This window comes from Formosa sejongensis (assembly GCF_033447105.1).
Classification (GTDB): domain Bacteria; phylum Bacteroidota; class Bacteroidia; order Flavobacteriales; family Flavobacteriaceae; genus Formosa.
Genome location: NZ_JAWQUN010000013.1, coordinates 57,672 through 110,486, shown reverse-complemented (window position 1 = coordinate 110,486; position 52,815 = coordinate 57,672). Strand labels below are relative to the sequence as shown.

The 52,815-nt window shown below is 33.5% G+C and carries 38 protein-coding genes (1 of these 38 cut by a window edge); 24 read left to right on the top strand and 14 right to left on the bottom strand.

Annotated features, from left to right (window positions below):
• Positions 1–378 precede the first annotated feature (378 nt).
• The 3 genes from R6X41_RS13110 (at position 379) to R6X41_RS13100 (ending at position 4,554) form a co-directional block, all read left to right on the top strand.
• On the top strand, positions 379–2,310 hold the full coding sequence (locus tag R6X41_RS13110) for a glycoside hydrolase family 97 protein (protein WP_318500793.1): 1,932 nt from the start codon (positions 379–381) through the stop codon (positions 2,308–2,310).
• 5 nt (positions 2,311–2,315) lie between these two features.
• Positions 2,316–3,713, top strand: a complete 1,398-nt coding sequence (locus R6X41_RS13105) for a sulfatase (RefSeq protein ID WP_318500792.1) — start codon at positions 2,316–2,318, stop codon at positions 3,711–3,713.
• A gap of 265 nt (positions 3,714–3,978) precedes the next feature.
• Positions 3,979–4,554, top strand: a complete 576-nt coding sequence (locus R6X41_RS13100; RefSeq protein ID WP_318500791.1) for a helix-turn-helix domain-containing protein — start codon at positions 3,979–3,981, stop codon at positions 4,552–4,554.
• 149 nt (positions 4,555–4,703) lie between these two features.
• Here R6X41_RS13100 and R6X41_RS13095 read toward each other — a convergent pair whose 3' ends face one another.
• Positions 4,704–6,122: a TlpA family protein disulfide reductase gene (locus R6X41_RS13095; RefSeq protein WP_318500790.1), complete on the bottom strand. Its 1,419-nt coding sequence runs from the start codon at positions 6,120–6,122 to the stop codon at positions 4,704–4,706.
• A 164-nt stretch (positions 6,123–6,286) separates the two neighbouring features.
• Here R6X41_RS13095 and R6X41_RS13090 point away from each other — a divergent pair, with 164 nt between their 5' ends.
• Positions 6,287–7,906: an ABC-F family ATP-binding cassette domain-containing protein gene (locus R6X41_RS13090; RefSeq protein WP_318500789.1), complete on the top strand. Its 1,620-nt coding sequence runs from the start codon at positions 6,287–6,289 to the stop codon at positions 7,904–7,906.
• A gap of 48 nt (positions 7,907–7,954) precedes the next feature.
• Here the strand turns inward: R6X41_RS13090 and R6X41_RS13085 are convergent, their stop codons facing one another.
• A complete protein-coding gene (locus tag R6X41_RS13085) occupies positions 7,955–8,191 on the bottom strand; it encodes a putative signal transducing protein (protein WP_318500788.1) in 237 nt (78 codons plus the stop codon).
• A 180-nt stretch (positions 8,192–8,371) separates the two neighbouring features.
• Here R6X41_RS13085 and R6X41_RS13080 point away from each other — a divergent pair, with 180 nt between their 5' ends.
• Positions 8,372–8,563 (top strand): cold-shock protein, encoded by a 192-nt coding sequence (locus tag R6X41_RS13080; RefSeq protein ID WP_038528380.1) that lies wholly within the window; start codon positions 8,372–8,374, stop codon positions 8,561–8,563.
• A gap of 190 nt (positions 8,564–8,753) precedes the next feature.
• Complete coding sequence (locus R6X41_RS13075; RefSeq protein ID WP_318500787.1) at positions 8,754–8,945, top strand: cold-shock protein; 192 nt, start codon at positions 8,754–8,756, stop codon at positions 8,943–8,945.
• Between the two features lie 72 nt (positions 8,946–9,017).
• Here R6X41_RS13075 and pheT read toward each other — a convergent pair whose 3' ends face one another.
• Positions 9,018–11,444: a phenylalanine--tRNA ligase subunit beta gene (pheT, locus tag R6X41_RS13070; RefSeq protein ID WP_318500786.1), complete on the bottom strand. Its 2,427-nt coding sequence runs from the start codon at positions 11,442–11,444 to the stop codon at positions 9,018–9,020.
• A 120-nt stretch (positions 11,445–11,564) separates the two neighbouring features.
• Here pheT and R6X41_RS13065 point away from each other — a divergent pair, with 120 nt between their 5' ends.
• Positions 11,565–12,779: a peroxiredoxin family protein gene (locus R6X41_RS13065; protein WP_318500785.1), complete on the top strand. Its 1,215-nt coding sequence runs from the start codon at positions 11,565–11,567 to the stop codon at positions 12,777–12,779.
• Between the two features lies 1 nt (position 12,780).
• Here the strand turns inward: R6X41_RS13065 and R6X41_RS13060 are convergent, their stop codons facing one another.
• Positions 12,781–15,318 carry a DUF559 domain-containing protein gene (locus R6X41_RS13060; protein WP_318500784.1) on the bottom strand — a complete coding sequence of 846 codons (2,538 nt, stop codon included), beginning with the start codon at positions 15,316–15,318 and terminating at the stop codon, positions 12,781–12,783.
• Positions 15,319–15,400: 82 nt separating this feature from the next.
• Here R6X41_RS13060 and R6X41_RS13055 point away from each other — a divergent pair, with 82 nt between their 5' ends.
• The 4 genes from R6X41_RS13055 (at position 15,401) to R6X41_RS13040 (ending at position 19,623) form a co-directional block, all read left to right on the top strand.
• Positions 15,401–17,389 carry a M1 family metallopeptidase gene (locus R6X41_RS13055; protein WP_318500783.1) on the top strand — a complete coding sequence of 663 codons (1,989 nt, stop codon included), beginning with the start codon at positions 15,401–15,403 and terminating at the stop codon, positions 17,387–17,389.
• Between the two features lie 23 nt (positions 17,390–17,412).
• Positions 17,413–18,318 (top strand): patatin-like phospholipase family protein, encoded by a 906-nt coding sequence (locus R6X41_RS13050; RefSeq protein WP_318500782.1) that lies wholly within the window; start codon positions 17,413–17,415, stop codon positions 18,316–18,318.
• Positions 18,315–19,241: a patatin-like phospholipase family protein gene (locus R6X41_RS13045; RefSeq protein ID WP_318500781.1), complete on the top strand. Its 927-nt coding sequence runs from the start codon at positions 18,315–18,317 to the stop codon at positions 19,239–19,241. The genes R6X41_RS13050 and R6X41_RS13045 overlap by 4 nt, the downstream gene beginning before the upstream one ends.
• A gap of 145 nt (positions 19,242–19,386) precedes the next feature.
• Entirely contained in the window at positions 19,387–19,623 is a 237-nt protein-coding gene (locus R6X41_RS13040; RefSeq protein WP_318500780.1) for a DUF1059 domain-containing protein, read from the top strand.
• A 150-nt stretch (positions 19,624–19,773) separates the two neighbouring features.
• On the opposite strand, the gene R6X41_RS13035 is transcribed toward R6X41_RS13040, so the two are convergent.
• The 3 genes from R6X41_RS13035 to R6X41_RS13025 form a co-directional block, all read right to left on the bottom strand.
• Positions 19,774–20,109 (bottom strand): avidin-fold protein, encoded by a 336-nt coding sequence (locus R6X41_RS13035; protein WP_318500779.1) that lies wholly within the window; start codon positions 20,107–20,109, stop codon positions 19,774–19,776.
• Between the two features lie 66 nt (positions 20,110–20,175).
• Entirely contained in the window at positions 20,176–20,697 is a 522-nt protein-coding gene (locus tag R6X41_RS13030; RefSeq protein WP_318500778.1) for a DUF7935 family protein, read from the bottom strand.
• Positions 20,698–20,779: 82 nt separating this feature from the next.
• A complete protein-coding gene (locus tag R6X41_RS13025) occupies positions 20,780–22,330 on the bottom strand; it encodes an FMN-binding glutamate synthase family protein (protein WP_318500777.1) in 1,551 nt (516 codons plus the stop codon).
• A 125-nt stretch (positions 22,331–22,455) separates the two neighbouring features.
• Between R6X41_RS13025 and R6X41_RS13020 the strand changes: the two genes are divergently transcribed.
• The 3 genes from R6X41_RS13020 (at position 22,456) to R6X41_RS13010 (ending at position 27,279) form a co-directional block, all read left to right on the top strand.
• Positions 22,456–24,051: a hypothetical protein gene (locus R6X41_RS13020; RefSeq protein WP_318500776.1), complete on the top strand. Its 1,596-nt coding sequence runs from the start codon at positions 22,456–22,458 to the stop codon at positions 24,049–24,051.
• Positions 24,052–24,163: 112 nt separating this feature from the next.
• Complete coding sequence (locus R6X41_RS13015) at positions 24,164–26,509, top strand: ATP-dependent helicase (RefSeq protein WP_318500775.1); 2,346 nt, start codon at positions 24,164–24,166, stop codon at positions 26,507–26,509.
• 230 nt (positions 26,510–26,739) lie between these two features.
• Complete coding sequence (locus R6X41_RS13010) at positions 26,740–27,279, top strand: GNAT family N-acetyltransferase (protein ID WP_318500774.1); 540 nt, start codon at positions 26,740–26,742, stop codon at positions 27,277–27,279.
• Between the two features lie 73 nt (positions 27,280–27,352).
• Here R6X41_RS13010 and R6X41_RS13005 read toward each other — a convergent pair whose 3' ends face one another.
• Positions 27,353–28,216, bottom strand: coding sequence for an alpha/beta hydrolase (locus tag R6X41_RS13005; RefSeq protein ID WP_318500773.1), 864 nt, complete (start codon positions 28,214–28,216; stop codon positions 27,353–27,355).
• A gap of 47 nt (positions 28,217–28,263) precedes the next feature.
• Here R6X41_RS13005 and R6X41_RS13000 point away from each other — a divergent pair, with 47 nt between their 5' ends.
• The 4 genes from R6X41_RS13000 (at position 28,264) to priA (ending at position 33,220) form a co-directional block, all read left to right on the top strand.
• Positions 28,264–28,884 carry an L-threonylcarbamoyladenylate synthase gene (locus tag R6X41_RS13000; protein ID WP_318500772.1) on the top strand — a complete coding sequence of 207 codons (621 nt, stop codon included), beginning with the start codon at positions 28,264–28,266 and terminating at the stop codon, positions 28,882–28,884.
• A gap of 78 nt (positions 28,885–28,962) precedes the next feature.
• Entirely contained in the window at positions 28,963–29,820 is an 858-nt protein-coding gene (gene nadC / locus R6X41_RS12995) for a carboxylating nicotinate-nucleotide diphosphorylase (RefSeq protein WP_318500771.1), read from the top strand.
• Position 29,821: 1 nt separating this feature from the next.
• On the top strand, positions 29,822–30,763 hold the full coding sequence (locus R6X41_RS12990; RefSeq protein ID WP_318500770.1) for a YihY/virulence factor BrkB family protein: 942 nt from the start codon (positions 29,822–29,824) through the stop codon (positions 30,761–30,763).
• Between the two features lie 3 nt (positions 30,764–30,766).
• Positions 30,767–33,220: a replication restart helicase PriA gene (priA, locus tag R6X41_RS12985; RefSeq protein ID WP_318500769.1), complete on the top strand. Its 2,454-nt coding sequence runs from the start codon at positions 30,767–30,769 to the stop codon at positions 33,218–33,220.
• Here priA and R6X41_RS12980 read toward each other — a convergent pair.
• Complete coding sequence (locus R6X41_RS12980) at positions 33,217–33,912, bottom strand: LytR/AlgR family response regulator transcription factor (protein ID WP_318500768.1); 696 nt, start codon at positions 33,910–33,912, stop codon at positions 33,217–33,219. The two genes, priA and R6X41_RS12980, sit on opposite strands and share 4 nt — an antisense overlap.
• Positions 33,913–34,122: 210 nt before the next feature.
• Here R6X41_RS12980 and rpsF point away from each other — a divergent pair, with 210 nt between their 5' ends.
• The 5 genes from rpsF to R6X41_RS12955 all read left to right on the top strand — a co-directional run bounded on the left by rpsF (position 34,123) and on the right by R6X41_RS12955 (position 36,622).
• Entirely contained in the window at positions 34,123–34,461 is a 339-nt protein-coding gene (gene rpsF / locus R6X41_RS12975; RefSeq protein ID WP_318500767.1) for a 30S ribosomal protein S6, read from the top strand.
• A gap of 2 nt (positions 34,462–34,463) precedes the next feature.
• Positions 34,464–34,760: a 30S ribosomal protein S18 gene (rpsR, locus tag R6X41_RS12970; RefSeq protein WP_038528424.1), complete on the top strand. Its 297-nt coding sequence runs from the start codon at positions 34,464–34,466 to the stop codon at positions 34,758–34,760.
• 13 nt (positions 34,761–34,773) lie between these two features.
• The gene (gene rplI / locus R6X41_RS12965; protein WP_318500766.1) at positions 34,774–35,226 is read left to right on the top strand and encodes a 50S ribosomal protein L9; all 453 of its coding nucleotides are present in this window, start codon (positions 34,774–34,776) and stop codon (positions 35,224–35,226) included.
• 69 nt (positions 35,227–35,295) lie between these two features.
• Positions 35,296–36,141: a glycerophosphodiester phosphodiesterase family protein gene (locus tag R6X41_RS12960; RefSeq protein ID WP_318500765.1), complete on the top strand. Its 846-nt coding sequence runs from the start codon at positions 35,296–35,298 to the stop codon at positions 36,139–36,141.
• A gap of 7 nt (positions 36,142–36,148) precedes the next feature.
• The gene (locus R6X41_RS12955) at positions 36,149–36,622 is read left to right on the top strand and encodes a DUF6495 family protein (protein ID WP_318500764.1); all 474 of its coding nucleotides are present in this window, start codon (positions 36,149–36,151) and stop codon (positions 36,620–36,622) included.
• Between the two features lie 7 nt (positions 36,623–36,629).
• Here R6X41_RS12955 and R6X41_RS12950 read toward each other — a convergent pair whose 3' ends face one another.
• Positions 36,630–37,868, bottom strand: a complete 1,239-nt coding sequence (locus tag R6X41_RS12950) for an ABC transporter permease (protein WP_318500763.1) — start codon at positions 37,866–37,868, stop codon at positions 36,630–36,632.
• A gap of 129 nt (positions 37,869–37,997) precedes the next feature.
• On the opposite strand from R6X41_RS12950, the gene hisS reads away from it, so the two are divergent.
• Positions 37,998–39,371, top strand: a complete 1,374-nt coding sequence (gene hisS, locus R6X41_RS12945; protein ID WP_318500762.1) for a histidine--tRNA ligase — start codon at positions 37,998–38,000, stop codon at positions 39,369–39,371.
• Between the two features lie 76 nt (positions 39,372–39,447).
• On the opposite strand, the gene R6X41_RS12940 is transcribed toward hisS, so the two are convergent.
• From R6X41_RS12940 to R6X41_RS12925, 4 genes are all read right to left on the bottom strand, one after another.
• Entirely contained in the window at positions 39,448–48,948 is a 9,501-nt protein-coding gene (locus tag R6X41_RS12940) for a PKD-like domain-containing protein (protein ID WP_318500761.1), read from the bottom strand.
• Positions 48,949–49,553: 605 nt separating this feature from the next.
• Entirely contained in the window at positions 49,554–50,027 is a 474-nt protein-coding gene (locus R6X41_RS12935; protein ID WP_318500760.1) for a hypothetical protein, read from the bottom strand.
• Between the two features lie 8 nt (positions 50,028–50,035).
• On the bottom strand, positions 50,036–51,475 hold the full coding sequence (locus R6X41_RS12930) for a methylmalonyl-CoA mutase family protein (RefSeq protein WP_318500759.1): 1,440 nt from the start codon (positions 51,473–51,475) through the stop codon (positions 50,036–50,038).
• Between the two features lie 17 nt (positions 51,476–51,492).
• On the bottom strand, positions 51,493–52,815 hold the 3' portion of the coding sequence (locus R6X41_RS12925) for a methylmalonyl-CoA mutase subunit beta (RefSeq protein ID WP_318500758.1). Its footprint extends 54 nt past the window's final position; the window shows 1,323 of its 1,377 coding nt (coding positions 55–1,377); its start codon lies beyond the right edge, outside the window; it ends in the stop codon at positions 51,493–51,495.

Here is a 52,815-nt window from a genome sequence, read left to right as displayed (position 1 = left end):
TTGGAGCATCATCGTAGACCGGACGATGGGAATATCACAAATTTTATAATTGAGAAATGATCATGGGGTGACTTTCAGTCACGAGCCCGAACCTATGGACTTGTAGTCCATAGTGGTTCAGTTAATTTAGTGCGGGGTTGTGCTTTTTGACGTCATACTAAACTTGTTTAATTTCATTGAATCTTCGATTTCAGAATTTCATCATGTTTATAGGGGGCTTGAGCGGAGTCGAAAGCCTTTGATACCATATCTCGACTCCGCTCGTTTAACATTTGGAATCATGAGACTCAGAAACCAGTTTAAGGTGACGGGCGTTTATCATGAATTTGAGCTCATCAATTATTGTTTTTTTTGTAATACGTATTTAATACTATTTTTATGTTTGAAACTGAGGTAATAAATTTTAGAAGAATCAACTCCTTTTTAGGAGCGTTTATAGTAATGTTCAGTGTATTTAGTTGTTCAACTGAAGCAGATAAATTAACATTTACATCACCTGATCAGCAATTACAAATTAATTTAAATGATGCTAATCAATTGCTAAAATATAGTGTGAATTGGGAAGGGGAGGTTCTTATTACTAATTCTGAAGTGTCTATACTTCAAGATAAAAAAGTGACTGTTTTAAAGACAAGTATTACTGAGGTTAAGACCAAATGGGAACCTGTTTGGGGACAATTTAGTCAGATTGAAAATCATTATAACGAAATGGAAGTAGCTTTAGATTATGAGGGCACACCGGCTAATTTATACATCCGTGCTTATAATAATGGTGTTGCTTTTAGATTTGTACTTACAGACCTTTCTACAGCAGTAAAACCTGCCTTTTTTAGTGCGTACGACCTACCTAAAACCTCTGGATTATATTCACCATCAGGGGAAACAAAACCATTAGGGCCTATAAATTTGTTTCCATCAACAACAGATGGTATACCGTTACCAAGACTAAACATGCCAGTGGTTGTAGAAAATCCTGATCAGCCATTTATAGCGCTGTTGGAATCGGATTTAGCAAGCGCTCCAGGTTTTGGTGTGATTACATTTAATTACAATGAAGAACGCGATATGCTAATTTCAAATAGTGTGTTTGAGTTAGAAGCAAATACATTAGTTACGCCTTGGCGACTCATTTTAATAGAAAATAATATAGGCGATTTAGTGACGAATACGATCTCCTTAAATGTAGCAGCACCTAATAAAATAAAAGACCCGAGTTGGATAAAACCTGGGAAAACAATGTGGGATTGGCGTGTACATGGATATAAAGCTGAAGATGGATTTACCTATGGTATCGATAACGAAAGTTATTACCGATTTATAGATTTTGCTTCAGAAAATGGCATAGAATATTTTCTTATAGACGATTCTTGGTATACCGATGTGAGTGAAGGTCATATTGAAATGTCGGATAAATTAGATCTGGAAAAAGTATCGGAATACGCTAAAAATAAAGGAGTATCCTTAATTTTGTATTACGACAGGATTAAAGGTGTTTATGGAGACGAAGCCTTGTTTCCATATTACAGATCGTTAGGAATGAGTGGTATAAAATATGGGTTTATGGGGAAAAATGTATCTTTCTCTGCCGATGCGATTCGCATGAGTGCAGAGAGTGAATTGTTAATCGATTTTCATGATAGTCCGGTGCCTTTTACAGGAATATCAAGAACCTTTCCTAATGCGATTACCAGAGAGTATTGTCATGCTCAACAAGATTCCAGACGGGCATTTACACCAGAATCTTTTATTAGAATGGCTCTTATAAATGCCATTCAAGGGCCACTAGATATGAATAACGGTATTTTTGATATTACCGGCGTTAATGCAGGGTTAAGAGAAAAAGGACCAAAAGTTTTAAATTCATTAGTCACCACAGCTACAGCAGAGGTGGCCAGAACGTTAATTGTTTTTAGCGGATTAGTGTGTATCCCAGATGCACCAGAAGCCTATGCGGCAAAACAGGATTTATTCGAATTTATTAAAAAAATGCCTGTAGGGGAATGGGATGAAAGTAAAGTGTTACATGCCAAAATGGATGATTATATTTCTACAGCAAGACGACACAACCAAGATTGGTATATTGGTTCAGTACATAGCAAAGGCGGTACGCTTGATATTACTTTAGATTTTCTAGACGCGGATCAGAATTATGCAGTTACATATTATGAAGATACAGATAAAACAGACGGCGTTACAAATCCAGAAGCCTACCAGATTCGAGAAGATTTTGTTAAAAAGGGAGATGTAGTTAAAGCTAAAATGGCTCTTGGAGGTGGCCATTGTATGTGGATTAGACCTGCTCAAAACTAAATGCTATGAATAAATTACTTAGTAATATAGGCTTGTTTTTAATGTTATTGTGGTCTGTGAATGCGCTTAAAGCAATGCCTTTACAAGAACCTTCCATTTCAGGAAAACCAAACATTGTATTTATTGTTGTCGATGATTTAGGGTATTCAGATGTGGGGTATATGAAGCATAAAAAAGGTATGGTTACACCTAATATAGATCATCTCGTACAAACAGGAATGTTATTTACAGATGCCTATGCATCAGCTCCTGTATGTTCGCCCACACGTGCTAGTTTAGTTACAGGAAAGTCGCCAGCTACTTTAAAAATGACTTGTCATATTCCCGGGGTTAGCATGAAAGAGTATTTGGAGAAGAGAAATAAAGGTAAGTTTTTAAAAGAGGCCTATTTTCTTGATCATTTACCACAAGACGAAATCACGATTGCTCAAGTTTTAAAGGCAGAAGGATACGCCACAGGATATATTGGTAAGTGGCATTTGGGAGGAGAAGGCTCTATTTATACTGAAGATGGTATTGTAAATCCGTTATACAATCCAGACCAATATGGTTTTGATGTGAATATTGGTGGATGTGCCTATGGACAGCCAAAAAGTTATTTTTCACCTTATAAAAACGGAACATTAACAGATGGTGAAAACGGAGAGTATCTTACCGATAGATTAGGAGACGAAGCTGTGAACTTTATAGAAGCGAATAAGGACAAACCTTTTTTCTTGAATTTAGCAACCTACACCGTTCACACACCTTTAACCGCTCCAAAAGATTTTAAAGAAAAACATGATGGGGACACCTATCTCGCCATGATTGAAAAGTTAGATGAGAATGTAGGTAAAGTCATAAATACATTAGACTCACTTGGGATTTTACAGAACACCATGATAATATTTTACTCAGACAATGGTGGACTTTGGGGAAATGCGCCTTTAAAAGGAAAAAAAGGAACCTTGCTTGAAGGAGGAATACGCGTGCCATTAATTATTAGTTATCCAAAGAAAATAGAAGCGGGATCTGTAAGTTCTTCACCCGTAACGAGTATTGATTTCTTTCCGACATTTCTAGAATTAGCAGGCGGTAGCGTTTCAGAGCAAACGCAGTTAGAAGGGCAGAGTTTATGGCCTGTGTTAACACAGCAAACTACAGATTTAGATCGTGCCTTGTATTGGCATTTTCCACATCACCGTAATGAGGGATTGTCTATGGGAGCAGCAATTAGAAAAGGGGATTGGAAATATATCTATGAATTTGAAACTCAAGAAGAATATTTATACAATCTTAAAGAGAATATTGGCGAGTCACAAAATGTAATAGATACTTATCCTGAAAAAGCGAAGCTGTTGGCTTCAGAATTAAAAGCATGGCAGAAAGCAGTTGATGCTGAAATGCCAGAGTTAAATCAGTGATGTTTTTTATTTTAAGAGTAACTAAAAACGATCTATGTTTAGTGCGTTTAATTATATTGCTGACAATTGATATTGAATGAAAATTTCAACCTAAATAGCGGTAGTCTTATTCAATTAAAAAAACACAGCGATAATACTATTTAATAGCTACAAAAACTCAACAATAGCAATGATAGACATTAATGTCGTAAAAATGCCGTATTTAAACCGTTACCAAATTGATCGTTTCATATCTAATTTTGTCAAAAAATAAACTGAATTACTTATGAACGAAATTGGAAAGAAAATTAGAGACGTTAGAAAGAAAAAAGGACTCTCTCAAGAAGAATTAGCAGACGCTGCAAAAATCAATTTAAGAACAATCCAACGGATTGAAAATAATGAAAATGAACCCAGAGGAAAAACATTGCATTTAATTTGCGAAGTTTTAGATTTAAACGCTGAAGATCTTCTTGACTATGGAAAGCAAACAGACAAAAGCTTTTTAATTTACTTTCACTTGTCGGTTTTAGTGGGGTTAATTATTCCAATGGGAAACATTATTCTCCCTTTTATTTTATGGATGACCAAGAAAGATAAAATAATAGGACTCAAAGACATTGGAGCAAACCTTTTAAATTTTCAAATGGTTTGGACTTTTTTTGCGTGTACGACATTACTTATAGGTGTATTTCTTCGCATTATGCATTTCGAAATTGGGCCAGGTAATTTAATCCTTTCCTTATACGCTTGGTTTGTACTTTATTTCATAAACATTTTATTGCCAATTATTTTTGCCATTAAAATTAAAAAAGGAAAAACGGGAAACTTTTATCCGAATTTAATTAATGTGATAAGATAACTGACGTGAGAATGCCTAAAACTACAGTTATGCTTATAGCTGTAGTTAATAATGGAAATATTGTGAGAGCTTAATAGATTGAAATACTAGAGGTGAAAATGCTTAACAAAAACTAAGTTTTAAAAATATAGTTAAATGCTATTAAGGATTTATTGATTTAACATGCCTAATAATTGTTCTTCAAAATCTTTAGAAAACATATTCGTATTGCTATTTAAAATAGTCCTGTTTTTATTAACAAGCATCACTCTGTTAATTGAATTTAAGGCTAGAATTTGTCTTGATATTTCAGGATTTTTAAAATGGTATTCATTTTTAAGCGGATACTGATATTGGTTTAAATAATTAACCCAATTCACATCGTCTTTATCAATATTCAATGCGATAAAATCAACCTCAGGATACTTTTTCATTAATTCTTGTACTTTTTTATGACTGTCTAAAAAATGATTTTTTAAACTGAACGACCAAAAATAAATCACTGTTGGGCGTTTAATAAAATCAGTCAAATAAAGTTCTTCATTTTTATCGTTAGTCACTAAAGTGTTAGGCAAATTTTTACCAGGTCTTAGTTTTTTTAACGACTCTACAAGGGCGCTAACCTGATTGTTGTTTTGTGAAGAAGTACTCTTTTCAAGATAAGATTCCATGTACGGCGAATAATCTTCAATATGGTTTGAAGAGTTAATATACCTTAATGCAGCGAAATTTAGGAGTGAATTTTTTATAGAATCATTGGATACCAAACTGTCTATTAATTGAATTTTATCCAAATTATATTCCAAAGACTTATTATTGAATATACTATCGTTAGAATGTTTAAAGTGCTTTTGAAGCGCGATATTATTGAAATGATACTTTAAAAAAGTAAAATACGGAAAGTAATCTTTTAAAGCCTCGTTGTTATAATCAATTTTAGAGCGATAATCATAAAAATCATCGGGTAAGGATTCTAAGTTTTTTAATTCTGTATTACCGTAAAATGTAAACGGATAAAGTTCTTTTTGGGCATAAAAGTTATAATCAATATTGGATTGTGCAATTTTATTGAATAGGGGAGATGTATCGTATTTCGTTTCAAAGTCATCTAAATTATTTTGAAAAATCTCTTGAATAGAATCTACTTTGTGTTTGAATATCTCAGGAGTAGTTTGGCTAAATTTTAAAATTTTATTGTTGATTTGTTCATTTTTCAAGAACATATTAATCAAGTAATTGTTTTCTTTAGCACCACGACCAGTAAAAACTAGAGATTCATCGAAATCTAAATTATTCAGTCTAAAGATAATACTGTCGTTAGGTTCAAGAAATATCATTTGAATTTCTCCACCATGAGAAAACGTATATAGACCTGGATTTACAGGGTTAATTTTAAATAAAAACCTATTGTTTTGGTCTAGGTTTACAGTGTCTAATACATTGTTATCCTGTAAAATAACCACATAGTTGCTACTTGGATTTATTATTTCTCCTCCTAAAAAAGCACAAGAATCTCCATCGTGATTAGAGTTGTTTTTACATGCAGTAAAACAAACAGAAAATAAAATAATTAGGTAAAGGTGCTTCATAAATAAGGGCGCTCTTAATTAAATCCAAATAAGATTGTTAGAAACAAAAATATGCGATGCAGTCAACTTGCGCTGTTAATAGCTTGTTAAATCTTATTAAGATGTTATTTCCTTCGTGTAATGAATGTAATTTTTCTACTTTTGCAGAAATTAAAATTACATATATGTTATCAGTTTCAAATCTTTCCGTGCAATTTGGAAAGCGAGTGCTTTTTGATGAAGTAAGTACAGTTTTTAATCAAGGTAATTGCTACGGAATTATTGGTGCAAATGGTGCTGGGAAATCTACTTTTCTAAATATTATAGCAGGCAAACAAGATCCAACCTCTGGTCGTGTACATTTAGAGTCAGGTAAGCGTATGTCGGTTTTAGAACAAAACCACAACTTATACGACGAACATACCGTTTTGGAAACCGTAATAATAGGGAATAAACCACTGTTTAAAATTAAAACAGAAATAGATGCCCTTTATGCGGATTATACAGATGAAAATGCTGAAAAAATTGGAGAACTTCAAGTGAAGTTTGAAGAAATGAATGGATGGAATGCAGATAGCGACGCAGCTGCTTTATTATCTAACTTAGGGATTAATGAAGACTATCATTACACGCTAATGAAAGATCTAGATGGTAAGCAAAAAGTACGTGTGTTATTAGCACAAGCGCTTTTTGGAAATCCAGATGTGTTAATCATGGATGAACCTACCAACGACTTGGATTACGAAACCATTACGTGGTTAGAACATTTTATTGCTAATTTTGATAACTGTGTGATTGTAGTCTCTCACGACCGTCACTTCCTAGATGCTGTTTGTACACATATTTCTGATATCGATTTTGCTAAAATTAACCATTACTCAGGTAACTATACATTCTGGTACGAGTCGTCTCAATTAGCAGCGAGACAACATGCACAGCAAAACAAAAAAGCTGAAGAAAAGAAGAAAGAACTTGAAGAATTTATTCGTCGTTTTTCTGCCAACGTTGCAAAAAGTAAACAAGCAACAAGTAGAAAGAAGATGATTGATAAATTAAATATTGAGGATATTAGACGTACTAGTAGACGTTATCCTGCAATTATTTTCGAGCGTGATAGAGAAGCTGGAGATCAGATTTTGAATGTCGAAAATTTATCAGCGACTTTAGACGGAGAAGTGTTGTTTAAAAATATCAATTTCAATTTAAATAAAGGAGATAAAGTTGTAGTATATTCTAAAGATTCTAGAGCAACTACAGCATTCTATCAAATTTTAAATAAAAAAGTACAAGCCGATTCAGGATCGTTTGATTGGGGTGTTACAACCTCTCAATCATATTTACCTTTAGATAACAGTTCTTTTTTTAATAACAATTTAAGTTTAGTCGATTGGTTACGCCAATGGGCAACATCAGAAGAAGAACGCGAGGAAGTATATGTTCGTGGATTTTTAGGGAAAATGATTTTTAGTGGTGAAGAGGCCTTAAAAACATCGAATGTGTTATCCGGAGGAGAGAAAGTACGTTGTATGTTAAGCCGTATGATGATGGTAAGAGCTAATGTATTAATGTTAGACGAACCAACAAACCATTTAGATTTAGAGAGCATTACAGCCTTTAATAACTCTTTAAAGAACTTTAAAGGAACGGTATTGTTTTCTACACATGATCACGAATTTGCGCAAACCTTAGCAAACCGTGTGATAGAATTAACACCAACCGGTATTATAGATCGTTATACAACGTTCGATGAGTATATGTCTGACTCAAAAACAAAAGAACAGCGTAACAAAATGTACGCTGTTTAGAATATAATAGTAGCTGATTTATAAAAACCCTGATTCGTCAGGGTTTTTTTATGCGTCTAAATTAGAAGTTACAGCTTCAATAATTTTTACAGCTGTTTCTTCTTCCTCTTTATTAATATAGAGCTCCTGCTGACCTTGAATAGAGGCACCAAATCCGGCCAATCTGCCAGATTCACTTTCGTCCTTAACAATAGCATTTATGCCAACAGCATCTAGTTGCTCAACAATAAGCTGTATAATAAGGAAACTTCCTGTAAACACTTTTATATAATTTGAATCTTCCATAGTTGATGAGAATTTAGTTATTATTAAAGATACAACCTTTTAAATAATATTGAAAAAACATTTGAAATAAGACTCTAAAATCGAATAATGAATTTTTTTTAAAATAAAAATAAAAAAGTAGGAGTTTATCTAATTTATAACCTTACATTTGTTGTAATTATAATTATTTAATATTTTACAATGAACAAAGGAACAGTAAAATTCTTTAACGACTCTAAAGGATTTGGATTCATTATTGAAGACGACACAAACAAAGAACATTTTGTACACATCTCTGGATTAATCGATGAAATTCGTGAAGGTGATGCAGTAGAATTCGATTTACAAGAAGGTAAAAAAGGATTAAACGCAGTAAATGTAAAAGTAATCTAATACTTTCAGTAGTATATACTTTTTAAGATCTTTAACCCCATCAATTTATTGATGGGGTTTTATTTGTTTAATAGTTTTTTGTTCAGAATAGAGAAAACTAAATCTTATAAAAATAAACTCTTACAATTACTTTGATAAGTGCTTAATAATCTTAATTTTGTTACTATTATTAATATTATTTTTAGACACAGTGAAAAACGGAACAGTAAAATTCTTCAACGAATCTAAAGGATTTGGATTTGTAACAGAAGATGGTTCAAGCAACGAATATTTCGTTCATGTTTCTGGCTTAATTGACAGAATCGAAGAAGGAGATACAGTTGAATTTGAATTAAAAGAAGGAAAAAAAGGATTAAACGCAATAAACGTAAAAGTAATTTAAATTTATTCTTTAATTTTTGACACAAAAAAGCCTGCAATTGCAGGCTTTTTTCATGTGTTATATTTTGAGTTTCTATCTCAATTCTGCACCTAATTTGTTTTCAAAGTTAGATTGTAATTTAGACATGATCTTGTCGATTTGCTTATCGGTAAGTGTCTTTTGCTCATCTTGTAAAATAAAGCTCACTGCATAGCTCTTTTTGCCTTCAGGTAAGTTTTTACCTTGGTATACGTCAAACAAGTTTATATCTTTTAAAAGTTGCTTTTCAGATTGTTTTGCAATTGTAAAAATCTCTTCAAAAGTTACTTGTTCATCTAATAGTAAAGCAAAATCACGACGCACTTCTGGGTGTTTAGCAATTTCAGAATACTTTGTTTTATTATGTTTTACTAAATCAATAATAGCATCCCAATTAAAATCTGCAAATAACACTTCCTGAGAGATATCAAAATGCTTTAAAATGCTAGATTTAATTATACCAAACTCTACGAGTTTTGTTTTTCCTAACCCCAATTGTAAACCTTCACTAAAGATATCGTTCGAAATAGGAGAGCTCTTGTATCTAGATAAACCTAAACGTTCTAAAACAGTGTTTATAATACCTTTCATATAGAAGAAATCGCCTTTAGTTGCTGCTGAATTCCATGTTTCTAAAGATTTATTTCCAGTAATAAAAAGTGATAAATGTTTAAACTCTTCACGGTTTTCGTTAAACTGATGATAGGTTTTGCCAAATTCAAAGAATTTTAAATTTGGACGTCTTCTGTTTATATTGTGAGATACAGCTTCTAAACCAGAAAATAATAACGACTGTCTTAATACAGATAAATCGTTACTTAAAGGGTTTAGCATGCCAATATTGTGTTCTGTTTTTAATTGCTCACTTAAATTAACGTAATCAGGCGATGTTAATGAGTTGGCCATGATTTCGTAAAAACCTTGTGCTGCTAATTGATTTCCAATGGTATTTTGAATTTTATGATCTTCAAAACGAGACGAATTAGAAATAGATGCATTTAACTTTTCTGTGGTTTTTACGTTGTTGTAACCGTAAACACGTAGGATTTCTTCAATTACATCAGCTTCACGTTGTACATCGTTTCTGTAAGCAGGAATAGTTAAGCCTAATCCCGTTTCTGTAACGTTGTTTATCTTTATGTCTAAAGACATTAAAATACGCTTAATAATATCTTTAGGGATTTCTTCTCCAATAAGGCGTTTTGCATTATCGAAACTTAAGCGTACTTGGAAATCTTCTATTTTATTACTGTAAGAATCTTCTATTTCACTAGAAATTTCTCCACCAGCAAGCTCTACAATAAGCAAAGCAGCACGTTTTAATGCATACTCACATAAATTAGGATCGATTCCTCTTTCAAATCTAAAAGAAGCATCTGTGTTTAATCCGTAGCGTTTTGCTGTTTTTCTAACACTCACAGGGTTAAAATAAGCACTTTCTAAGAATATATTAGTTGTGTTTTCTGTAACTCCAGATTGTTCGCCTCCGAATACACCAGCAATACACATTGGTTTTTCTGCATCGCAGATCATTAAATCATCTTGGTGTAATGTACGTTCAATGCCATCTAAAGTCGTAAACTTTGTTCCAGCTTCGACGGTTTTTACAATGACTTTTTGACCAGAAATTTTATTAAAATCGAATGCATGTAACGGTTGTCCTAAATCGTGAAGCACATAATTTGTAGCATCAACAATATTGTTTTTGGGTGTTAATCCAATCGCTTTAAGACGGTTTTGTAACCATTTAGGAGATTCTCCTACTTTAATTCCTGAAATGCTAACACCACAATAACGCGGTGCTAATTCTTTATTTTGAACATCGACATCGACACGAAACGATCTGTTATTTACGTGAAAAGCACTTACAGAAGGTGTGATTAATTCTGCATGAATTTCTTTTTGTAGCAATCCAGCTCTTAAGTCGCGGGCTGTTCCATAGTGACTCATGGCATCTGCACGGTTAGGTGTTAAGCCAATTTCGAAAACCAAATCATTTTCAACTTCAAAAATTTCAGCAACAGGCGTTCCTACTTTTAAATCGACGTTTAAAATCATAATACCGTCGTGAGATTTACCTAAACCAAGTTCATCTTCAGCGCATATCATTCCAAAACTTTCTTCACCTCTAATTTTACCCTTTTTTATACTCCAAGCTTCACCTGTTTCAGTATATAAAGTTGTCCCAATTGTAGCAACAGGAACCTTTTGTCCAGCGGCAACATTAGGTGCACCACAAACAATTTGTAAAGGAAATTCTGTTCCAATATTTACTGTTGTTACATTTAATCTGTCAGCATTCGGGTGTTGTATACAAGTTAGTACTTCTCCAACTACAATGCCTTCTAGCCCTCCTTTTACAGATTGAAAAGTATCTATGCCTTCAACCTCTAAACCAAGGTCGGTTAAAAGTTCTCCGGTTTGTTCGGCAGACCAGTCGGTTTTAATAAATTGTTTTAACCAATTGTATGAAATCTTCATGTAAAGCGTGTTTTCTTAAAAGCGCAAAGATAGTAATAGTTCAACGTCTATAAAATTGTAAAATGTTTTTTATTGTAAGGAATTTGATGTTTCTTCGATTACTTTTTAAAACTTTATTTTATGCGTTATTTTTTATTACTGTTTACTGCTGTCTTACTATTTAATTGTGAACATTCTAAACCTGAGAAATTAAAGAAAGGTATGTGGCGAGGGACATTGGAAACTCAAGATAATGAGATGTTACCTTTTAATTTTGAAGTGATAAATGATACATTATTAACCATTTTTAATGCTGAAGAACATATTAAGGTAGATGAGATTAGTTATAGTAATGATAGTATAACTATTAAACCTCCTGTTTTTGAAGGTTATATTAAGGCTAAAATAGTTGATGCTAATACCATTGAAGGGCTTTTTGTTATAGAAGAATTAAAACGCTCTGTACCATTTAAAGCTGTGTTTGGTAATCCGAGTCGTTTTGAGACTTCAAAGGATGCCGATGTTAATGTAGAAGGTAATTGGGAAACGACATTTAGTCCTGATAGTCCAGAAGATTTATATAAATCTAAAGGAATATTCAAGCAGGAAGGAAATACCGTTACAGGTACATTTAGAACAACTACTGGTGATTATCGTTATTTAGAAGGTTCTATAGAAGGTAATACGATGAAGCTTTCTGCTTTTGATGGCGCTCATGCTTTTATGTTCACTGCCCAAGTAAACGATAGTACACTGTCTGGAACGTTTTATTCTGGAAACCATTATAAAGAGCCATTTATTGCAAAACGTAATGCTGAATTTGAATTAGCAGATGCTGATTCTTTAACTTTTTTAAACCCAGGATTCGATGCTTTAGCTTTTACTTTTCCAGATCATTCTGGGAAAATGGTGTCTTTGTCAGACGAGCAATTTAAAGATAAAGTCGTGGTTGTACAACTAATGGGAACTTGGTGTCCGAACTGTTTAGATGAAAGTAAATATTTTGTTGAATACTTAAAATCAAATAAATCTGAAGACATAGCGTTTATTGGTCTTGCTTTCGAATATTCTAAAACTGAAGCCAAAGCTTTTCAAAATATTGAACGTTTAAAATCGAGATTAGGAATTCCTTATCCTATTTTATTGGCGCAATACGGATCTACAGATAAGGAAGCTGCTCAGGAAAAATTACCAATGTTAAATCATATCTTATCCTATCCAACGGCAATTTATATCGATAAGAAAGGAAAAGTAAGAAAGATTCATACTGGATTTAACGGGCCAGCAACAGGCGCTTTGTACGATGAGTATAAATCTGAATTTGAGTCGTTTATTGTAGAATTACAAAATGAATAGTTTAACTAATATAATTCCAGATATTCTTGTATTTGGCTAATTGTTGGTATGTAGATAGAATAGGACGATGCTGGTCTTTAACAAGTCTAGGATCGTCTTTTAAAATTTTTATAGCATGAAAACGTGCTAATTTTAAAATGTCGTTATCTTTAATAATATCGGCAATTTTTAAGTTTAAAATACCACTTTGTTGTGTGCCCATAATATCTCCAGGGCCACGTAAACGTAAATCGACTTCGGCTATTTCAAAACCATCACTAGTTCTTACCATAGTCTCTAAACGTGTTTTACTGTCGCTACTCAGTTTATGACTCGTCATTAAAATACAAAAACTCTGTTCGGCACCACGACCAACACGACCACGTAATTGGTGGAGCTGAGATAATCCAAACCGTTCGGCACTTTCAACAATCATTACAGAGGCATTTGGTACGTTTACACCAACTTCAATAACGGTAGTGGCAACCATAATTTGCGTTTCACCTTTTATAAAGCGTTGCATTTCAAATTCTTTATCGGCAGGTTTCATTTTTCCATGTACTATAGAAATTTGATATTTTGGTGCAGGGAAATCCCTAGAAATCCCTTCGTAACCATCCATTAAATCTTTATAATCCATGTTTTCGCTTTCCTGAATTAACGGATAAACAATATAAACTTGGCGCCCTTTGTCTATTTCATCTCTTATAAATCGCAATACTTTTAAACGGTTAGAATCGAATCGGTGAACTGTTTTTATAGGACGTCTTCCAGGTGGTAATTCATCGATTACGGAGATGTCTAAATCGCCATAAACAGACATTGCTAATGTTCTCGGAATGGGTGTTGCTGTCATTACTAACACGTGTGGAGGTACAGCTCCTCTAATCTCCCCAGAAGGAAGACTTTTTAATACGTTTTCAATTTTAATTATTACGTTTTCAATATCATCAATAATGTCCTCATCTGTATATCTAATAACTTTATATCCTAAATCGTTAAGTATTTCGGTGCGTAAGTTATCTGCTTCTTTTTGTTCTGTAGTATTGTGATGACTACCATCGACTTCAATGATTAAATTTTTTTCAATACAAATAAAGTCGACTACAAACTCATCTACAATATGTTGTCTCCTAAATTTTTTATCTAGCTTTTTACCACCTAAAGATTCCCATAAAATCTGTTCTGCTTCGGTACTATTTTCCTTCTTGTTTTCCTTTAATTCTTTAAGTAATTTATAAGCAGAAGGATGTGCCGTCATGTGTTTTTTGTGTACCGCTTTTGCTTCCTCTAAATGGGAGGATTGAGGAGGGCCTCCTTTATGCCATAATTTACTGCGTTGTGCAACTCCAAAACGGTGCTGTTCGTCTATAATAGCGAGCCCTAAATTCTTGAATTTAACCTTGTCCTCAAGCAGTGCATGTGTGCCAATTAATATGTCTAATTCTCCATTTTCTAAAGCCTCGTGTATAATTCGTCTATCTGAAGTTTTGGTTGAGCCTGTTAATAGTTTTATGCTGATATTTAGTTCTTTGCATAAGTCGTTTAATCCGTTAAAGTGCTGTACTGACAAAATTTCAGTCGGTGCCATTAAGCACGCTTGGAAACCGTTGTCAAGTGCGATTAACATTGACATGAGTGCGACTATGGTCTTCCCAGAACCCACATCGCCTTGTAAAAGGCGATTCATTTGCGCATTACTACCTAAATCGGCGCGAATTTCTTTAATAACTCGTTTCTGTGCGTTGGTTAAATCAAATGGTAAATGGTTTTTAAAAAAGGTATTAAAGTGTTCTCCAACTTGATCGAAATGGAACCCTTTAATTTTTGATTTATGGATTAAATTTTTCAGGATTAATTGCAATTGAATGTAGAATAATTCTTCAAATTTCAATCGGAATTGTGCCCGTGATAATAGCTCTAAATTTTTAGGAAAGTGGACGTTAAAAAGCGCTTCAGATTTGGAGACTAGTTTTAATTCAGATAATAAATCTTGAGATAAAGTTTCTTCAAATTTACCATGAGTTTCAAGAAATAACTGCTGCATGATTTTACTAATCACACGATTTGTAATTCCTTTATTCGATAATTTTTCGGTAGAAGGGTAAACAGGTTGCATAGCAGAACGTAGATTCTTTTCATGTTCTTCTAGCAATTCCATTTCAGGATGCGGCATGCTAAACGTGTTTCCAAACGCGTTGGTTTTTCCAAAAACCACATAATCTGTGTTTAGCTTTATATTTTCTTTTAGCCATTTAGCGCCACGAAACCATACTAATTCCATAGCTCCACTATCATCTTTAAACGATGCGACCAAGCGCTTTCCTTTGCCTTGAGACACTTCTTTAAGGCCAGTAACGCGACCAATAATCTGCACATCGGCATTATTACGCTGTAATTGAGCAATTTTATAGTACTGTGTGCGGTCTAAATACCGGTTTGGAAATAAATTAATTAAATCTTGGTAGGTGTGTATGCCAAGTTCTTTTCTAAGTAAATCGGCACGATTTGGACCGACACCTTTTAAGTAATCTATTGGAGTCTGAAGCTTGGAATTCATAAAAACGAAGATAATTCTTATACTTGAAACATAAAACCTTAAATTTTATCAATTTTACTAAAACCTTTGCTATATTTAATATATGAAGCATTTATTATACGTTTTTCTAGGACTATTTAGTAGTTTATTGTTAGGGCAACAAATTGAGGTTGTTGATTTTAAGTCGATTACAGCTAACGTGACTATTAACCCAATTCAGAAAGAAATTTCAGGCCAAGTTTCTTATGTTTTCGATGTCCTACACCCAACAGATTCAGTTTTTATTGATGCCCAGCAAATGGAAATCTCTAAAGTGATGCTAAATAAACGCGAAATTGCATTTAAATACGATGGAAAAAAGCTTTGGTTGGAGGTTCCGTTTAAACGAAGCGATAACAATAGATTAACGCTACAATATATCGCAAATCCTAAAAAAGCCATGTATTTTGTAGGTTGGGAATATGGAGGAAGAGCTCAAGTATGGACACAAGGACAAGGGAAATATACAAGTAATTGGATTCCGAGTTTTGACGATATGAACGAGAAAACAAGTCTAGACCTTACAGTGAATTTTCCTAAAGATTATGAAGTAGTTGCGAATGGTGAGTTAATGGAAAAGACAATAACAGATTCTTTAACCGCTTGGCATTATGTGTCTGTAAATCCTATGAGTAATTATTTGTTTGCCATTGCTGCAGGTAATTACGACCAGAAAATCCTATGTTCTAAAAGCGGTGTTGCTTTACAATTGTATTACTATCCTGAAGATTCTCTTAAAATAGAACCGACTTATAGATACAGCGAAGCCATTTTTAATTTTTTAGAAACAGAAATAGGGTTACAGTATCCTTGGGAAAACTATAAACAAATTCCTGTAGCCGATTTTTTATATGCTGGCATGGAAAATACGAGTGCAACTATTTTTTCTGATAGTTATATGGTAGATGAAATTGGTTTTATAGATAGAAATTATGTAAATGTAAATGCACACGAATTGGCACATCAATGGTTTGGCGATTTGGTAACAGAAACTTCGGGCACAGACCATTGGTTACAAGAAGGTTTTGCGACGTATTATGCGCTGTTGGCAGAACGTGACATTTTTGGAAACGATTATTATAAAATGCGATTATATGAATATGCTGTAGAGTTAGTAGCACAAGATAAGAGCGGACAAAGTACAACGTTGTTAGATCCGAAATCGAGCAGCACGACGTTTTATAAAAAAGGTGCTTGGTTGTTGCATGCTTTGCGTGTGGAAATAGGAGATAAGGCGTTTAAAGCAGCTGTAAAGCAGTATTTAGAGAAGTATAAGTTTAAGAATGTAGTAAGCGATGATTTTATAAAAGAAGCAGAAGCAGTAAGCGGAAAAAATTTGGATGGCTTTTTTGAATTGTGGTTAGATACCGTTGATTTTCCTATAGATTCTATTCTGAATAATCCGAAAGATGAAATGAGTTTTTATTTGAAATACATCGAGGAAATAGAGTGCTTGTCAGAAAATGATATTAGTTTTTTGATAGATTCTTCTAAGTTTTATTTTGATAAACAAGAAATCATTAAAAAGAATCCAGGGTTAATCACAGAAGCTGTTATACTTGAAAACGGTTTAGAAGTAAGACAAACAGTAGCACAGGTATTAACAAAAATTCCTTTAGAATTAAAACCAACTTATGAAACGTTTTTAGATGATGCTTCATATCAAACACAAGAAATTGCATTGTATAATCTATGGTCTAATTTTCCTGAAAGCCGGTCTGGTTATTTAATCCATACTAGAGGGTATGTAGGTTTTAAATCGAAAAATATTAGGCAATTATGGTTGGTTTTAGCATTGTCGACTCCAGAATTTGAATCTGAAAATAATGCATTATACTTAAATGAATTGGTAAGTTATACAGGACCAGAATATGATTTTGAAGTTCGTGAACTTGCATTTAATTATGTAGATGCGCTTCAGTTGTATAATGAAGAATCAATAACAAATATAATGCAAGCGACGCATCATCACAATTGGAGGTTAAGCAAACATGCCAAGCAATTGTTGGCGTCCTTAGAAGAAAACCCGAAATATAAACCGTTATTAAATTAACTTCAACAACCAAAAATAATACCATGAGAGCACTCGTAATTTCTGGAGGAGGTAGTAAAGGCGCCTTTGCTGGTGGCGTGGCTCAATATCTTATAGAGCATAAAAAACACGAATACGATATTATAATAGGCACTTCGACTGGAAGTTTATTGGCGTCCCATCTGGCATTAAAAAAGGTCGAAAAAATCAAAGAAATTTACACAAGTGTCACTCAAGATGATATTTTTAATAGTTGTCCGTTTTTAATAAAACGGAAGAAAGGCATTGAAACTATTAGTATAAATCATGTTAATGTGTTGCGTAATATTTTAAACGGGAGTAAAACATTTGGAGAGAGTCTCAATCTAAAAAAGTTGATTAAAGAAGTGCTCAGTGAGGCTGAGTTTTTTGATTTGAAACACAGCGCAGTAGATGTGGTTGTTACAGTTTCAAATTTATCAATTAATCAAGTGGAATATAAATCGATTAAAGATTTCGACTATCATGAATTTTGCGAATGGATTTGGATTTCGTGTAATTATACGCCGTTTATGAGCTTGGTTCAAAAAAACGGATGCGAATATGCAGATGGTGGTTTGGGGTCTATGGTACCCATCGAGGAAGCGATAAAAAGAGGAGCTACTATTGTAGATACTATTATTTTGCAGACAGAGGTTACGCAGTTAAATCGGATGCCATCGTTAAATGCATTTTCGTTACTTACCAATATGTTTGCATTTATGCTAGACCGTATTGAAAGTCAGAATATAAAAATAGGGAAGCAGGTTGCAAGAAATTCAAATGCGATTATTAATTTTTACTACACACCCACAGTTTTAACGACAAATTCGTTGATATTTAATAAAGACAAAATGACCACTTGGTGGCAAAGCGGATTTGATTTCGCGAAATATAAAAATGAAGAGATTAGCCAATTAGAAGATAGATGAGAGCATTAGTAATTTCCGGAGGCGGAAGTAAAGGAGCCTTTGCTGGCGGTGTCGCGCAGTATTTAATAGAACGTAAAAAACGCGAATACGACATGTATTTGGGAACATCGACTGGAAGTATGCTTATACCGCATTTGGCAACTGGCGATTTAAAAAAATTATATAAATTGTATACCAATGTCTCACAGCGCGATATTTTTAGTGTGAGTCCGTTTGTACAACATAAAAAAGGAGATCGTGAATATGTATCTATCAATTTTATGAGTTCGTTACTTCAGTTTATTAAGCGTAAACGTACGTTTGGAGAGAGTAAATCGCTTAAGCGGAATATTAAAAAGAATTTCACTTTAGAAGAATTCAACCTTATAAAACAAACAAAAGAAGATGTTGTTGTCACGGTAACAAACTTGTCTAAAAGTAAGGTGGAATATAAATCTATACACGATTTTACACATGAAGAGTTTTGTAATTGGATATGGATTTCGTGTAATTATGTTCCGTTTATGTCTATTGCAACTGTAGATGGTTATGAATATGCCGACGGTGGTTTTTCGTGTGTTGTGCCTATTCAGGAAGCTATAAATCGCGGAGCGACAGAGATTGATGCTGTTATTTTAGAATCTGAACAAATGAAACACAATAAGGTGTTGGGGAAAAATCCTTTTTCTTTAATGCTGAATTTGTTTGGACATGTTTTAGACCAAGTAGAACGTCACGATATTGTTATTGGAAAACTGGCAGCGATTCAGAAAAATGTAAAATTGAATTTATATTATACACCAACACAGCTTACAGAAAACTCTTTGATTTTTAGTAAACCTTTAATGGAAAAATGGTGGAAACAAGGCTATGAATATGCAGAAAATAAAAATTTTAATGGTACGTCTTCTTTGGTTGAAATTAAAAAAAAAAGTAATGCTTAATATATATTAGCAACACTACGAGAGTGACGTTCAGAAAATCATGAATTTAATGTGAATTAGTAATTTAGAAATCTTTTCCAAACAAGAAAAAATGAGATTATGAAAGGTTTGTAAAACTGAATTGTGTAAATTAAAATATATAATTATGAAAACAATGACTTGTGAACAATTAGGAGGTGCGTGTGAAAAAAAGTTTACTGCGAATACTTTTGAAGAAATGGCAGATTTGAGTAAAAAACACGCAATGGAAATGTTTAAAAAAGGTGATGAACCTCATTTAAAAGCAATGAAAGAAATGAGTGAATTAATGAAATCACCTGAAACAATGAAAGAATGGTTTGAAAATAAAAGAAATGAGTTTGATAATCTATCAACTCATTAGTAGTAGGAAAAGTACTACTGTCAACATGGTATTTGAGAAATTGCTGATTTTACCTTAAAAAAGGTATGTTGCTTTGTCTGATACTGCTAATTTTATTTTGGAAAATTTTCGCATACAAACACGCAATTTCCTTGTATATAAACGATGGTATCATATCTCCTCCAAAACCGATTTGCCTTTAGATTTATTTCCAGATGTCCATTGCCATTCTTCGTAAAGTCGGATTTTTCCGTTTGTAAATAATTCTGGTTTCGAAGTACAAACACCAGTCATTAGTTCGCCTTTAGTATTCACTTGATGGTAGCGCATTTCAATGGCTCCATAATCATTAACTAAGCCTATTAAATGTCCGCTAACAATTTTTCCGCCGCTATATTCCGAGGTTAGAACGTTTCCGTTTTGCTTGTATTCAAAAATAGTTTCAGCAGTCGTTTCCCCATTTTCGGAATTTTCTACGGGTCTGAATTTTTTATTATTGTAATTCATTCTTATAAAACGGTAATTTAATGTGATTGGTAGTTTTGTTTCTAAGTAAAAAAAACGCTTCAAATCCTACCACATATCACTAACCTCCTCTTTTATAAAAGATAAAGCAGCATCGCTAGGGGCACGTTTTTCCATCATTTCAGATAGTACTATTTCTCGAAGTTTGTTTGCGGAATCTGTTTTTTCTAACATAGCGGCTTTTCTAACCAATTGAATGGTCGCGTTTTTTGCCGCAGTTATAATACTCCAACAGTCGTCGCTAATATAAATTTGTTGCGATAAATTATGTTCGAATTCTTGTTCAATATTGTTTATAAGTAACAATTCATAATCTTCTTTATTTGCTGTCATTGGCTGCACACGAATTAACAATTTTGAAGGCGATATGCGTTCTAAGAACAAAGCCATACGTTCGTATGCTTGTAAACGCAAAGGCATAGCATTTACCTGGAGTTCTTTTTTTAAAAGAAAACGTCTACGACCATCTTCGTTTTTGGTATGTTCTTTAAAAAAATAAAAAGCGATTAAACCTGTTACAACTGCAGGTATAGTATATAAAAATAGATTGATTATAGAATCTGGGTTCATCCGTATGGGGTTTAAAGCAAATTTACTAGCTTTTTCTGTTACTACAAAACGTAAAGTGTTTGCAATATTTTAAAAATGATATTTAAGACTGAGAGATTTTTCCACCTAAATGAGGACAATCTTTTAAATTTTGCATACTCGTAAATTCAACAATCGCTTTATCGTATTTATAGGTTTTATTTAATTCTGTAGATAAGTTTTTATCGTCTACATTAATATTAACATCACTCATTTTAAATTCACAAGGATGCTCGTATCCGGCAGCATGTGTAATTTCGATGAATTCTTTTCTAAAGGTTTTAAAATATTGTGCCAAACGTTGCGATTTTAAAGTCGGATCTATACCGTTTTGTAACCATTTACTTTGCGTTGCAACACCACTAGGGCAGCGGTTGGTATGGCAAACTTGCGCCTGAATACAACCCACACTCATCATGGCCTCTCTGGCAACATTTATACAATCTGCACCCATAGCAAAAGCCATTGCTGCTTTGGCAGGAAATCCTAATCTACCGCTTGCAATAAACACAATACGCTCTGTAAGTCCGCGTTTTAAAAATAACTTGTATAAATCGCTAAAACCGTAAACCCAAGGTAAAGATACGTGGTCGGCAAAACTTGGAGGAGCAGCTCCGGTACCACCTTCGCCACCATCGACAGTTATAAAATCTGGCCCTTTTCCGGTAGTTAACATTATATCTGCAAGTTCTCCCCATTGGTCTAGTTTTCCAATTGCGGCTTTAATTCCGACAGGTAATCCTGTAGCTTCTGCGATATCTTCAATAAATACCATAAGTCCTGGAATGTCGTTAAAAACAGAATGACTTGGTGGAGAAATTACATCTCTTCCTAGTGGGACGTGTCTAATATCAGAAATTTCTTGAGTAATTTTAGCAGCAGGTAAAACGCCTCCTTTTCCAGGTTTTGCACCTTGAGATAATTTAATTTCTATCGCTCTTATAAACGGATTTGCTTCAACCAAAGCGATTAATTTCTCTTTAGAAAAATTTCCATCATCGTCGCGAATTCCAAAATAACCCGTTCCAATTTGGAAAACAACATCACCACCGTTACTATGATAAGGAGATAAACCACCTTCGCCAGTATTGTGATAAGCACCCGCAATTTGGACACCTTTATTTAAAGATTCTATGGCTTTAGCAGAAAGTGAGCCGAAACTCATTGCTGATACGTTAATAATAGAACCTGGTCTAAAAGGCTTTTGTCTGTTGTTGTGCGCACCTATAACTTTAGCGCATGGTAAAAACGTTTTATCAACTACATTTGGGTGTGTTAATTCAGGCTTAAAAGGAAACATGGCATTATTAATAAAGATATGCTGAATGGCATAAATATCCCGATCGGTACCAAAACCTTCGTAATTATTTTCATTTTTTGCCGATGCATAAATCCAGCCACGTTCTATACGATTAAAAGGTAATTCTTCGCGATTACTAGCAACGAAATACTGACGCATTTCTGGACCAATACTTTCTAAAAGGTACCTTAAATGACCAACAATAGGGAAATTATGACTAATGGTATGTTTTTTTTGAACGAACACATCTCGAATAGCTACAATTACAAGGATTAAAATAATCCAAACCCACCAACTAACATCACTTAAAGCCATAAACCACGTTTTTTTTATATTTCAGGAGTAAATATATTTAAAATAAAGGAATAACATAATTTAGTGCTTTTTTCTATTAAAATAGAATGTTTTGATTAATTTAGAATCATCTAGATAAAAATTAAATGTCAAAAAAAATAAAAAAAGGATTAACGATTGGGTTTTCAATAATTTGTGTGATTTGCCTTGTGGTTTTGTTTTTCGCAAATACTATAGTTGAGAAAAAACTAGAAACTACTTTAAAAACTTTGCCCGAATCTGTACGCTTTAATTATTCTGCATTACATGTTAATGTGTTTCAAGGCATGTTATTTGTCGAGAATCCGGAATTAGAACTATTAGAGGGTGTTAGAAAAGAGGTTAATTTAAAAGTTAAACTTGAAGATTTTAAACTGAAAAATATCAGCTATTGGGAATATATTGTTAATAATACCATTCAGTTGGATAGCATTTTGTTGGAGGATGCTCAGATTTCTTATATAAAAGAATCAGAGAAAACTAAAGATTCTGTTGACTCTAATTCGTCTCCAAAATCGGCATCAACTTCAAAACAAAAAGGATTAAAAAAATTCAATAAAATTATAAAAATTGGAAATTTCGATTTAAGTCATGCGACGGTAAACATATTTAAAGGTTCGAAGGATTCTATCTTTATAAAATCTGAAAATGTAAATATTTCGTTCAACGATATTTATTTCGATGCGGTTTCTGCTGAAAAAAGTATCCCTTTTGAATATTCCGATTACCGCGTAATAACCGATTCCTTAAAGTTTAATGTTGGTAAATTCGAAACAATTAAATTACATGATCTAGATTTAACTAAGAAGCATTGGGTAGTCAGGGAATTTAAATTACAAACAAGATATACGAAACAGGAGCTTACCAAAATTATAGATAAAGAACGCGACCATTTTAATGTTCAGGTAGATTCAATCTATATCCAACAACCAGAATTTGGTTTTTCTGAAAATCAATTTTATTTTAAAACGGATACCATAGTTCTTCAGAAACCTGACTTAGTAATTTACCGTAATAAAATGGTTCCAGACGATTATACTATAAAACCACTCTATAGTAAAATGTTACGAGATTTAAAATTCGATTTAACATTACCTGTTTTGCTCTTAAGAGATGGTAATATTTTATATGAAGAGAAAGTAAAAACAGGAGTTAAACCAGGAGAAATAATTTTTGCAGATTTGAATGCAACAATAAAAAACTTAAGTAACACCTATACATTACCAATAAAAACAGAATTAGATATAAATACCAAGTTCATGGATTCTGCTCCTTTACATGCCGTCTGGACGTTTGATGTGAATAATGAAAGCGATGAGTTTATGTTTAAAGCACAAATAGGGCTTTTAGCTGTATCGCAATTAAATACTTATACAGAAAATAACTTGAATTTAAAATTAGAAGGTCAATTTGATGAAATTTATGCCAGAATTAATGGGAATGTAAATCAGTCTACCATTGATTTTAATGTGAAATATGAAAACATGAAAGTTCATGTTTTAAACAAAAAACATAAGAAAAATAAGTTTTTATCTTCTGTAGCGAATATTTTTATTAGTAACGACTCTAAAAAAGAGGATAATGACTTTAAAAAGGAAAAAGGTGAGGTAACTCGAGATAAAACCAAATCTATTTTTAATTTTTTATGGCTTAATTTTAAAGAAGGTTTAAAGCTTGTGTTTATTGGAGACGGTATTATTTAACCCTTTTTTGTTCCTACATATTATTAAAGTGGCTAATGTTTATAATTATTTATAAATCTATTTACTTAAACGGGTAACAAAGGTTAATTTTACAATCTAAATTGTATAAACATTGGAGAAGTATTTAAGTCAGTTAAATGAAGCACAGTTAGCACCAACCATTCAAATGAATGGCCCTATGATCGTTATCGCAGGTGCTGGCTCAGGAAAAACGCGTGTGCTTACCTATCGAATTGCCTATTTAATGCACAAGGGTATAGACCCATTTAATATTTTGTCATTAACATTTACCAACAAGGCTGCTCGCGAAATGAAAGAGCGTATTGCGTCTATTGTTGGACAAAGTGAGGCCAAGAATCTTTGGATGGGAACGTTTCACTCTGTGTTTGCTAAGATTTTAAGAATTGAAGCCGACCGCTTAGGATATCCAAGTAACTTTACTATTTACGATGCACAAGATTCTCAGCGTTTAATTTCGTCAATTATAAAAGAGATGGGATTAGATAAGGAATTGTATAAGTACAAATCGGTGTTTTCTAGAATTTCTTCATATAAAAACAGTTTAATAACTGTTCGTGCATACTTTCAGAATCCAGAATTAATTGAAGCAGATACGATGGCTAGACGTCCGCGTATTGGCGATATTTATAAGGAATATGTAGAGCGTTGTTTTAAATCTGGCGCGATGGATTTTGATGATTTATTATTAAAAACCAACGAACTTTTAACACGTTTTCCAGAAGTTTTAGCAAAATATCAAGATCGATTTAGATATATCTTGGTCGATGAGTATCAAGATACAAACCATTCACAATATTTAATAGTAAGAGCACTGTCCGATCGTTTTCAAAACATTTGTGTGGTAGGAGATGATGCGCAAAGTATTTATGCCTTCCGTGGTGCAAATATTAATAATATTCTGAATTTCCAGAAAGATTACGACGATGTTAAAATGTTCAGATTGGAGCAAAATTACAGATCGACAAAAACTATTGTTAACGCCGCAAATTCTATAATAGAAAAAAACGAAACCAAATTAGATAAAGTAGTTTGGACCGCGAATGATGAAGGGAATAAAATAAAAGTAAATCGTTCAATGACCGATGGGGAAGAAGGACGTTTTGTGGCGAGTACTATTTTTGAAGAAAAAATGAACGCTCAGCTAAATTATAGTGATTTTGCTATTTTATATCGTACCAATGCGCAATCCAGATCTATGGAAGACGCGTTGCGTAAACGTGATATTCCGTATAGGATTTATGGCGGATTATCCTTTTATCAGCGTAAAGAGATTAAAGATGTATTATCGTATTTGCGAATTATTATAAATCCTTCAGACGAGGAAGCATTAAAGCGTGTTATTAATTTTCCACCAAGAGGTATTGGTCAAACAACAATAGACAAATTACTAATTGCGGCTAATGGCTATAAGCGTTCTATTTTTGAAGTGATGAAAAACATCGATAAAACAGATGTGAAAATTAATTCAGGAACAAAAAATAAATTGATGGATTTTGTAACCATGGTTGAAAGTTTTCAAGTCATGAGTATAAATACAAATGCCTTCGAACTTGCAGATCACGTTTCTAAAACTACAGGATTAATTAAAGAATTCAATAAAGATGCAACCCCAGAGGGTGTAGCTAAAGTTGAAAATATTGAAGAACTTTTAAACGGTATAAAAGATTTCGTTGAAGAACAACGCGAAATTGCTGACACTACAGGGTCTTTAGCCGAGTTTTTAGAAGATGTTGCTCTAGCAACCGATTTAGATAATGACACCGGTGAAGATGATCGTGTTGGGCTAATGACGATTCACTTGGCAAAAGGTCTGGAATTTCCGTACGTATTTATAGTTGGTCTTGAAGAAGATTTGTTCCCGAGCGCTATGAGTATGAATACGCGAAGCGAATTAGAAGAAGAGCGTCGTTTGTTTTATGTGGCTTTAACTCGAGCAGAGAAGCAAGCCTATTTAACATATGCCTTATCAAGATACCGTTGGGGGAAATTAGTAGATTCTGATCCAAGTCGTTTTATTCAAGAAATTGATGAGCAATATTTAGATATACTAACACCAATTGAAGAGCGTAGAATGAACCCGATGTTAGATGCAAGTATCTTTGGAGACGATGTGCCTAACAGAAATATTCGCTTTAAACCAGCAAAACAATTACCTATTCAGAAAAAGGGTGTTACAAAATTAAAGGGGCCAGAAAAGGTTCCAACGATTACACCTAAAAATTTAAAATCTGTTAGTAAAATTAGTGGAGGGGAAGGTGCTAATTTATTCGATAATAAATTGATGGCCGGTAATATTGTAAAGCATTTACGTTTTGGTAAAGGTGAAGTTTTAAATATTGAAGGCGCAGGAGCAGATACAAAAGCCGAGATAAAATTCGAAAATGGAGGTAATAAAAAACTGTTACTTCGTTTTGCGAAGTTAGAGGTTATAGGATAGTTAGATTAGTTTACTCGCATTACATTTTATTATGTGTAGTTTTTATAAAGCAAAATGACCTTGGACTTGTTTCAGGGTCATTTTTTTTATTTAAAATCGAGTAATTTTTGAAGAGAGTAAATAGGAGTTATGTTATGATTTTTTTTATAATGTATTATGTCTACTGTTAAGAAGATCTTTTTCAGAACAGTTTTATTAGTACATTTAATAATCCTTAAAGCATAATAAGATTGAAAGTACAAACGCTAAAAATAGACAGATTAACTACTGAAAGATTAATTCTTATACCCTTTACATTACAACTCTGTAAAGATTTTATTGATGATGATTTCAGTGAATTATACAAGTTAGGTTTTAAGAAAGGAAAAAGTTGGCCAGATATTGATGTTATTGAAACTTTACCCAAAATAGTAAATAACTTAGCTCAAGTAGAGTCGCCTACAGGATTTGAATCTTGGATGATAATTAAGAAAGACACTTTAGAAATTATAGGAGACTTGGGTTTCAAAGGATTTAATGATGAAAGTAGATCTGTTGATATTGGTTATGGAATACTAAAAGAAGAACGTAGAAATGGTTATGCTAAAGAAGCTGCTGTAGAACTTATAGGTTGGGCGCTTTCTACAGAAATTGTAAGTAAAATTACAGCTCAGTGTGAGTTGGATAACCTTAGTTCTGTAAATTTGTTAAAGAAGTTAAACTTTATAGAAATGAAGCGTGACGATGAAATGATATATTGGTCATTACAAAATAAAGAATATAAGGAGTGAGAAACCGTGTTAATTCTTATGGGAATGAATTTAAGTTCTCAGAAAGGAGTCAAAATATATTTTCAGATTTAACTTATTCCAAATGAGCTTCAATAAAGCTTTTTAATTGAAACCAAGTATCTAATAATTCTAATCCAATCCAACCGTGACCAGCATCAGGATAAAGCGTATATTCGTGCATAACACCCAGTTCTTGTAGTTTTATTTGTAACATATCACCCTGTGAAACAGGAATTAAAGGATCTTTTCCACCATAGAATAAAATTGTTGGAGGAGCAGATTGTGTCACTTGATGATAGGGGCTTACTTTTTCTAAAAACTCTGTAGTTAGCTCCAAACCATATAATTCTTGTAGTAATTTAAGCATATCTGAATTTACACTTTCTAAATATGCGGGATCGGTGAAATTTGTAGGTCCAACAATACTACAAACCATTTTAGCTTGTTGTGCATCGTTAAAAGCATAACTCCATAACATAGCCAAGTGAGCTCCGGCACTAGTACCTATAAACCCAAAATCATCAGAAATTTGATAAGCGTCAAGATTAGCATTTAAATGACTAACTACCGAAGTGATATCGTTTATTTGCATCGGGTAGGCTTCAGTTGTTTCGTCAACCAAGCGGTAATTCATATTTAAAATAGCCAAGTTTGGTAGGTCAGTTTTTATCAATTCAACAATATCATTCATATCATTTTTATCACCAGAAGTCCATCCGCCACCATGAACCAAAATTAAGGTTTTGGTATCGATATCGCGATGCGCAGGTAAATAGATATCGTAAGTTTGAGATTCGTGATCTCCGTAAGGCACATCAATTTTAACAGCAGCTTCTAAATCCACAAAATCATTAGCATCAGAAGTAGAGTCTGAAGAACACGAATAACTCGTGACTGCAATAATAAGCAGGATGATAATGGTTTTTATTGGTTTCATTATAAAATATTAATTACTTTGTAGAACGATTCTACAATATACTTATTATGGCCGAGTTTATAAAAATTTATGAAGAAAATCCGAACCCCAAGGAGATAAAAAAAATAGTTGATGTTTTAAAGCGTGGTGGATTGATTATTTATCCTACAGATACCGTTTATGGTTTGGGGTGTGATATTACTAACAATAAGGCTTTAGAGCGTATCGCTAGAATAAAAGGTGTGAAATTAGAGAAAGCAAATTTTTCATTTATTTGTCACGATTTAAGTAATTTAAGCGATTATGTGAAACAAATTGATACCTCGACCTTTAAAATATTAAAGCGTGCGTTGCCAGGACCTTACACTTTTATCCTTCCGGGAGCTAAAACCTTGCCTTCGGCCTTTAAGAAAAAGAAAACTGTTGGTATTCGAGTACCGAATAATAGAATTGCTTTAGAAATTGTAAAATTATTAGGAAACCCAATAGTTTCGACTTCTATTCGAGATGAGGATGAAGTTTTGGAATACACTACAGATCCAGAATTAATATATGAAAAATGGAATAATTTGGTCGATTTGGTAGTCGATGGTGGCTATGGAGATAATCAAGCATCTACAATTATAGATTTCTCAGAATCTGAGCCTGTTATTGTTAGAGAAGGAAAAGGAAGTTTAGAGATTTTTTAATCAAGTGACACTCTATATTTATTCGGTTTTTAAACAGATTTCAATCCGCAATTTGTAATTTAGCATCAAACAATTTTTATGATTAGTAAAGCTCAATTTGACAAAGAAATAGAAGGCATTATTGTAAATGCTGTTCGCGAAGATGTAGGTGATGGTGACCATAGTTCTCTAGCTTGTATTCCTACAACTGCACAAGGAAAAGCCAAATTATTGGTAAAAGATAATGGCGTTATCGCAGGTGTAGAATTTGCAAAAAAAGTGTTTGAGTATATCGATAAAGATTTAAAAGTTGAAACCTTAATTGAAGATGGAAGCCAAGTAAAATATGGTGATGTTGTGTTTTATGTTGAAGGCGCTTCACAATCTATTTTAAAAGCCGAGCGTTTAGTTTTAAATGCCATGCAACGAATGAGTGCTATTGCAACAAAAACAAAATCTTATGTCGATTTATTAGCAGGTACAGGAACTAAAATTTTAGATACAAGAAAAACAACTCCAGGGATTCGTGCTTTAGAAAAATGGGCAGTAAAAATTGGAGGTGGCGAAAATCATAGATTTGCGTTGTACGACATGATTATGTTAAAAGATAATCACATCGATTTTGCAGGAGGAATTACTCCAGCAATTACCAAAACGCAAGCCTATTTAAAAGCACAAAATAAAGATTTAAAAATTATAGTTGAAGCGAGAAACCTTAAAGAGATTGAAGAGATTCTTCAAACCGAAGGTGTATTTCGAATTTTAATAGACAACTTTAATTATGAAGATACTAAAACAGCAGTGAAGATGATTGGCAATACATGTCAGACAGAATCTTCCGGAGGTATAAACGAGCAAACCTTGCGTAAATATGCAGAATGTGGCGTAAATTGTATTTCGTCTGGTGCTTTAACGCATTCGGTCTATAATATGGATTTAAGCTTGAAAGCGGTTTAATATGACAAAGCCTATTGAAGATAAGCTAGCGAAGATTCCAATTTTAAATTTAGTAGTTAAGTTTTTTAAAACCTTAAAATTACCAGGTTTAGAAGGCTTGTCAATTTATGATTTATTAGAATTATACATTACTGGAATTTTAAAAGGCGCATTAACTTCAAGAGCGAGTGCCATAGCTTTCAATTTTTTCATGGCAATTTTTCCGTTTTTATTATTCATTTTAATACTTATTCCACATATTCCGATAGACGGATTTAAATTAGAGTTTCTAGATTTTCTAGAATCGTTTTTACCACCAACAACATCCGAATTTTTCTTCAAAAATATATTTGAAAATATAGATAGTTCAGAACGTGGCGGATTACTTTCGACGGTATTTATATTGTCTATTTTTTTAATGGCAAACGGTGTGAGTGCCGTGTTTTCAGCATTCGAAAGTTCGTATCATTTAGAATTATCACGCAGTATATTAAGACAATATTTATACGCTTTAGGTGTTGCTTTAATTCTTGGGTTTTTAGTGGTGATTTCTGTTGCTGGATTTGGATTCGTAGAGATTTATGTGCTTGGTAGTTTGTTTGAAACATTAAAACATCAAGGTGTCGAAATAGGCGATAGTAGTATAATTTGGGTAAATATATCTAAATATGTTTTCGGAATAATTATGGTGTATTTATCTACTGCTACGCTGTATTATTTTGGAACACGAGAAGGAAAGCATAGTCATTTTTTCTCGGCAGGAGCATTGTTTACAACCATGTTAATTGTGTGTTTTTCCTATTTGTTTGGAGTCTATATCGAGAAGTTTTCACAATATAACGAGCTTTATGGCTCTATAGGTGCACTGCTTATTTTAATGTTTTATTTGTGGTTAAATTCTAATATTATTTTGCTAGGATACGAATTAAATGTGTCTATGCGTCAATTACATAAAAGTCACTAATATATGCTTCATTTTATAGATGTTATACTTCCTATTCCTGTTGAAAATCTATTTACTTATGCAATTACAGAAGCGGAATCCGATTTTATAAAACCGGGGATGCGAGTGGCTGTTCCTTTCGGGAAGACTAAAGTTTATACGGCAATAGTAAAAGGTATTCATTATAATCCGCCTCTTATTTATGAAGCGAAACAAATTCATCAAATTTTAGATGAATTTCCTGTCGTTACTGAAACGCAATTGAAATTGTGGGATTGGATGGCGAACTATTATTTGTGTACGGTTGGCGATGTAATGCGAGCCGCCTTGCCTAATGCGTTTATTTTAGAAAGTGAAACCTTAATTAGTAAGAACAAAGACAAAGAAATAAACGATACGGATTTAAAAGACGATGAGTTTCTTATTTATGAAGCCTTACAACATCAATCGTCTTTACGACTTCAGGATATAGTAGATATAGTTGATAGAAAACAAGTCTTTCCCATTATAAAACGTCTTTTAGAAAAGGAAGCTATTGTTGTTGACGAAGAAGTTATTGAAAAGTATAAACCGAAATTGGTGAAATATGTCAAACTTCAAAGTCAGCATACTACACAAGACGGATTACAGCTTTTGTTAGAGGAATTAAGTCGTGCTCCAAAACAGCGTGACGTAGTTATGAGCTTGTTTCAATTATCAGCAAAAACAAGGAAAGCGATAAAAGTTTCAGAATTAACGGAAGCTAGCGGCACTTCAAATAGTATTATTAAGTCTTTAATTGATAAATCGATTTTAGAAGAGTATTTTATTCAAACAGATCGTGTAGAATTTAGCGGAGAGGCTTCTGAAGCATCAAAAGCTCTAAATCCAGAACAAACCGAAGCTTTACTTCAAATCAAAACGACGTTTGAAACACATCAAGTTACGTTGCTTCATGGTGTAACATCTTCTGGAAAAACCGAAGTCTATGTAAAATTAATTGAAGACGCTCTGAAAACAGGTAAACAAGTCTTGTATTTGTTGCCCGAAATTGCTTTAACAACTCAGTTAGTAAATAGATTACAAGTGTATTTTGGAGAACAAGTGGCTGTTTTTCATTCCAAATATTCAGCTCACGAACGTGTAGAAGTTTGGAATAATGTACTGAATAATTCTCCAAAAGCCCAAATAGTTTTGGGAGCGCGTTCATCTATATTTTTACCTTTTAACTCCCTCGGATTAATTATTGTAGATGAGGAACATGAGCAATCTTTTAAGCAATTCGACCCAGCACCTAGATATCATGCTAGAGATACAGCAATTGTTCTCGCACATTTTCATGGGGCTAAAACATTGTTGGGCTCGGCAACGCCTAGTTTAGAAAGTTACTTTAATGTACAGCAAGGTAAATATGGTTTGGTTGAAATTACTAAGCGATATAATAATGTGTTAATGCCAGACATTGAATTAATAGATGTAAAGGATAAACAAAAACGTAAGTTAATGCGTGGTCATTTTAGCGATAGAATGATTCAAGTCATGACTGAAACTTTGGAGGAAGGACATCAGATTATTTTATTTCAAAACAGACGAGGCTTTTCGCCTATAGTAGAATGTAAAACCTGCGGTCATGCTCCGGAATGCCCGAATTGCGATGTGAGTTTAACGTATCACAGTTACCGGAACCAATTACGTTGTCATTATTGTGGCTACAATATGGCTATGCTTTTAAAATGTCAGGCTTGTGGAGATACTTCACTAGATAGTAAGGGTTTTGGGACAGAGCAAATAGAGGAGGAGGTGAAGTTGTTGTTTCCAAATCATAAAGCTGGACGAATGGATTTAGATACCACTCGGGGTAAATATGGATACGAAAAAATTATAACAGCTTTCGAGCAGCAGGAAATGGATATTCTAGTAGGAACGCAAATGCTAACTAAAGGATTGGATTTTAGAAATGTGGCTTTGGTAGGTATTATGAATGCCGATAATTTATTGAATTTCCCCGATTTTAGAGCGCACGAGCGTAGTTATCAATTATTATCGCAAGTGTCTGGTCGTGCAGGACGAACAGAAAAACAAGGAAAAGTTTTAATTCAAACCTACAATCCGTTTCATAATATATTACAGCAAGTTTCAACGAATAATTATGCAGCTATGTATAAAGAGCAAATGGACGAGCGTTATAATTTTAAATATCCACCAATATATCGATTAATACGTGTAACGCTAAAGCATAAAGATTTTAATCGTGTAAATACAGCTTCTATTTGGTTGGGAACAGCTTTAAGGCAAGTCTTTGGCGATTATGTTTTAGGACCGGTAGATCCGCCAGTGTCAAGAATTAGGAATCAATTTCATAAAACAATTCTAATTAAAATTCCGCAAAAACAATCGTTAGGAGGTACAAAAAAAGCCATTGTTAGAATTAACAATAGCTTTATGAATGTAAAAGATTTTAGATCTGTTAGATTAATATTGAATGTCGATGCGTATTAAATACTGTTTAAAGCATCTATAAGTTGTGTTTTCTTGTTTCTGCTTAACGGAATTTCATAAGATCCAACTTCAACATTTTTACTGTTAAATCTGTCTATTTTATCTAGATTAACGATATACGATTTGTGTATTCTTAAAAATTTTCCTTCAGGTAACTCTTGCTCGAAAGCTTTCATTGTAGATAATACAACCAAACTACTTTCTTCGGTAACCAATTTTACGTAATCACCAAGTGCTTCAATCCACTTAATGTCGTTTATATATACTTTACGTTTTTTTAGATTACTTTTTACAAATATATGTTCTCCTTCAGCTTCGTTAAAATCTAATTTTAATTTATGTTGTTCAACTGCTTTTTCAACAGCAATCATAAAACGTTCGCGAGTTATAGGTTTCTTTAAATAGTCGGTAGCATCGTAATTAAACGCTTTAAACGCATATTCGGTTTTACCGGTAACAAATATAATTTGAGGCTTATTATTTAATACGTCAAGAAGTTCGAAACCGTTTAAAACAGGCATTTCAATATCTAAAAAGATGAGGTCTACCTTATGCGAATTTAAACCATTTTTGGTTTCAAGCGCACTGCTATACTCTGCAATTAAGTTAAGAGCAGGATGGTTTTCTATCAACTTCACTATGGACAATCGCTGGATTGCGGAGTCGTCAACTACTACACAGTTTAAAGTCATAACAATAATTATTTTCGGTTAAGATATCGACAATAGTACAAATTAATCGGATAAAAACAAAAGAAATCCCGATAAAGTGATTATTTTGTGTTTTTATTAACGTTGTATGAGCGATTTTTACAGGGTTGAAAGTAATTTGGATAGTGTTTGTTATATCTAATATTTATTTGTAATTTTGCAGCCATTTTTAACAATAAAATAGATTTGAATATGAATCATTATGAAGCTGTTTTCATCTTAAATCCCGTTTTATCTGAAACACAGATAAAGGAGACAGTACAGAAATACGAAGACTTTCTTGTTTCGAACGGTGCTAAGATGATATCAAAAGAAGATTGGGGACTAAAAAAATTAGCCTACCCAATTCAAAACAAAAAAAGTGGTTTTTACCATTTATTTGAATTCACTGTTCCTGGAGAAGTAATTACTCCATTAGAGTTGGAATTTAGACGTGACGAGCGTTTTATGCGTTACTTAACTGTAAAATTAGACAAGCACGCTGTGTCTTGGGCTGAAAGAAGAAGAGCTAAACTAAAACAAAAAGCGTAATTATGTCATCAATAGAACAACAAGCAAAAGGAAAAAAAGACGGTGAGATTAGATACTTAACGCCTTTAAATATTGAAACTAATAAGCAAAAGAAATATTGTCGTTTCAAGAAATCTGGAATCAAGTATGTAGATTATAAAGATGCAGACTGGTTATTAAGATTTGTAAACGAACAAGGTAAAATTTTACCTCGTCGTTTAACAGGAACTTCTTTAAAGTATCAAAGAAAAGTGTCTGTAGCTGTAAAAAGAGCTCGTCACTTAGCTTTAATGCCTTATGTAGCTGATTTATTAAAATAAAATACCGATAACAATGGAACTTATATTAAAACAAGACGTTGAAAATTTAGGATTTAAAGACGATGTTGTAACAGTTAAGAACGGTTATGGTAGAAACTTTTTAATTCCTCAAGGAAGTGCTATTTTAGCAACACCTTCTTCTAGAAAAGTGTTAGCTGAAAACTTAAAGCAAAGAGCCTTTAAAGAAAAGAAAATTGTTGATGACGCTAATGTAATTGGTGAAGCTTTAAAAGCTTTAGAAATTAAAATTTCGTCTAAAGTAGGATCAGGTGATAAATTATTTGGTTCTGTAAACAATATCGACCTTGCTGAAGCAATAGCAAAAGAAGGTCAGTCAATCGACAAAAAATTCATCACTGTAATTGGTGGAAGTGTTAAACGTTTAGGTAAATACGAAGCCGTAGTACGTTTACACCGTGAAGTAACTATCGATTTAGCTTTTGAAGTAGTAGCTCAAGCTAACTAATTTAAAAGCGATTATAATATTTAAACCGTTTAGATACGTTCTAGACGGTTTTTTTAATTTTAAAAAAGCATGAAACATCTTATCATAGCATTTAGTTTATTATGTTTTATTAGTTGTGTTAATACGAAAACAGATTCTAAACTTATTGAGGTTTTTAAAGCTTCTAATAAAGAGTTGGCAAATATAAGTGTACATCGTGGAGGCAAAGGATTACTTCATTATCCGGAAAATTGTTTAGAAACAATTATATACGTTAACGATAGTATTTCTGCTATTTACGAAATTGATGTTGCACAAACCAAAGATGGAGTACTCGTTTTAATGCATGATAATGCAATAGACAGAACATCTACAGGTACTGGACTGGTTAAAAGTTTAACTTATAAAGAGTTAGAGGCTTTTAATTTAGTAGATGAATATGGTAATGAAACCCCTTACAAAATACCATTATTCAAGGATGTATTAAATTGGGCTAAAGCCAATACTGTTATTCTTACTGTAGATATAAAACGTAGCGTTAGTCAAAAAGTGGTTATAGATGCTATAAGAGAAGCAAAAGCTCAAGATGTAAGTATTATTATAACTTATGATGCTGAGCAAGCTAAAGCAGCATACGAATTAGCTCCGGATTTATTATTATCTGTTTCGGCTAGAAATGAAGACGAATTTAATAGGTTATTAGATGCTGAAATTCCAACTAGAAATATGCTTGCTTTTACAGGAACACGCTTGTCTGATGTATCACTTTTTGAAAGATTACATGCCGAAGATATCGTTTGTATGCTAGGTACATTAGGAAACTTAGATAAACAAGCAGAAGTTAAGGGAAATGAAAGTTATGTTAAATGGAAAGCATTAGGGGTAGATATTTTTGCTACAGACAGACCGTTTGCGGTTTATAATGCTATAAAATAAAAGAAGAATGAAATACGCTAGACTTACAAAAGAACAGTTTGAAGAATTACATCAAGAATTTATAAATTTTTTAGCAACACAAACTATTGATGCTACAGAATGGAAAATTATTAAAGAGACAAAACCAGAAGTTGCAGAACAAGAGTTAGATGTGTTTAGCGATTTGGTATGGGAAGGTGTTTTAAGTAAAGTAAAATTCCTTGAACATATTAATGGGCAACATATGCATTTATTTGCTTTAGGCGAAACGAATATGCATTTGGTCGCTATTAAAATAAAAAACGATAAAGACTTAGCGACTCCAGAAGGTTTTAACTGGTTACGTGATAATTTATTAGATGATAATGTTGAGTTCCTTCAAGCTAATAAAACCTATTCAGAAGATAAGCAATTAGATATCTTTAAGTTAATTCAGCAAGGCGCACATATTACAAAAGGAGATTTGTATACCTATTTCAATAATTTAGTAAACGCAGATTAACAATGTGTTATTCGTAGCGTAAAGATTCTATCGGGTCTAATTTTGAAGCTTTTGAAGCGGGGTAAGATCCAGAAATTATCGCTACTATAAACGTAATAACGCTGGCCCAAATCATGGCAGACCAAGGCATACTAAACTCAAAATCGACTGCAGATGCAAATCCGAGGCCGAGTAAAATTCCCAATATCATTCCTAGTATTCCACCAAGTTGACCAATTATTATAGTTTCTATAAAAAACTGAAACGCTATGGTTCCTTGTTTAGCTCCTAAAGCTTTTCGAACGCCAATCTCTCGTGTACGTTCGCTTACAGAAACAAGCATGATGTTCATTAAAGCGATAGACGACCCTAAAATTGTTATAATACTAATAATCCATGCGGCAGTAGATAAAACACCTGTAATAGCTCCTACACGATTAATAAGATCCTCGCTACGTTCCATTCCAAAATTATTATCCTCAACTGGATTTAATCCACGAATATTTCTAAACGTAACAATAGCATCATCTTGAGCTTGAGCCAATAATTCTTTCTTTTCAACCATAACACTAAGTGCGTAGTTTATATTAGCATTAGTAAAAATTGAACGTGCTTTTTGTAGCGGCATAATGACTCTTAAATCCTGATTATTTCCGAAAGTAGATCCTTTAGCTTCTAAAGCACCAATCACTTTAAATTTAAAACCCCTCACCGAAATAGTTTGATCAATAGGATTTCCTTCTTTAAATAAAGCTTTAACTAAATCACTTCCTATAATACACACATTAGAATTATTGTCGACTTCTAACGCATTAAACTCACGACCTTGATCAACTTTTAAACCAGAATTTTGGATAAAATTTTCGTTGGCACCAATAACTGTTACTTCTGGATCTGTTTTTTCATTTTCAAATTTAACTTCGGCAGTCGATGTTCCGTTAAAGGAAACCGATGTTTTTGTAAACGGATAGTTATATTGATTTTCAAAATCACGAATATTTTGATAACTGATAATCGGATTTACTTTTTGGCGTTCACCTGATTGGCGTCTAGCAGTAAATTCATAACGTTGAATATTAAAAGTATTTGCTCCCATAGAGGAGAAATCGCTAGAAATGGTGGTTTCTAAAGCAGAAACAGCACTTAAAATTCCAACCAAAGCTGTAATTCCAATGGCAATTATAAGTATAGTAAGTATGGTTCGCAGTAGCTGGCCTTTTATAGAATCGAAAGCAATTCTGATATTTTCTCGAACAAGTGAAAACATGAATATGGTGTTATAAGTTGGGTGTTTTGATATAAGACTATTAAATCGGAATAAAGTTACTATAAAATTGAATTATCTTATTAAGTCACATCAAAAATTTAGATATTTGTGCTCAAATTTAAAATACCAATGGCACAAAAACCAAGCATTCCAAAAGGAACACGAGATTTTAATCCCGATCAAGTTGCAAAACGTCAATATATATTTAAAACCATTCAGCATGTTTTCGAAACTTACGGTTTTCAACCTATAGAAACACCAAGTTTTGAGAATTCTGAAACCTTGATGGGTAAATATGGAGATGAAGGGGACCGCTTGATTTTTAAAATTTTGAATTCTGGAGATTATCTTAATAAGGTAAATGATGATTTATATGCTGAAAAGGATTCTACTAAAATAACCTCTAGTATTTCAGAAAAAGCGTTGCGTTACGATTTAACAGTACCTTTTGCACGTTATGTTGTACAGCACCAAAACGAGATTGAATTTCCGTTTAAACGCTACCAAATGCAACCGGTTTGGAGAGCAGACCGACCTCAAAAAGGACGTTTTAGAGAATTTAATCAGTGTGATGCAGATGTTGTAGGATCTAAATCACTTTGGCAAGAAGTAGAATTTGTACAATTATACGATGCTGTTTTTTCTGAATTACATTTAGAAGGTGTTACGATTAAAATTAACAATCGTAAAATATTATCTGGTATAGCAGAAGTTATAGGAGCTAAAGATAAGTTGATTGATTTTACGGTTGCTTTAGATAAATTAGATAAAATAGGCGAGGAGAAGGTAAAAGAAGAAATGTTAGGTAAAGGTATTCCACAAAGTGGTATCGATAAATTACAGCCACTTTTTACGTTATCTGGTACTTTTGAAGCACAAATACAGAGTTTAAAAGAGATTTTAAGCATATCTGAAGAAGGTTTAAAAGGTGTTGAAGAATTAGAATTTATAAATACAGGAATTGATGCTTTAGGTTTAAAAACAGCTGCATTACAATTAGATGTCACCTTGGCTCGTGGATTAAATTACTATACAGGTGCTATTTTTGAAGTTGCTGCACCTAAAGGTGTAGCTATGGGGTCTATTGGTGGTGGAGGTCGTTACGACGATTTAACTGGGATTTTTGGACTTAACGATGTTAGTGGAGTAGGTATTAGTTTTGGATTGGATCGTATTTACTTAGTTCTGGAAGAATTGCAATTATTTCCGGAAGCTGTAAATAAAAATGTAAAAGTATTTTTTATCAATTTTGGAGATAGCGAAGCTTTGTATAGTTTAAAAGCGATTCAGAAATTAAGAGCAGTAGGTATTAATGCCGAATTATATCCTGATGCAGCCAAAATGAAGAAACAAATGAATCATGCAAATAAAAGAATGATTCCGTTTGTGGTTTTAGTGGGAGAGGAAGAAGTTAAATCTGAAGTGTATACGTTGAAAAATATGATAAACGGAGAACAAGATAAAGTAGATTTTAATACATTATTATCAGCTGTTACATCTTAAGAAGCTTATTTTAAATAAATTAAAAAGTCCCGATGCAAATCGGGACTTTTTTGTTATAGCTATTAGGTGAAACGTGTTAATACTTAATAATAACCTTCTTACTTGTACTACCTTTATCTGTGTCCACTTTTACAATGTAATTGCCTTCGGAAATCCGTTGTACTGGAATTTTGCAGTTGTTAGATAAAGGTGCGTTTGTAGTATTCCAAGCTTTAACGGTTTGCCCTAATGTATTGATTAAATATACTTGTCTAATATTAATGTGATTTGGAGTTTTAATATGAAGTTCATCAGTTTTGTCTAAGTAGTTAATTTTGATTTCGCTCAATTCATTTTTAAGATCATCGATATCTAATCTATTTTGATCTTTAAACGCTAAGAAATAACGATCTAAATACTCCCCTTTTTCTAAATGCATCTGATATTTAGAATTGTTGATTTGTGTATAGGTATCCGCATAACTATCATAGATGAATACATCAATAGGCGTATCGAAATTTTCAAGTTCTTTTAAACTGATTTCTACATTACCATCTTTACCTATAAGCATTGCTAAAGGATATTGTTTGGTATCATCAAAAACTCCTACACCCTGAATGATGTAAGTTTTATTATTAATTAAGAATAATAAATCACTTGATAATTCTTCGAAATTTGTAGCATCGTAACCAAAATCAACATCGTCTGTTGCTGCATTATCTGGTGTGAATCCTAACAATAATTGTCTTATTGCATTATCTGGATTTTTAAAACTCAAACGTAAGCGTTGAATATCATTAGTGCTTTCTTCTGTCGTCCCATCAGATCTTGAGAAAATGGATTCGTCATCAGCTTCAGTTTTAAATATACGTTGACCGTTATTAAACATGATATTTCCAGTTTGTGCAGCCGTAATAAAGAATCCTTGAGCTACGGGTATATAACGTTTAGGAGTGTGACTAGCAGCATCTCCAGCTCCAGTAATATCGTCTGGAGCAACAGCAGCATTCCCCCCGGTTAAGTTTAGAGAAGCATAACCACCTAAATATTCTTTAGTAACGTGAGAGCTATTAGTTGTTGATTGTCTCCAAAAGCGTATTTCACCATTGTTACCATTATCATTAAGCATAGATTGATTATCTGTTATAAACGCAAATGCATCTATTGCAGAAGGGTAAGGATTACCAATTAGGGCATCATTACCTGCATCAACATTTACTAAATAATCACCATTATTTGGTTGACCAATAAAGGTAAAACCTGAACTAGATGCACCTTTCATAATAAATCCTAGACCGACTCTAATCTCAGTATTTTCATTAATACGGTTCCATTGGAAGGTTGCAGAATTATAGTTTTCATAAAGGTACAACCAACGCGTACTTATATAAGGAGGATTCCCTGCAGCACCATCATGATTTGGTGTCCAACCAACAGGGGTTGTACCTACATGTAATACTTCTTTTAATGTATAGGTTCTATTATTAGTCGTTCCTGATGTACTTACAGGAGATGCCCAATAGTTATAATTATAAATATTAGTAGTTCCTTCTTGGTTTCTATGTAATGCGCCTGAGCCAGAATAATCTACAACGCTATTTTCCGGTTGCAATAATTGGGCTTCGCCTTCAAGTTTAAGCGTTCCGTCTAATTTAAGATATTTAGACACGGTAATAGGTGTCTTGTCTGGCACTGTTAAGGTGTTATTTTCTACAATTAAACCTAAAACAGAAGTCGAACGGTCTAATGTTACATTGTTTTTAATTTTAACAATGTTCCATTCTATTCCATTTGTATTTGGTATAGGGTTCACATCTGCATTCATCCAAGCCGCAGCAGTATCCCAGTCGGAGTTTCCATTACTTTCATAAGGTAGGGGAGCAGTTTCCTGTTGCATTGTAGTCATGTTTCTTAATACACCCGAAGTTGCTCCATTAGCAGATGCTAAAGTTCCATTAATAATATTCGAGCCCATTTGGTAATACCCTACAAGGTTAGAGTTCCAATCTAATTCACCAATAATATCTATAGGAATAATGGAACCTCTAACTTTTCCTCCATTATTTTGAATTTCTTGATTCATCATCTCTCGAATTTGGTCTATACTAAGTGCTTTGTTCCAAATACGTAATTCGTCTAACCAACCGTTGAAATAATTAGTAGGTAAAATGCTTGATTGGACAGCTCCAAGAAGTGCTAAGTTTGAGTTTATTTGCGGTCCGATTTCATTGTTTTTAGTAGCTTTTAATATACCATCTACATACAATTTATAAGATGAACCATTAAATGTTACAGCAACATGATACCAACGGTTAGAAGATAAGCCTGAGGTAGAAATAGATTTTCCATTATTCCAGTTAAAGGCAACAGTATTACCATTTGTTAGGGTTAGATCGTAACCATTTGTTGCGTTTGACGGACTACGTTTAGATAGTATGGTTTGATTTCCAGTAGTGCTATTTGGTTTAGTCCATATTTCTATACTAAATGGTCCCACCAAATTATATGCATTACCGAAATTAACACTAGTATTAGTACCATTAAAATCGAAATCATTTCCAGAACAAGCCGGGATATTTACAGCAACTTCTGTACTGCTGTCTCCACAAAGTACTCCGTTAGTTACGGTCCATGTTAAGATGTAATTTGTACCACTTTCACCAGTAAATGTCGCATTAGAATCTGTAGTACTAGAGAATACACCACCCAAAGGTAAAGCTGTCCAAACCCCACCTATATTAGCAGTTAGTTGTACAGTAGTATCATCGCAAGAATCTATAGTGGTTAACAGATTTGCTTTAGCTTCTATAAATGGTAAAACAATAACATCGTAAGTTACAGGAACTCCAGCCGCACAACCATAAGGAGATAGAGGTGTAATTGTGTAAGTAACAGTTATTGGAGAACTTGTTTTGTTATTTAGTATATCATTATTCAATGTAAATACATTATTCTCATCGACATCAGCAGCAGTAGAAATTCCATTTGAGGCACTATTATCCCCCGATAGAGCTCTTGTCCAGCTAAACTCCATGTCTGCTTCGGTACCTATAATATTTCCTTCAACTAAAATTTCTGGACTTGTACCACTACAGATAGTTATTTCAGGTTCTGTATCATTAAGAATTCTAGGTGTTGGGTGGATTTCAACCTCAATAATTTCTGGAACTCCATTACAATAGTAATCTGAGTAAAAAGGCCAGCCAGTTTTTACATGATATTCAGGAGTGACATTAATTTGTGTCGATATAGTTTCATTTCCATCATTGCTTAGAGTAAAGGTGTTTTCTCCAATAGATTCTCTTCTAATCCAATTGCTTGATGTTAATGTCCCGTTTATTTCATCATTATTAGTTGATACATAGGATGAATTATATGAAAAAAGAAATTTTATTGTTGAAGCAGAGGAATGATCAATATAAAATTGTGGTGTGATTTCTACTGTGGGACAATATCCATCTTGTTTAGGATTAAAGGTTATATCCATCCCTCCAAAAATACCTCCTAAACCAAAGTAGTTAATAACTATACTATTAGAAGTAACACTAGAACACAAAGCGTCTGTTGTTCTCAATCTATAATAATATTCATCTTGAGGCGGTGAGAAGGTTGAATTAGTAGCTCCAGAAATATTGCTCCATGAATTATTATTAGTACTTCTTTGCCATTGGTATGTATAATTTCCAGAACCTCCTGAAGAAGGGGTTGTGATATGTAAATCTGCAGGATCTTGTAACCAGCAAACATCCTGTGTGTCTCCAATCACAGGAACAGTTAAAGGGGAATATACTTCTACAGTTGCAGTCACTACTTCACTTACACATCCTTGTCTAGTCGCCGTTACTGTGAATGTTACCGTTTGGGTTTCAGTAGTGTTATTAGTGAAATTTCCAGAAACTATTAAAGGATTATTTCTATTAGAGGGAGTCCCAGATCCAGATGAGGCAAACCCTGTAACATTAATGGTATTGTCTCGGGACCATGTATAAGTCGTATTACCATTTGTGTTATAAGTATTGCTTAATTCTAATGAGAAAGTGCCTCCATCGCAAATAGTTTGCTCGATTGGAGAAATTTCAACAATAGGTGTTGGGGTAACTCTAATTTGTATATTTTCAATAACATTACTTTCACAACCATTTGCAATAGCCCAAACTTTAAAAGTAACTATTCTATTTTGATGATAAGTACTTTCTAGTATACCAGAAATACTTGAGCCTGTACCACTTTCCATACCTGAAATAGACGTTTCGCTGTCTGTACGTTCCCAAAAATATTCAACATCTTCAAGAGCATTTATGTTTAAAATTTCAATAGGGGTAATTTCACTGTCACTACACACGGTTTCATTAAACTCAGGTCTTAAATCTGGATTTATACCAATTATAAGTTCTGGATTTACCGTAATAGTTGCAGTTGTAGTTTCACTAGCACAGCCATTAGCATTGGCAGTAATAGTAAACGTAGTTGTTTGTGGGGAACTTGTTGTGTTGACTAGTGTTCCTGAAATTGGAGAGCCAGTACCACTTTCTAATCCCGTTAACCCGGTTGTATTATTTCGCGTCCAGCTATAAGTTACACCAGAGATGTTATTTGGATTGCTTATCACAATAGGAGCGATGCCATCACCAAAACAAATGGTTTGTAAGGTATTGTTAGCAGAAACAGTAGGAGCAGGGTTAACAATAACATCTACAGTAATAGATTCTGAAATACAATTGTATTCTGAATTTGCTCTAACGGTGAATCTAGTTGTTTGTGGTGTATTTGTAGTGTTTGTTAAACTTACATTGATGGTGTTACTGTCTCCTGTCGATGTACCTGTAATTCCAGACGTATTAGTTCGAGACCATATATACGTTAAAGTTTTATCAACATTATTGTCGTCGATTATTGTAATGGCTGTGGTCTCACCAGAACAAATAACATTATTAAAAGTAGCATTAGGATCTAGGATAAGTTCAGGTTTAGGGTTTACTGTTATTGTAGCTGTTGTTTCACTTGTACATCCGTTAGCCGTAGCTGTAATTGTAAAGGTTGTAGTTTCTGGCGTTCCAGTTGTATTAGTTAACGATCCTGAAATTGGAGAACCATTACCGCTAGCAGCTATTCCTGTTAAGTTAGTAGAGTTATTACGTGTCCAAGAATAAGAAATACCAGTTACGCTATTATCGTTTAGAATATTTATAGGAGAAATAGATCCGTCGCTACAAATAGTCTGACTTGATTGATTTACAGAAATCACAGGTTCTGGGTTTACAGTTACAGCTGCTGTAGTTTCACTTGTACATCCGTTAGCTGTTGCCGTAATTGTAAAGGTTGTAGTTTGTGGAGTTCCGGTTGTATTGGCTAACGATCCTGAAATTGGAGAACCATTACCGCTAGTAGGAATTCCAGTTAAGTTAGTAGTGTTATCACGAGTCCACGAGTATGTAGTACCGCCAACGCTATTAGTATTTAATATATTGATAGGAGTAATTGTACCATCGCTACAAATAATCTGACTCGGTTGATCTACAGAAATCACAGGTTCTGGATTAACTGTTACCGTTGCAGTTGTTTCACTTGTACATCCATTAGCTGTTGCCGTAATTGTAAAGGTTGTAGTTTGTGCAGTTCCAGTTGTATTGGTTAATGCTCCAGAAATTGGTGATCCATTACCGCTTGTCGCTAATCCTGTTAGGTTTGAAGTATTGTCTCTAATCCAAGAATAAGAAACCCCAGTTACGTTATTAGTGTTTAATATATTGATCGGTTCAATTGAACCGTCACTACAAATAGTCTGACTTGGTTGATCTACAGAAATTACAGGTTCTGGATTAACCGTTACAGTAGCTGTAGTTTCGCTCGTACATCCGTTAGCTGTTGCTGTAATTGTAAAGGTTGTGGTTTGAGGCGTTCCAGTTGTATTAGTTAACGATCCTGAAATTGGAGAACCATTACCGCTAGTAGGAATTCCAGTTAAGTTTGAAATATTGTTACGAGTCCAAGAATAAGAAATACCGCCAACACTATTAGTATTTAATATATTGATAGGAGTAATTGTACCATCGCTACAAATAGTCTGACTTGGTTGATCTACAGAAATCACAGGTTCTGGATTAACTGTTACCGTTGCAGTTGTTTCACTTGTACATCCATTAGCTGTTGCCGTAATTGTAAAGGTTGTAGTTTGTGCAGTTCCAGTTGTATTGGTTAATGCTCCAGAAATTGGTGATCCATTACCGCTTGTCGCTAATCCTGTTAGGTTTGAAGTATTGTCTCTAATCCAAGAATAAGAAACCCCAGTTACGTTATTAGTGTTTAATATATTGATCGGTTCAATTGAACCGTCACTACAAATAGTCTGACTTGGTTGATCTACAGAAATTACAGGTTCTGGATTAACCGTTACAGTAGCTGTAGTTTCGCTCGTACATCCGTTAGCTGTTGCTGTAATTGTAAAGGTTGTGGTTTGAGGCGTTCCAGTTGTATTAGTTAACGATCCTGAAATTGGAGAACCATTACCGCTAGTAGGAATTCCAGTTAAGTTTGAAATATTGTTACGAGTCCAAGAATAAGAAATACCGGTTACGCTATTATCGTTAAGAATATTTATAGGAGAAATAGAACCATCACTACAAATAATCTGACTCGGTTGATCTACAGAAATTACAGGTTCTGGATTAACTGTTACCGTAGCAGTTGTTTCACTTGTACATCCGTTAGCCGTAGCTGTAATTGTAAAGGTTGTGGTTTGAGGCGTTCCGGTTGTATTAGTTAACGATCCTGAAATTGGTGATCCATTACCACTAGTAGTAATTCCTGTTAAGTTAGTAGTGTTATCACGTGTCCAAGAATAAGAGATACTATCTACACTATTAGTATTTAAAATATTTATAGGTGAAATAGAACCATCACTACAAATAGTTTGACTTGCTTGATTTACGGAAATTACAGGTTCTGGATTTACAGTTACAGCATAATTTGTGGAAATAGTTCTAGTTCCACAATCATTTTGGCCTTGTACACTAATATTACCAGAAATAGCTGTTGCCATGTCATAGTCTACTTCAATAGTATTTTTACCAGCCCCAGAAACAATACTTGCACCAGTTGGTAAAGTCCATAAATAATTAGTTGCGTTATCGATTGAAGGTACTGTATATTCTACATTTGTTTCACCTTGACAAACAACGTTAGTTCCAGTAATGGTGCCTGCTGCAAGTGGTAACGGATCTACATTAATAGCTATAGAAATGCAAGCTGTTTCACCACAATCGTCATTATATCGTGCGAAATAGGTTGTAGTTATGGTAGGAGATACAACAATATTATTTTCCGTACCGGCAGAAGTTCCTTCACAACTATCAGTAAACCATTCTATAATTGCACCTGTACCTAAAGTACCGCCAGAAACATTAAGTGTTGTAGACGTACCTTCGCAAATCGTATTGCTGTTAGAAGATGTTATTGTTGTTGGAGCAGTTGATTTTTCATTAACGCTAACCAATAATTCTGAAGCTGTAACACTTTCTCCACAGTCGTTCACACCAACTACAGAAATTGTAAAACTAGCTAGCGGAGTGTTAGAAATATCTAAAGCTATGGAATTGGTGTTAGATGTACCGTTAAAAGTTGCAGAATCATTAGAAATTGTCCAGTTATAAGATATTGTATTTGGTAAACTTGAAATTGTGTAATCGACCATAGTCTCTCCTGGACATAGAATAGTCGGTCCGGTAATGTTTTCTGGGGTACCTGGAACTGTTTTAAACGTTATCGGTAAGAGCGTAGTATCTCCAGTAGCGCATTCATTTTTTGCATCAACAGTTATAGCACCGCTAGTGGCATTGTTAAAATCGACTGTTATAGTATTTGTTCCATCTCCAGAGGCGATTGTAGCCCCAGTTGGTAGCGTCCAATTGTACGAAGTAGCTCCTGGAATTTCTATTACGGTATAGGTTTGAGAAGCACCATAACAAATACCTGAAACAGGAGAAACAAAAGTAGGAGCGCTTGGAACGTCTTTGACGCTAATTGAAAGGCTAGACTGCAATGAGTTACCACCACAATCACCAACACCATTAGCAACCACTGTTACATTTCCAGAATTGGCATTTACATAATCTACAGTTATACTATTTGTTGTGGTAACTAAATTTCCAGTTGTAGGCGAAGCACCTGAAGGAAGAGTCCATGTATAATTTTCGGCATTGGTAATTGCTGGAACGGTGTAAGTTATAGTGCTAGAATTTTTGCAAACCTCTTGCTGTCCCGTTATTACACCAATAGTGGTACCATCTAAAGAACCTTCTCTTGTCACAGTAACAGTGATGCAATCTGTGGTATTACAAGTACCTTGATAGTTTACATAAAACGTTTTAGATTCTCCTTCGGGTATATTGACATTTAGATCATTTCCCTCCCCTTTATAAGTTCCGTTACAATTTCCTTCATACCATCTCGGTATAGAGCCATCCGCTAAAGTACCACCGCTAACTTTAAGATTAATATTACTATTTTGACCGAGATGATTAATACAAATATTGGATCCAATATATTCTGTACTGTTAACGTGTATTGTAGTCGGAGCTTCATTTAATTTTATAACATCTATGCTATTATTAGACCTTGCAGTGCCTTCAGGCGTAGTTATTTCAACGTTACCATTCCCTACAGAACCACTACTTACAGTGGCTGTTATTTGAGTATTAGAGTTTATAGAGAAGCTACTAGCATTTGCATTTCCAATGCGCACTTGAGAAGTATTATTTAAATTTGTTCCTGTAATTATAACTTGTCCGCCAACGCATACAGATAAAGGGCTTATACTAGTAATTGTAGGAGTAAGATTTACTGTATAAGTGAATTTTACTCGCCCATTTGCACCTGCACCACCAGTTTTAAAATTAGCACTACCATTATCATTGCCAATAGCATTTCCGCCACCGCCACCGCCACCAGGACTATTTCCTGATTGACCATTATTGTCGGAACCACCAGTACCACCAGTGTTAGAAGCTCTTGCCGCATCACCGCCTTTTCCTCCAGTTTGGTTAGAACCACCTTGTCCTTGCTGTCCGTTCTCACTATTGTTACCAGTGGCACTTCCTCCAGTTCCTGCTTGTCCGTTACTGTTACCATTTCCGCCTTCTCCGCCTTTTCCTCCACCAGCGGTTAAAGTGGGTCCTGTAGGGGGAGTAAGAGACGTGTTTCCACCATTATTACCATTACCAGAACTGTTAGAGATAGCACCTCCATTGCTGACTGTAAAGTTAAATGTTTGTCCTGGGGTAATATTATTATAGGTTTGAGAGATATATGCGCCACCGCCACCGCCACCGCCAGAGAGGTTATCTTTCTTTGAACCACCACCAGCGCCACCTGCTCCCCATATTTCTACGGTTACTGAAGTTACTCCAGCGGGTACTGTCCAAGATCCGTTACCACTATTATTAAAGTTCTTTACTTCTTGCCCCAAAACACTTTGTGAGCTAAAAGCAAATAAACTCACAAGCAAAATTAAGGAAGCTGAATTTTTTAATGAAATAAATCGTCCGAATCGGGCAGGAGTTTGTGTAACAGATAATGTAATTCGCGAAGTAATGTTATGCATGTTTGGTCAGTTATTACGTTAGTATGTAATTTTATGATTTGTACTGTCAAGTCTTTAAAATTAATTTAGTTGTGCTAAATATTTGCTAGACCAGCGTTTAAAGTTAAGATTGTTTCTGAGATATTTTAAATCTATGTTAAAAAATACATAAATAAAGTAATGTTTTTTCAAGATAAAATTAAATAGAGATACAAAAAGTGCGTTTTTAATAGATAATCACGTTTAAAAAACGAAAAGTGATTAAGTGTATTTATATTCCTTTCTATTAGTTTAGGATGTATATCCGTTTTAATTGCACATATAAAAGGTGTCATAAAATAAGGTTTTTATGAATTAAACAATTTTGAGTATTGTGGTATTAATTTTGAATATTAGGAGAAATTCATATTAATTATAAATGGAAATCGAGAATCTTTAGATGAATAAAAATTAATGAACTATATTTTGATTATATAGGAATGCTCTATAGAGGTAATAGTCTTATTAGTCTGTAAATGAATAGGTGTTTAATAATTTTGTTAATATTTATCAGTAGGAAATTCGAATCCATCTAAAGCATGACTTCAAACTCTATTCTCAAAAAGCACAAACATTTAAGTCGTATTTTATTCAATTAAAAAATTCAAAATTTGAATTGCAGCATCACTAATCAAGGCATCCGATTTCAAAATAATGGCAACACCATAATCCTCTAAGGTTTTACAATCTATTTCTGATACGTTTTCGCCGTCTACAATAACTAAAATATCATTACATCCATAATTTGATAACGAATCTATAATTTCGGAAATCTTGTGAATAAAATCATGCGTTAAATAAGATATGTGAATGACATGTACATCGTTTTCTATAGCTTGTTTTGAAAGGTCTTTAGCCGATTGAAATAAAGGAGAAAGATCTACATCGAAACCAATATCAGCATATGCTGATGCTATAAATTTTATGTTGTGGTCGTCGTTTTTTTGTTCTAATTTGGAAAGTAATAACCGAGGTTGACGTCCTTCTTGTGTAGCAAAAATATCTGAAAGCGCTTTGGCTTTTAAAAATGATGCTTTGTCTGTTTCTTTGTTACTTTTCATATTAAATACTAGTTTAAAGCATTGTAAATTTCACTTAAAGTGGCATGATTGCGTACAGCTTCTATAGCTAATGTTAATAGATTTTCGTTGCTGTTATGGGTTGCTTTTTTTAATCTTAAAAGTGCGTTAGTTATAGCATCTTCATCTCTATTAAGAGGTGTTTCTTGTAAAGGTTGAAATGAATTTTTATCTTCTGATTTGTTGAGGTTAGAAGTGTTCACATTCAATTGATACAATGTTGTTTGAATGCTATCAGGAAGTTTTCCTAATGTTTCATAGGCTTCAAATAATTCCCAAGTTTTTTCAGCAAAATCAGAAGTTCGTTTTTCAACATAAAAACTTCCTGCCCAAGGATCGACAGTTTTTGTAATCTGGGTTTCCTCTTTTAAATACAACTGAATATTTCTATCCAATCGTTCTGACTCTGATGTTGAGGTATACAGAGATTGTGTTTGTAAACTTTGGCTGCCACCAAAAGCTGCTGCAGCAGCTTCTATAGTTGTTTTTGTTACAGAATGACACAAATCTGAATTCGAAAACCCGTTTGAAATGGTTCTGCTATGTATATGTAATGCTAAAGATTTTTCGTTTTTAGGATGATGAGATTTTACAATTTTAGCCCATAACATTCGGGCTGCTCGTAGTTTTGCAATTTCTGTAAAATGCTGTAAGCCTAATTCAAAATTAAAGGATAGGCGAGGAGTAATGTCGTCTATTTTTAATCCTGATGCTAAGCCTTCTTTAAGCTGTTTATTTCCGCAAATTAACATTAATGCCAGTTGGGTTTCAGGATTAGAAGTTATGGTGTGTAAGGTGTCTCCTGAAATTGAAATACTATTAAATTTTGGTAAATTCGTTTTTGCATAAGCTAAAATGTCTGATGTTATTCTTTCAGAATTTTTAGCTCTATTTTGAATGTTTAAATCCGTTAACACATCAACATTAAAATTTCCTTTTAGCTGTTCAAGATTTAAATTCTGTGTTTCTGCTGTTACGATATAAAAGGCCAAAAGAGGTAATGAAATAGCATTGTCGCTTAAGGAAATACTTATTTCTTCTAAAGATATATGTTTAAAAATGCCTTTAAAATGCTCTAGTGTTTCAATATTGAATTTTTCATTTTGTTTCCAATCTAAGTCTAAATAAAAAGAGCGTTGTCCAGCTTTAAACTGACGGATATAAAAGGCATTATAAGCTTCTGAAGAATAAAATTGTGCAGACTGATTAATGTTCCAAGTGGACGTTACATACATGGTAGATGAAATGCCACGTAAATAAGGTGATATTCCAGCAGCAAAATCTAAGTGATGTAAATCTTCAAGATCAACTTCAGAAAAAGTTGATTGTATAGTAGAATTTTCCGAAGAAAAATCAGACTTATTTTGATTCTTTTTAGCGGGTTTTTCAGTAGACTTTAAAGTAATATGTTGTAGATTTTTTCTACTCATTTTATATTTTGGATATACTAATTTTCAGATTTCAATCTGTTTTGTTCTAGAGCTTCAGCCAAACGTCTTGGAATAATAGGCTCTAGTAATGTTTTTCTTGGATTTTGCTTCACAAACGGGTACAATTCCAAATTCTCTTTCATCCGGTTTTCCGAATTTATATGTTTGTTGGTGCCAATTAAAGTCAATTCGGAAGTATTAAATTGTTCTTGCTCTTTTGCTGCACTTTCTTTAATTTTCTTCTGAATTAATCCCTCTTTCAATAATTTTAAAAATCCGCCTTGAGCTTCAATATCTTTAAATAAAATGAGTGCTTTCTCTGCCAATTGATGAGTTAAAGATTCTATATAATAGGAACCATCTGAAGGATTATTTATATTCCCAAAATCACTTTCTTCTTTTAATGTAAGTAACTGTTGTCTAGCCATGTGTTCACCAGAAACATTGTTTTTATGGAAAAGGGAATCGAATGCCACGTTGTAAATACTATCTGCTCCACCTAAAACTGCACTCATACTTTCGGTAGTTGTTCGCAACATATTTGTTTTATTATCGTAAATAGTTTTGTTACGTTTTGTTGGACCAGTAATAATATGACATTGCGTATTTACATTATATTCTGAAGCCAAAGTACTCCATAAAAGGCGTATAGCCCGAAGCTTGGCAATTTCGAAAAAGTAATTAGAACCGATAGTAACTTTAAAAGTGATTTCTGTGTGAAATAGATTTGAAAACCGATTTAAATATTCGTTAGCATGTGCTAAACTATAAGCGAGTTGCTGCGTAATTGTAGCTCCGGCATTTTGATAGACACCTAGATTTACACTAACGCTACTTTTTAAGTTGGTGCAATTTTTTAATACAGTTTCTAAAGTATTATAATCTGATTGAAGTGTTGTATACCAATTACCGTCTTCGGTAAGATGACCAATAATATCGAAATTCACATAAAAAAACGCCTGTGTTTCTAATGTGATTTGATTTAGTTTTTCTATAAATTTTGAAGAACAGAATTGCAAATCAAAATAAATAGGAACTAAAGAAAGATCTATATTTTGTAATAATTTATCTATGTCGCAGCGTTCTGTAGCAATAATAAAAGCTAAAGCTTCGGTTCCATTTTTTAATCCATTTAGAGCTAAACTATTTGATTTTTCTTCAGAATTAACAAAAATTGTTTGTGTGATTTTAAACGGTGTTGTGCTAGATTTTAAATTGAAATGAGGTGCTTTTAAATCTTCTTTTTGATAAAAAGGTTTAACATTAATATCTTCGTTAGTATGCCAAATAAGCGTGTTGTTATAATCGGCTCCATTTAAATCAAATTGGATTTTTTGTTT

Bases quoted from the DNA above. Each gene is read 5' to 3' on its own strand.
- R6X41_RS13110 (WP_318500793.1), top strand. From the start codon at position 379: ATGTTTGAAACTGAGGTAATAAATTTTAGAAGAATCAACTCCTTTTTA.
- R6X41_RS13105 (WP_318500792.1), top strand. From the start codon at position 2,316: ATGAATAAATTACTTAGTAATATAGGCTTGTTTTTAATGTTATTGTGG.
- R6X41_RS13100 (WP_318500791.1), top strand. From the start codon at position 3,979: ATGAACGAAATTGGAAAGAAAATTAGAGACGTTAGAAAGAAAAAAGGA.
- R6X41_RS13095 (WP_318500790.1), bottom strand. From the start codon at position 6,122: ATGAAGCACCTTTACCTAATTATTTTATTTTCTGTTTGTTTTACTGCA.
- R6X41_RS13090 (WP_318500789.1), top strand. From the start codon at position 6,287: ATGTTATCAGTTTCAAATCTTTCCGTGCAATTTGGAAAGCGAGTGCTT.
- R6X41_RS13085 (WP_318500788.1), bottom strand. From the start codon at position 8,191: ATGGAAGATTCAAATTATATAAAAGTGTTTACAGGAAGTTTCCTTATT.
- R6X41_RS13080 (WP_038528380.1), top strand. From the start codon at position 8,372: ATGAACAAAGGAACAGTAAAATTCTTTAACGACTCTAAAGGATTTGGA.
- pheT (WP_318500786.1), bottom strand. From the start codon at position 11,444: ATGAAGATTTCATACAATTGGTTAAAACAATTTATTAAAACCGACTGG.
- R6X41_RS13065 (WP_318500785.1), top strand. From the start codon at position 11,565: ATGCGTTATTTTTTATTACTGTTTACTGCTGTCTTACTATTTAATTGT.
- R6X41_RS13060 (WP_318500784.1), bottom strand. From the start codon at position 15,318: ATGAATTCCAAGCTTCAGACTCCAATAGATTACTTAAAAGGTGTCGGT.
- R6X41_RS13055 (WP_318500783.1), top strand. From the start codon at position 15,401: ATGAAGCATTTATTATACGTTTTTCTAGGACTATTTAGTAGTTTATTG.
- R6X41_RS13050 (WP_318500782.1), top strand. From the start codon at position 17,413: ATGAGAGCACTCGTAATTTCTGGAGGAGGTAGTAAAGGCGCCTTTGCT.
- R6X41_RS13045 (WP_318500781.1), top strand. From the start codon at position 18,315: ATGAGAGCATTAGTAATTTCCGGAGGCGGAAGTAAAGGAGCCTTTGCT.
- R6X41_RS13040 (WP_318500780.1), top strand. From the start codon at position 19,387: ATGAAAACAATGACTTGTGAACAATTAGGAGGTGCGTGTGAAAAAAAG.
- R6X41_RS13035 (WP_318500779.1), bottom strand. From the start codon at position 20,109: ATGAATTACAATAATAAAAAATTCAGACCCGTAGAAAATTCCGAAAAT.
- R6X41_RS13030 (WP_318500778.1), bottom strand. From the start codon at position 20,697: ATGAACCCAGATTCTATAATCAATCTATTTTTATATACTATACCTGCA.
- R6X41_RS13025 (WP_318500777.1), bottom strand. From the start codon at position 22,330: ATGGCTTTAAGTGATGTTAGTTGGTGGGTTTGGATTATTTTAATCCTT.
- R6X41_RS13020 (WP_318500776.1), top strand. From the start codon at position 22,456: ATGTCAAAAAAAATAAAAAAAGGATTAACGATTGGGTTTTCAATAATT.
- R6X41_RS13005 (WP_318500773.1), bottom strand. From the start codon at position 28,216: ATGAAACCAATAAAAACCATTATCATCCTGCTTATTATTGCAGTCACG.
- R6X41_RS13000 (WP_318500772.1), top strand. From the start codon at position 28,264: ATGGCCGAGTTTATAAAAATTTATGAAGAAAATCCGAACCCCAAGGAG.
- nadC (WP_318500771.1), top strand. From the start codon at position 28,963: ATGATTAGTAAAGCTCAATTTGACAAAGAAATAGAAGGCATTATTGTA.
- R6X41_RS12990 (WP_318500770.1), top strand. From the start codon at position 29,822: ATGACAAAGCCTATTGAAGATAAGCTAGCGAAGATTCCAATTTTAAAT.
- priA (WP_318500769.1), top strand. From the start codon at position 30,767: ATGCTTCATTTTATAGATGTTATACTTCCTATTCCTGTTGAAAATCTA.
- R6X41_RS12980 (WP_318500768.1), bottom strand. From the start codon at position 33,912: ATGACTTTAAACTGTGTAGTAGTTGACGACTCCGCAATCCAGCGATTG.
- rpsF (WP_318500767.1), top strand. From the start codon at position 34,123: ATGAATCATTATGAAGCTGTTTTCATCTTAAATCCCGTTTTATCTGAA.
- rpsR (WP_038528424.1), top strand. From the start codon at position 34,464: ATGTCATCAATAGAACAACAAGCAAAAGGAAAAAAAGACGGTGAGATT.
- rplI (WP_318500766.1), top strand. From the start codon at position 34,774: ATGGAACTTATATTAAAACAAGACGTTGAAAATTTAGGATTTAAAGAC.
- R6X41_RS12960 (WP_318500765.1), top strand. From the start codon at position 35,296: ATGAAACATCTTATCATAGCATTTAGTTTATTATGTTTTATTAGTTGT.
- R6X41_RS12955 (WP_318500764.1), top strand. From the start codon at position 36,149: ATGAAATACGCTAGACTTACAAAAGAACAGTTTGAAGAATTACATCAA.
- R6X41_RS12950 (WP_318500763.1), bottom strand. From the start codon at position 37,868: ATGTTTTCACTTGTTCGAGAAAATATCAGAATTGCTTTCGATTCTATA.
- hisS (WP_318500762.1), top strand. From the start codon at position 37,998: ATGGCACAAAAACCAAGCATTCCAAAAGGAACACGAGATTTTAATCCC.
- R6X41_RS12940 (WP_318500761.1), bottom strand. From the start codon at position 48,948: ATGCATAACATTACTTCGCGAATTACATTATCTGTTACACAAACTCCT.
- R6X41_RS12935 (WP_318500760.1), bottom strand. From the start codon at position 50,027: ATGAAAAGTAACAAAGAAACAGACAAAGCATCATTTTTAAAAGCCAAA.
- R6X41_RS12930 (WP_318500759.1), bottom strand. From the start codon at position 51,475: ATGAGTAGAAAAAATCTACAACATATTACTTTAAAGTCTACTGAAAAA.